The following is a 57,671-nucleotide window of genomic DNA, read 5'->3' on the forward strand; positions in this document are numbered from 1 at the left end:
GTGCACCCGCATCGTGGCCGGATCGACGACGGCCATCTCGTCGACGCCCATCTTGGCCGTGCACGAGGGGTGGAGTGCGGTCTCGGCATCGGCGCGCACCCAGTCGAGGATCTGCTCGTCGGTCTCGACGTCCTTGCCGGGCGAGAGCTCGCCGTCGTTGTACGGCGCGAACGCGGGCTGGTTGAGGATGTCGCGCGCGACCCGGATCGCCTCGACCCACTCGCGCTTGTCGTTCTCGGTCGAGAGGTAGTTGAAGAGCAGCGACGGGTGCACGTTCGGGTCGCGGCTCCTGATCCGGACGTGGCCGCGGGTGTCGGCGTACATCGGGCCGATGTGCACCTGGTAGCCGTGCCCCTCGGTCGGCGCGGAGCCGTCGTACCGGATCGCGACCGGCAGGAAGTGGAACATCAGGTTCGGGTAGTCGACGTCCTCGTTGCTGCGCGCGAAGCCGCCGCCCTCGAAGTGGTTGGTGGCGCCGAGCCCCCGGCGGTGCACCAGCCACTGGTAGCCGATGCCCGGGCGCTTGCGCCACTTCAGCCCGGGCGCGATGGAGACCGGCTGCTTCGACGCGTACTGGATGTAGACCTCGAGATGGTCCTGGAGGTTCTCGCCGACGCCGGGCAGGTGGTGCACCAGGGGCACACCCTGCTCCTTGAGCAGGCCCTCGTCACCGACGCCGGACAGCTGGAGCAGCTGCGGGGTGTTGATCGCGCCGCCACAGAGGATCACCTCGCCGGCATGCGCCGTACGACGGAGCCGGCCGCCGCGCAGGTAGTCGACGCCGACGGCACGCCTGCCTTCGAAGCGGACCTGCGTGGCCATCGCGAGCGTCTCGACGGTGAGGTTCTTCCGGTGCCGCACCGGGTGCAGGTAGGCCCGCGCGGCGGAGAGCCGGCGACCGCGGTGCAGGTTGCGGTCGAAGCGCGCGAAGCCCTCCTGGCGGTAGCCGTTGACGTCATCGGTGCGCGGGTAGCCGGCCTCGACGGTCGCGTCGAAGAACGCCGCGAAAAGCGGGTTGTCGGCCGGACCCCGCTCCAGCACGAGCGGGCCGTGGCCGCCGCGCCAGTCGTCGGCGCCGGCCAGGCAGTTCTCCATCTTCTTGAAGTAGGGCAGGCAGTGGAGGTAGTCCCACTCCTTCATGCCCGGCTCGGCTCCCCAGCGTTCGTAGTCGAGCGGGTTGCCGCGCTGGAAGATCATCCCGTTGATCGAGCTGGAGCCGCCGAGCACCTTGCCGCGGGCGTGGAAGACCCGGCGGTTGTTGAGGTTCGGCTCCGGGTCGGTCTCGTACTTCCAGTCGTAGAGCCGGTTGCCGATCGGGAAGGGCAGGGCAGCGGGCATGTGGATGAACGGGTCGATCCTGAAGTCCGAGCGACCGGCCTCGAGCACCAGCACCGATGTGCCCGGGTCGGCGGAGAGCCGGTTGGCGAGCGCGCAGCCGGCGGAGCCACCGCCGACGATGACGTAGTCGTACCGATCCTGGCTCATCCGCCGAACCACCGTTGCTCGGCCGGGCGGATGTTGTGCCAGACGTGCTTGGTCTCGCGGTACTCCGCCAGCCCGGCCTCGCCGAGCTCGCGGCCGAAGCCGGACTGCTTGTAGCCGCCCCACTCGGCCTGCGGCACGTACGGGTGGTAGTCGTTGATCCAGACCGTGCCCATCCGCAGCCGGCCCGCGACCCGCTGGCCCTTGCCCGCGTCCTGGGTCCAGACCGCGCCGGCGAGGCCGTAGATGCTGTCGTTGGCGATGCGTACGGCGTCGGCCTCGTCGGTGAACGTCTCGACCGTCAGAACCGGGCCGAACGACTCGTCCTGGGTGACCGACATCGAGCTGGTGCAGCCGTCGAGGATGGTCGGCAGGTAGTAGAAGCCGTCGGCCAGCGTCGGGTCGTCGGGGCGGGCGCCGCCCAGACGGAGCACGGCGCCCTCGGCGACCCCGCGCGCGACGTACGCCTCGACCTTGTCGCGGTGGGCCGAGCTGGTGAGCGGCCCGGTCTCGGCCTTGTCGTCGAAGGGGCCGCCGAGCCGGATCGTGGCGGCCCGCTCGACCAGCCGGTCCATGAACTCGTCGTGGATCGACTCCTCGACCACCAGCCGCGCGCCGGCGGAGCAGACCTGGCCCGAGTGCAGGAAGACCGCGGTCAGCGCGAAGTCGAGGGCGACCTCGAGGTCGGCGTCAGCGAACACCACGTTGGGGTTCTTGCCGCCGAGCTCGAGTGCCACCCGCTTCACCGTCCCGGCGGCGGCCGCCATCAGCCGCCGGCCGGTCTCCAGACCGCCGGTGAAGGAGACGAGGTCGACCCGGGGATCGGTCGACAGCGGGGCGCCGGCGGTCGCGCCCGCGCCGAGCACCAGGTTGCCGACACCGGCCGGGAGGCCGGCCTCGGCGAGCAGCCGCATGAGGTGGATCGCGGTGTGCGGCGTCAGCTCGCTGGGCTTGAGGACGAAGGTGTTGCCGGCTGCGATGCAGGGGGCGACCTTCCACGAGACCTGGAGGAGCGGGTAGTTCCAGGGCGTGATCAGCGCGCAGACCCCGACGGGCTCGTGCACGATGCGGCTGACGACGTCGGGGTTGCCCGTGTCGACGACCCGGCCGGCGTCCTCTGCGGCGACCCGTCCGTAGTGGCGGAACACCGACACCACGTCGGCGATGTCGTAGCGGCTCTCGACCAGGCGCTTGCCGGTGTCGAGCGACTCCATCCGGGCCAGGTCCTCGGCATCGCGCTCGAGCAGGTCCGCCAGCCGCAGCAGCAGGTCGCCGCGCTCGCGGCTCGACGTGTCCCGCCAGGACCCGTCGTGGAAGGCCGTGTGTGCCGCGGCGATCGCCGCCTCGGTGTCCTCGGGGCCGGCCTCGTCGACCTCGGCGACGAGGCTGCCGTCGGCGGGGCAGCGGATCTCGCGGCGTGCGCCACCCCGCGCGCTCACCCACGCACCCTCGACGTAGAGCTCTGCCACCGGCACCCACTCTCACACCACGGCGTTGCGTATGACGCAACTGGTTGCTGCCCGCGCAACCCATTGGTGTTCCCGAGGATGCTGTCAGGTCACCGTGCCGTCAAGGGCCGGACGCCGGATGTAACTCAACATTGACGTCAGCGCTGGCCCCAGCCGAGGCGGTGCGAGACCTCGCCGGCCGCCTCGACGAGCAGTGGCAGGACGTCCGCGACCCGCTCCTCGGAGAGTCGGAACGTCGGCCCGGAGACGCTCATCGAGGCGATCACGTCGCCGTGCGCGTTGCGGATCGGGGCGGCCGCGGCGGTGAGGCCCTCCTCGAGCTCGTCCATCGCGACGGCGTACCCCTGCTCGCGAACGAGGGCCAGCTCCTCGCGGAGCTTGCCCTTCTTGGTGATCGTGGTCGGGGTGTAGCGCGAGAGGGTGCCGAGCAGCTCCTGCACCCGGCCGTCGTCCAGACCACTGAGAAGGACCTTGCCGTTGCTGGTCGCGTGCAGCGGGATGTGCTGGCCGACCCAGTTGTGCGGCTGGAGCGCGGACGATCCCGCGACCTGGTCGAGGTAGAGGGCCGAGCTCTCCGAGAGCACGGCGATGTTGACGGTCTCGCCGGTGTCGGCCGCGAGCTGGCGGCAGACGGGCCGCGCCTCCTGCACCAGGTCGAGCCGGGCGGTGGTCGCGCCCGCGAGGCGCAGGACGCCGACGCCGAGGCGGTAGCGGCCTCGGTCGGACGTCTGCTCGACGAGCCGGTGCGCCTCCAGGGTGCTGACCAGGCGGAAGGCCGTGCTCTTGTGGACGCCGAGCTCGCCGGCGATCTCGGTGACCCCGGCCTCCCCGACGCGGGCCAGCACCTCGAGGATGGTGAGCGCGCGATCGACCGACTGGACGCCGGCGCTGCCCTCGCTCATAGGCGCAGACTAGCGGAGGGCTTGTTGCGTATTACAGACTGCGTTTCGGCCAGCGCAACGACTCATAAGGTGGTCCCGTGCCCAACCTCGCCACTCCGACCGTCGCCGCGGGGGACTACGTCCTCATCCTCTCCTGCCCGGACCGGCCCGGCATCGTGCACGCCGTCTCGGGCTTCCTGGTCGCGCACGGCGGCAACATCGTCGAGAGCCAGCAGTTCGGCGACCGCCTGACCGACCGCTTCTTCATGCGCATCGACTTCGAGGTGCCAGGCCCGAGCGAGGCGGGCGCCCTCCGGGAGGCGTTCGCGCCGGTGGCCGAGGAGTTCGAGATGCGCTTCGAGCTCTGGGACGCGAGGGCGCCGTACCGCACCCTGATCATGGTCTCCAAGCACCTCCACTGCCTCAACGACCTGCTCTTCCGGGCCAGCACCGGCTCGCTCCAGATCGACATCCCCGCCGTCGTCTCCAACCACCCGGACGCCGGCGCGCTCGCCGCGTCGTACGGCGTCCCCTTCCACCACGTGCCGGTCACGCCGGACACGAAGCCCGAGGCCGAGGCCGAGCTGATGCGGCTGGTCGACTCGTACGGCGTGCACCTGGTCGTCCTCGCCCGCTACATGCAGGTGCTGTCCGACGACCTGTGCCGGTCGCTGTCGGGCCGCGCGATCAACATCCACCACTCGTTCCTGCCGAGCTTCAAGGGCGCCAAGCCCTACCACCAGGCCTTCGACCGCGGCGTGAAGCTCGTCGGCGCGACCGCCCACTACGTCACCGGCGACCTCGACGAGGGCCCGATCATCGAGCAGGACGTGATGCGCGTCGACCACGGCTACGACCAGGACCAGCTGGTCTCCGCCGGCCGCGACGTCGAGGCCCAGGTCCTCTCCCGCGCCGTCCGCTGGCACTCCCAGTCGCGGGTGCTGCTCAACGGCGCCCGCACCGTCGTCTTCCGCTAGCCGTCAGTCGCCCAGCTCCGCCCGACGCCGTACGACGTAGGCCTCGAGCGCCTCGCGGATCGCCTCGTCGAGGGGCGGCTGCTCGTACTCGTCGAGCCTCTTCTTGTAGATGTCCGCGGCGCGGGCGGCGGTGTCCTTGGCGCCGCCCCGCATCCAGCGCTCGTAGTTGTCCGACGAGTTGAGGAACGGGCGGTAGAAGCAGGTACGGAAGCGCTCCATCGTGTGCATGGCTCCGAGGAAGTGGCCGCCGTGGCCGACCTCCTCGTGCGCACCGAAGGCCATCGAGTCCTCGTCGATCTCCAGCGGGGTGAACTCGTGCTGGAGCATCTCGACCAGCTGGGCGTCGATGACGAACTTCTCGAAGCCGGCGACCAGGCCGCCCTCGAGCCAGCCGGCGGAGTGCATGACGAAGTTCGCGCCGGCCAGGAAGGTCGGCATCATCGTCATCAGCGCCTCGTAGCCGGCCTGCGCGTCGGGCACCTGCGAGGACGTGAGCCCGCCGCCGGTGCGGAAGGGCAGCCCGAAGTGCCGCGCGATCTGGCCCGTGCAGAGCAGCCCGATGCCCGACTCCGGGGTGCCGAAGGTCGGCGAGCCGGACTGCATGTCGATGTTGGAGAGGAACGACCCGAACACCACCGGGCAGCCGGGCCGGATCAGCTGGGAGAGCGCGATCCCCGACAGCGCCTCGACGATCTGCTGGACCAGGGCGGCCGGGATCGTCACCGGGGACATCGCGCCCATCAGGATGAACGGCGTCAGGATCACGGGCTGGTTGGCCGAGGAGTACTCGAACTGCGCCTCGAGCATCCGGTCGTCCCAGCGCAGCGGCGAGTTGCAGTTGATCAGCGAGATCAGGGCGGGGGTCTGCTCGATCGACTCCCGGGAGCCGAAGAGGATCTCGGTCATCGCGATCGTGTCCGCGGCGTTGACGCCGGAGACCACGTTGCCCATGTAGATCTTGTCCGTCAGCGTCTGGAGCGCGTAGGTCATGTCGAGGTGCCGGCTGTCGAGCGGCGTGTCGTTGGGCTCCGTGATCACGCCTCCGGCGGAGTCGAGCACCGAGAAGCTCTGGGCGAGGCGGGTGAAGTTCTTGAAGTCGTCCATCGTCCCGTCGCGGCGGACCTCACCGTCGCGGACGAACGGCGGGCCGTAGACCCCGCTGAACACCATCGAGTCGCCGCCGACGTGCACCGAGTTCGCGGGGTTGCGGGCCTGGAGGTCGAACTCACGCGGCGCCTTGGCCACCTGCTCGAGCACCCAGTCAGGGTCGAGGAAGGCCGTCTTGTCCTCCACACGCTGACCGGCCGCGCGGAAGAGGTCGAGCGCCCGGTCGTCCATGAACTCGACGCCGATCTCGGTCATCAGCCGGCGCCAGCCGCGGTCGAGCGTGGCCATCGCGTCCTCGGACAGCACCTCGTAGCGCGGCATCTGGTTGCGGAACATCGGTCCTCCTGCCTAACCTCATCATGTGGGACCAGAGTTCCACATCATGGAACCTCACGGAAGCGCAGAGCGGAAGCCATGGCTGAGGCAAGCACCGGAACGCAGGCGGTCGACCGGGCCGCCCAGCTGGTGTCGACCGTCGTGCACGCCGACGCACCCCTCTCCTTCGCCGACCTCCAGGAGGCCAGCGGCCTCGCGAAGTCGACGACCTCGCGGATGCTCACCGCCCTCGAGCGCACCGGCCTGGTCGAGCGCGACGCCTCCGGGTCGTACGTCGCAGGCTCGCTCTTCTGGCTGTACGCCGCCCGCCACGACCCGTGGGAGGAGCTGGTCCGCCTGGCCCGCCCCGCGATGGAGCGCATCGGCGACGACACCCACGAGACCGTCCACCTGAGCGTCACCCGGGGCGAGAAGGTCGTGCAGGTCGCCCAGGTCGACTCCCGCTACCTGCTCGGCACCCGGGACTGGACGGAGATCGAGGTGCCCGCGCACACCTCGGCGCTCGGCAAGGTCTTCTACGCGTGGGGCGCCCTGCCCGTGCCGGTCGGTCCGCTGGAGGCGCTGACCGACGACACCCTGACCACGCCCGAGTCGCTGCGTCGCGACGGCATCGCCACGCGCAGGCGCGGCTGGGCGATCACCCACGACGAGCTCGAGGTCGGCCTCACCGGCATCGCCGTACCCGTCCAGGGTCCGCGCGGTGACGTGGTCGCAGCACTCGGCGTCTCGGGACCCACCACACGACTCGAGGCCAGCCTCGAGGAGATCGGCAAGCACCTGTCGTCCCACGCCGCGCAGCTCTCCCAGCTGCTGCGCGGCCGAGCACCCAAGGAGGGTGTGGCATGACTCCTGACGAGATCCTGCAGGGCCTGTACGACGAGACCCTGGTCGGCAACGCACCGCGTGTCCTCGAGCTCACCGAGGACGGCCTGACCCTGGGCATGGAGCCGCAGACGCTGCTCTTCGACGCCCTCATCCCCTCGCTCGAGGAGGTGGGCGCGCGGTTCGAGCGCGGCGACTTCTTCGTGCCGGAGATGCTCATCGCGGGTCGCGCGATGGCCGGCGCGATGGAGCGGTTGCGGCCGCTGCTCGCCGAGACCGGCGTGCAGACCATCGGCAAGTTCCTGATGGGCACGGTCAAGGGCGACGTCCACGACATCGGCAAGAACCTCGTGAACATCATGCTCGAGGGCGCCGGCTTCGAGGTGATCGACCTCGGCGTCCAGGTCGCGCCGGAGAAGTTCGTCTCCGCGATCGAGGAGCACCAGCCCGACATCGTCGGCTTCTCGGCGTTCCTCACGACCACGATGCCGATGTTCAAGGCCAACATGAACGCGCTCGAGAAGGCCGGCCTGCGCGACTCGGTCGTCGTCATGGTCGGCGGCGCCCCGGTCACCCAGGAGTACGCCGACGCGGTCGGTGCCGACGGGTACGCCGCCGACGCGTCCGCCACGGTCAAGAAGGCCAAGTCCCTGCTCGAGGAGCGTCGCGCGAAGGTCCCCGCATGACGCACGAGACGGTCCTGCGCGGCACCGGGTCCGAGGTCGTCATCGGTCACGGCCGGCGCTTCTGCCTGATCGGCGAGCGGATCAACCCGACCGGCCGCCGGATCTTCCAGGAGCAGCTGCGCGCCGGTGACCTCTCCGCGATCGAGCGCGACGTGCAGGCCCAGGTCGAGGGCGGCGCCGACGTCCTCGACGTCAACATGGGCGTGCCACTGACCGACGAGGCCGACCTGCTCGCGCGCGCGATCCAGCTGGTGCAGAGCCGCACCGACAAGCCGATCTGCATCGACTCCTCGGTCATCGAGGCGCTCGAGGCCGGCCTCGCGGTCTACCAGGGCCGCGCCCTCGTCAACTCGGTCACCGCCGAGGACGACCGGCTCGCCGCCATCCTCCCGCTGGTCAAGAAGTACGACGCAGCGATCATCGCGCTGCCCAACGACCACGACGAGATCCCGATGGAGGCCGACAAGCGCCTCGACCTGACGGCCAAGATCATCCGGGTCGCCACCGAGGAGTACGGCATCGCGGCCGCCGACATCGTGATCGACCCGCTCGCGATGCCGATCGGCGCCGACACCACCACCGCCCTGGTGACCTTCGAGACCATGCGCCGGATCCGCGACGAGTTCGGGGTCAACATGACCTGCGGTGCGTCCAACACCTCGTTCGGCATGCCCGACCGGCACACCCTCGGCGCCGCCTGGCTCCCGATGGCGATGACGGCCGGCCTGACCAGCGCGATCATGGACACCCGGACTCCGCAGATCGTCGAGGCGGTCAAGGCCGCCGACGTGTTCCTCGACCACGACGAGTGGGGCATGGCCTGGATCGCGGCGCACCGCGCGAAGGCCGCAGCCACGGCATGAGCACCCCACGAAGTTCTGGTCTTCCCCCGCTTCGCTCCTCCAGCCCACAACTTCGCGGGGACCCCGCATGAACGACGGCACCGGTCGCGTCGACCTGAGCTTCACCGTCGAGGAGGCCCAGCGCACCGTGCGCGTGCCGCCGGGCGTCACCGTGTTCGACGCGGCGTCGTGGAACGGCATCGCGATCGACTCCACCTGCGGCGGCCACGGCACCTGCCACAAGTGCAAGGTGCGCGTGGAGGGCAGCACGCCCATCACGCGCCACGACCTGAAGACGTTCACCCGCGACCAGCTCGACGAGGGCTGGCGGCTGGCCTGCCTCGTGAACGCGACCCGCGACCTGGCCGTCGACGTGCCCCCGCTCACCACGCGCCCCAAGGCCGCGACCGTCGGCGTCGGTCGCCAGGTGATCCTGCGACCCGCGATCCAGAAGCGGTACGTCGAGCTCGACGAGCCCACGCTCGCCGACCAGCGCACCGACCTCGACCGGCTGCTGGCCGCGATCGACGACCTCGAGCCGGTCGCCGACCTGCACGTCCTCCGCCGGCTGCCGACCGTGCTGCGTGCCGCCGACTTCAAGGTCACGGCGGTCATCGTCGACGAGGCGCTCGTCGACGTCGAGCCGGGTGACACCACGACCGCGCAGTACGCGATCGCCTTCGACCTCGGCACCACCACCGTCGTCGCGACGCTGCTCGACGTCGCCACGGGCACGCCGGTCGCCGTGGCGTCGATGCTCAACCGGCAGCAGCCGTTCGGCGGCGACGTGATCACCCGGATCAGCGCCACCATGATGGATCCCGACGCGCTCGGCCGCCTGCAGGTCGCGGCCTCGGAGTCCCTGTCCACGCTGGCGATCCAGGTCTGCACCGAGGGAGGGGTCGACCCCGCCCACGTCTACGAGGTCGCGATCGCAGGCAACGCGACGATGACGGCGCTGCTCCTCGGCATCGACCCGGAGCCGCTGGGCGTGGCGCCGTTCATCATGTCGTCGCCCCAGCCGCCCGACGTGCTCGCCTCGGAGATCGGCCTGAGCCTCCACCCGCGTGCCCGCGCCACGCTCTTCCCCGCGCTCGGGGCCTACGTCGGCGGCGACATCGTCGCCGGGATGCTGGCCTCCGGCATGGACCGCGACAAGCGCACCCGGCTCTTCATCGACGTCGGCACCAACTGCGAGATCGTGCTCAGCGACGGCGACCGGATCCTCTCGACGGCAGCGCCCGCGGGCCCGGCGTTCGAGGGTGGCGCGATCCGCTGCGGCATGCGCGCCGCCGACGGCGCGATCGAGGTCGTGAAGATGGGCGACAGCGACAACCCCGTCGAGCTCGGCGTCATCGGCGACGTCGAGCCGAAGGGTCTGTGCGGCTCCGGCCTCGTCGACGCGGTCGCCGAGCTGGTCAAGGTCGGGCTGCTCGACGCGTCGGGTCGCTACGTGCCCGAGGAGGTCGCCAAGGAGGTCGCGCCCGCGCTCGCCGACCGGCTCACGATGATCGGCCAGGAGCGGGTCTTCGTCCTGCACCGGCCGAGTCCCGGCGCCGAGCCGGAGGACTGCGTCGTGCTCTCGCAGCGCGACGTTCGCGAGCTCCAGTTCGCGAAGGCAGCCATCTCGACCGGCTGGTCGCTGCTCCTCGAGGAGCTCGGCCTGGAGCACCGTGACGTCCAGCAGGTGCTGCTCGCCGGCTCGTTCGGCAGCTACCTGTCGGCCGCCTCCGCCGTCCGCATCGGACTGGTGCCGAAGCTCCCCGTGCTGCGCATCGTCGCCGCCGGCAACGTGGCCGGCGAGGGCGCGAAGATGGCGCTGCTCTCGGTGCGCGAGCGGGCCGGCGCCCGGGCGCTGCTGGAGGAGGTGACGTATGTCGAGCTCTCCGACCGCCCCGAGTTCAACGACCGCTTCGTCGACCAGCTCGGGTTCTAGGACCGCGCTCATCGCCTGCGGCGCGATCGCCCAGCCCTGCAAGGAGATCGCCGACCGGCACCACTGGCCCGTCGACGTGCACCCGCTACCTCCGCTGCTGCACAACCAGCCCCACCTGATCGCCGCGGAGGTTCGCCGGCTCGCACGCGACCTCGCCCCGTCGTACGACACCGTGGCGGTCGGGTACGCCGACTGCGGCACCTACGGTGCCCTCGACGCGGTCTGCGAGGAGCTCGGCCTGGCGCGGCTGCCCGGGCTGCACTGCTACGACGTGTTCGCTGGTGCCTCGCGGATCGAGGAGTTCTTCGCCGACCAGCCCGGCACCTACCTGCTGACCGACTTCCTGGTGCGGTCCTTCGCGCGCACGGTGATCCAGGAGCTCGGCCTCGACCGGCACCCCGACCTGCGCGACACCTACTTCGGCCACTACACGCGGGTCGTCTGGCTCGCCCAGCAGCCGGACGACGAGCTGCGCGCGCTGGCCGAGGACGCCGCCGCGCGGATCGGGCTGCCGCTCACCGTCGTCGAGACCGGCGACGCGCGACTGGAGGCGGCGCTGGCGGCCCTGGTCGGGTCGTGATGCCGGGTGCGCCACGGCGCCCCGCCGGCACCACGACTCACATGTCGAAGTCGGTGCCTGCCAGGACGGCGATCCCGAAGACCCCGACCAAGAAGACCAGGCACAGCAGCGGCGTACCGATGATCAGCACCACCAGCGTCCAGAAGACGTTGAGGTTGAGGTTCACGGATGGAGCGTAGCCGCGTCGGCTGATGCGCGAGGGCGATCGCCCGGTGGCCGGGTCGAGGTGCCACTTGTAACGCCGGGTTATTCACTGTTCCCACCCGGTTGCAACCCCGTGGGAACAGTCCGTAACCCGGCGTTACAGCAACCGGCCGTCAGCCGAGCCGCGCCAGGAGCCCCTGCCGCCAGGCCTCGGTCTCGGCGACCTGGTTGAACGTGAAGACGTGCAGGCCCTCCACCAGCGCCGTCGGCTCGGCCAGGGTGGGCGCGCACTGCTCGAGGAAGCGCTCGCCGGTGAAGCCACCCGGCGCGGCCAGCCGGGCGAAGGTGCCCTTGTGCTTGGCCAGGAAGCGGGTCGACTCACCGACGCCGATCTTGGTCGCCATCGAGAGCAGCTTCGTGCGGTCGACCGGACCGGGGATGCCGAGCAGCAGCGGCATCGTGATCCCGCGCCCGCGCATCCGGTGCACCCAGTCGCGGATCACCGCCGGGTCGAAGGTCAGGTTGCTGACCACATGGGTCGCGTAGCGACGCTTGTCCCACATCGACTGCACGGTCAGGTCGTCGTGGATGGTGGGGTGCGACTCCGGGTAGCCGGTGATCCCGACCTGGGCGAACGGCCGGCCCAGCTCGGTCAGGTCCTCCAGCAGCGACAGGGCGTCCGGGTAGTCGCCGGCCGGCTCGGCGTCACCGCCCGGCACGAAGATGCGGGTGATCTGCTTGCCGGTCAGCCGATCGCAGATCTCGGCGAGCTCCGAGCGACCGGTCACCATCCGGGCGGCGATGTGCGGGACGACGACGTACCCGTGGCCCGCGAGTCGCTCGGCCAGGTCGAACGTCGCGTCGAGGCCCTTGCTCGGCGAGGCCGTGACGGTGACGGCGACGTCGCGCGGCACGTGCGCCAGCACCTTGTCTTCGGTGCTCGCGGTGGGCAGCACCTCGTAGCGCGCCTGGGAGAGCAGCCGGGTCAGGGCCTGAGCGTTGGCCACCTTGTTGCGCATGGAGCAACTCGTTTCGTGATGCGCACCGTACGCACCAGATCCTAGACCCCCGGGTTGCGGATCGTCACCCACGAGAGCAGCCCGCCCAGCGCGAGCAGCACGGCGCAGATCACGACGGCGGACCCGTACGCCGCGTCGAAGGCGACCGGGTCGGCGTACTGCTCCCCGGTGAGCCCCACGGCGACCGGCAACGCCGCGACCGCGAGCAGCGAGCCGGCCCGGGCGACGGCGTTGTTGACGCCGCTCGCGATGCCGGCGTGCTCGTCGGGCACGGCCGCCAGCACGGTGGCCGTCAACGGCGCCACCATCAGCGCCAGGCCGAGCCCGAAGATCGTCAGACCGGGCAGGACGTCGGTCCAGTAGTTCACGTCCGCGTCCACGCCCAGCAGCAGGAGCGCGCCGCCGGCCATCACGATCGGCCCGACGGTCATCGGGATCCGCGGCCCGATCCGGCTGCCGAGCTCGCCACCCTTCGAGGCGAGCAGCAGCATGCAGACCGTGATCGGCAGCGTGGCCATGCCGGCCTCCAGGGCGCCGTACCCGCTGACGGTCTGGAGCTGCAGGACCAGGAAGAAGAGCACCGCGCCGAGGGCGGCGTAGACGAGCAGGGTCATCGCGTTCGCGGCGCTGAACGTCCGGTCCGCGAAGATGCCGAGCGGCAGCATCGGGTGGTCGCTGCGACGCTCGTCGACGACGTAGCCGACCGCCGCGAGGAGCGCCACGCCGATCGCCCAGGGCGCGGCCGCGCCGCCCCACTCGATGAGGGCGTAGGTCAGCCCGCCGAGGAAGAGCGTGGCGAGCAGCGCGCCGGTGAAGTCGAGACGGCGAGGTGCGTTCGGGTCCAGGGTCTCGGGCACGAACCGGACCGCGACCACCACCGTCACCGCGGCCAGGGGCAGGTTGATCAGGAAGATCCAGCGCCAGTCGGCGTACTCCACCAGGAAGCCGCCGAGGAACGGCCCGATCGCCGAGGCGATGCCACCGAGCCCGACCCAGGCGCCGATGGCCTTGGCCCGGTCGTCGCGGACGAACGCGCCCTGGATCATCGCGAGGCTGCCTGGCGTCAGCAGCGCGGCGCCCGCGCCCTGGAGGATGCGGGCCGCGATCAGCACGGTCGGGTTGGGCGCCAGGCCGCAGAGCAGGGACGCGAGCGCGAACCAGACCGTGCCGATCACGAAGACCCGCCGGCGGCCGTAGCGGTCGCCCAGCGAGCCGCCGAGCAGGATCAGGCTGGCCAGCGAGAGCAGGTAGCCGTTGGTGATCCACTGCAGCTGGGCCAGGGAGGCGTCGAGGTCCTCGCCGATCGTGTGCAGCGCGACGTTGACGACGGTCCCGTCGAGCATCGTCATGCCGGAGCCCAGCACCGCGGCGGCGACCACCGCGCGTCCGGTCATGGTCCCGAGCCGTACGCCGTCGGGGGCGGTGGGCAATCCGGAGGCGTCGGTCACAACGAACAAGTATCCGGGACATCCCTGATGAAGGCTTCCCTTACCTCCCACTAGGATTCTGCAATGACGCTTGTCTCCCTGAACGAGTCACGGTTGGCGGACCACGTCGACCGCCTCGGTCTCGAGCACCCACCGATCGACCTGGCGAGCGTCGACTACGCCGTACGCCGGCCGGACGTCTTCAACGAGCGCTACGGCCACGTCCTCGACTACATGGCTCGGGTCGAGCTCGAGGTCGACCGCAACGTGCTCGAGCTGACGACGCTGCTCCCCGACCCGCCGGAGATCGACCGGCGCTTCTACGCCGAGGTGTGGCAGCCGCAGGAGATCCGGCACGGACTCATCCTCGACGAGCTCCAGGTGCACCTCGGCCGCCCGGCGGCCGAGCCCGACCTGACCTCGCTCGGCGTGAAGATGCGCATCCTCGGCGCGCTCGCGCACCTCGACCCCTTCCAGGACGTCTGCCGGATGCTCTACTACCTCACCGGCATGGCGACCGAGCGGTCCGCGGTGCTCGCCTACAACCTCCTCCACGACGGGGTCGTCGAGATGGGCGAGAGCGCGATCGCGCAGACGGTGATCGCCCCCATCAAGCGGCAGGAGCCGGGCCACTACGCCTTCTACCAGCTCTCCGCCCGCGGTCTGTGGACCCAGCTCGCGGCCTGGCAGAAGTGGATGGTGCGCCGGATGCGCTCCTTCTCCTTCGCACCGGTCGGTGCCAACGACGCCACGCAGAAGGCCGACTTCGGCGACATGCTGAAGACCCTCGGCATCGACCGCGAGGTCGACCACTTCGCCAGCCAGATCTCGCGGGTCGAGCGCGAGCTGCTGTGGGCGCACCGGCGCGGCCTCACGGTCCCGCCGTACGTCGCCGCCGCGTTCCGCGAGGCCGTGGAGCTGGCCGAGGTACGACGAGCCGCCTGATCAGGCCTCGCCGCGGATGAACGCCTGCAGCGCGATCGTCGCGGCGCCGTGCGCCCAGGCCTCGAAGGACAGCGGGCGGATGATCAGCTCGGAGTGGATGGCCTGGCCGTAGGCCTGCTCGACGAAGCCGGCGCGCATCGGCTCGCGGATCAGGTCCAGCGCGGCGAGCCCCTCGCCGGTCAGGACCACGCACTGCGGCCCGAAGAGGTTGACGACCGACGCGATGCCGACGCCGAGCGCGTGCCCGGCGACCCGGAAGACCTCGGCGACCCGCTCGTCACGGCGGCCGAGGTCGACGGCCTCCTCGAGGGTGGTCACCTCGTGGCCGACCGCGGCCGCGACGTCGCGCAGGATCGACGGGGTCGTCGCCACGGTGTCGAGGCAGCCGGTCGCGCCGCAGTGGCACCGCCGGTCGCCGGCGATCGGGAGGTGCCCGAGCTCGCCCGAGACGCCGTGCACCCCGGCCAGCACCTGGCCCTGGAAGGACAGCGCACACCCGATCCCGGCGCCCACGGTGACCACCGCGAATGACGGCCGGCCCGCGCCGGCCCCGAACCACCGCTCACCGGCGGTCAGCGCGCGGACGTCGTTCTCGACGATCACCGGCAGTCCGAGCCGGGCGTGCACCATCGGCGCGAGCCGGACGCCGTGCCAGCCCAGGAAGTGGGAGTAGGAGACGAGCCCGGACTCGTCGACGCCGCCCGAGATGCCGATCGCGACGTGGCGCAGCCGCTCCTGGTGCTCCGGCGTGGAGCAGAGCTCCTCGGTGACCTCGACGATCGTGTCGACGACGGGCTCGACCTCGCGGGCAGCGAGCTCGCGTCGTACGGTCGCGATCGTCTGGCCGGCCAGGTCGACCAGCACCCCGAGCACCTCGGAGCCGGTGACCTTCAGGCCCACGACGTACGCCGCGTCGCCGCAGATCTCGACCCGGCTCGCCGGCCGGCCGAGTCCGCCGTTGACGGACGGCCCGACCTCGCGGAGGTAGCCGGCCTGGGCCAGCGGGTTGACGACCTTGGTGACGGCCGCGGAGGTGAGCCCGGTCCGGCGGGCCAGGTCGGCACGCGACATCGGCCCCTCGGTGACCAGCGCGGACATCACGCTGACGGCGCCCGGGCTGGAGGACGGCAACCCCCCGGCGCGCCTGCTGCTCACGCGCACACCGTACCGGCCCCCTTCATCCCTTCGTGGAGCCCAGCGTCAGCCCGGCGACGAACTGCCGCTGGAGCACGAAGAAGACCAGCACCACCGGGAGGGCGATCAGCACCGACCCGGCCGACAGCAGGTTGTAGTCGGTGAAGAACTGGCCGCGCAGGTTGTTGAGCGCACTGGTGATCGGGAACTTGTCGCCCTGCCCGCCGAGCAGCACCGTCGCCCAGAAGAACTCGTTGTAGACCCACGTGGTCTGCAGGGTCGCCAGCGCCGCGAGCGCCGGCTTCACCAGCGGCATCGTGAGCTGCCAGTACTGGCGCCACACGCTGGCCCCGTCGATCTGGGCCTGCTCGTAGATCTCGAACGGCAGCGTCTTCATGTAGTTGCTGAGCACGAAGGTGCAGAACCCGATCTGGAACGCCACGTTGATGGCGATCAGGCCCCAGTAGCTGCCGAGCAGCTGCCCGGTGTCGCTCATCGCCATCGGCAGCGGGACCTCGCGGTAGATCCGGAAGACCGGCACCAGCAGCGCCTGGGGAGGCAGCAGGTTGGCCGCGAGGAAGATGCCGAGCATGGCCAGGTTGAAGCGGTAGCTGAAGCGGGCCAGCACGAACGCCGCGAGCGACGACAGGAACAGCGTCAGCAGCACGGCCGGGACCGTGATGATCAGCGAGTTCAGGAAGTACTTGCCGAGGTCGGCGTCGCGCCAGACCCGCTGGTAGTTGTCGAACGTCCAGCCACCGAAGGAGAGGTAGCCGTGCGCCTGCGTGTAGGCGTAGTCGCGGAAGGAGCTCAGCACCGCCCACAGCAGCGGGAAGAGCCAGAGCAGGGCCAGCACGGCCATGCAGACGGTCGCGATCGCGCCCCGGCGCCGGTTCATCGTTCCCGCTCCTGTCGGAAGACCACGCGCAGGTAGAGCGTGATGAAGACCGACGAGATCACCATCATGATCACCGCCAGTGCCGAGCCGAAGCCGTAGCGGCTGGCCTCGCCCACGACGTTCTGCGCCACCAGGGCGCCGATCAGCTCGAGGCCGTTGGTGCCCCGGTTGATGACCCACACCAGGTCGAAGGCGCGGATCGACTCGATCACCACGATGACGACCACGATCATGTTGATCGGGCGCATCACCGGGAAGACCACCTGGAAGAACGTCTTGGTCTCGCTCGCCCCGTCGACCGCGGCGGCCTCCCGCAGCGACGCGTCGACGCCCTTCAGACCGGCGAGGTAGATCAGCATGATGTAGCCGGTGTGCCGCCAGGCGGTGGCGACCAGCGCGGCCCAGAGGTTGACCGACGGGTCGCCGTACCAGTCGATGTCGGTACCGAGCACCTGGTTGATGAGGCCCTGGTCGCGGGAGTACATCAGCTGCCAGATGAAGCCGGTCAGGGCCAGCGACAGCACGACGGGCAGGTAGAACGCGGTCTGGTAGAAGCGGCTGAAGCGCATGTTGCGGTCGAGCACGACCGCCAGGAACATGCCCAGCAGCGTCGGGCCCAGGAAGAGGAAGCCGAGCCAGATCAGGTTGTGCTTCACGGCCGGCCAGAACGGCGGGTAGATGGTCGCGATGTCCTGGTAGTTCTGGGTGCCGATCCACTGGATGGTGTCGACGTCGCCGATGCCGTTCCAGGAGCCGAACGACAGGATCACCGACAGGACGGCGGGGAACCACACCAGGGACAGCACGAAGAACGACGGCACCGCCACCATCGCGATGACGACGGCGCGGTCCCGCCAGGGCAGCCGCCGTGACGGTCGGCGGCCGGCCCTGGCGGGCGGGACGAGGTCCGGGTCAGTCGAGGTCATCAGCCACCGAAGATCGAGACCTTCTGCTGCTGGATGCTCTTCGTGACGCCGTCGATGTCGTCGGGGTCCTGGAGGAACTTCTGCAGCGACGGGATCATCACGGTCGACGCGAAGTCCGAGCGGGTGTCACGGTCGAGGAACTGCGCGATGTCGGTCGCCTGGCCGACGACCTCGGCCGACTTCTGCTGCAGCGCCGAGTAGACGCTCGTGTCGGCACCGGAGTTCGCGGCGATCAGCGGGGTGTTGCCCTTGTTGGCCGCGTCGGCCGCCTCGGCGGTGCCGAGCCACTTCATCATGTCGATCGCACCGGCCTGGTTCTTGCCGCCGGCGGCCACGCAGAAGCCGTCGATCGGGGCGTCGAGCGCGGTCGCGCCGATCGACGAGTCGAGCTCCGGGAAGGTGAAGAAGTCGAGGTCGTCCTCCTGGTCCGGGATCCCGTCGACGACGAAGGTGCCGAGCAGGTACATGCCGCACTCCCCCTTGCCCATCGACGTCGCGGCCTCCTGCCAGGTCCGGCCCAGCGGGTCCTTCTGGTGGTACGGCAGCAGACCCTTCCACGTGTCGAAGACCTGCTTGACCTCGGAGGAGTCCCAGTCCTTCTCGCCGGCCATCAGGTCCATGTGGAAGTCGAACCCGTTGATCCGCATGTTCAGGATGTCGAAGGTGCCCATCGCCGGCCAGCCGTCCTTGTCGGCGAAGGCGAACGGCGTGATCCCGTCCTTCTGCATCTTCTGCATCAGCGACATGAACTCGTCGTTGGTCGTGGGCGGCTCGTAGCCCTTCTTCTCGAAGGTCGACTTCAGGTAGAAGACCGCCCACGGGTAGTAGCCGACCGGCACGAAGTACTGCTTGCCGTCGCTGGCCGTCGCCGCCTGCTTGAAGCTGTCGCCCTGCCCGTCGATCGGCCAGACCTCGCTGACGTCGGAGATCAGGCCGGACTCGGCGAGCTGGTTCATCCGGTAGCCGGCGAACCACGTGAAGACGTCGTCCGGGCTGCCCTGGAGGTAGTTGTTGAGGTTCTCCTGGAACGTGTTGTGGTCCACGGCGTTCAGGTCGACGGTCGCGCCGGACTTCTTCGCGTAGGCATCAGCCAGCGACTTGAGCCGGTCGTACGCCGGACCCGAGCCCTTGGCCTCGTTGATCCCGAACTTCACGGTGCTGCCCGCACCGGTGCCGCCCCCGCTGTCCGAGCCGCCGCAGGCGGTCAGCAGGGTGGGCGAGGCGAGCAGCCCTGCGCCGAGCAGGGAGCCCTGGAGGAAACGCCGCCGCGAGGCGGCCATGGTGGCGACCGCGGACGGCGGGATCGGCTGCCCGAGCGGTGAGCGGCGTGGCGACATGATGGCGACCTCTCATTTGACAACACTTTCTTATAATGGGACGAATAGTCGGCGTGACTACCGTCACATGTCAACCCCCGAGCGGAGAGGCGGTCCCCGATGTCGATCTCGTTCGGCGGCGACTACAACCCCGAGCAGTGGCCGGAGGAGCTCCAGGCGGAGGACGTCCGGCTCATGAATGAGGCCGGGGTCGACCTGGCGACCGTCGGCGTCTTCTCCTGGGCACTGCTCGAGCCCGAGCCCGGCGCGTACGACTTCGCCTGGCTCGACCGGGTCCTCGACCGGCTCGGCGCGGCGGGCGTCGGGGTCGACCTCGCCACCGCCACCGCGTCGCCGCCGCCGTGGCTGGCCCACCGCCACCCCGAGGTGCTGCCCGTGACGGCCGACGGCACCACGCTCTGGCCAGGAGGCCGGCAGGCGTTCTGCCCGAGCTCGCCGGTCTACCGCGAGCACGCGCTCCGCCTCTGCCGCGCCATGGCCGAGAGGTACGCCGGGCACCCGGCCCTGCGGCTGTGGCACGTCGGCAACGAGCTCGGCTGCCACAACGCGCTCTGCTACTGCGACATGAGCGCCGCCGCGTTCCGCACCTGGCTCGCCGCGAGGTACGGCGACGTCACCGAGCTCAACCGCGCCTGGGGCACCGCGTTCTGGTCGCAGCGCTACGGATCCTTCGACGAGGTGCAGCCCCCGCGCACCGTCACCGCGACCGCCAACCCCACGCAACAGCTGGACTTCCGCCGCTTCTCCTCCGACGAGCACCTGGCCAACTTCGTCGCCGAGCGCGACGTGCTCCACGAGGTGTCGCCCGGCGTGCCGGTCACCACGAACTTCATGGTCACCAGCCACATCAAGGAGCTCGACTACCACCGGTGGGCGGCCGAGATGGACCTGATCTCCAACGACTTCTACGTGACGGCGGCCGACCCCGAGGGCTACCGGGAGCTCGCGTTCTGCGCCGACCAGACCCGCGGCCTCGCCGGCGGCGGACCGTGGCTGCTCATGGAGCAGTCGACCAGCGCGGTGAACTGGCAGCCGCGCAACGTCGCCAAGCAGCCGGGCGAGCTGCTGCGCAACAGCGTGCAGCACGTCGCTCGCGGCGCCGACGGCATCCTCTTCTTCCAGTGGCGGGCCTCGCAGGCGGGCTCGGAGAAGTTCCACTCCGCGCTGGTGCCGCACGCCGGCACCGACACCCGCGTGTGGCGGGAGGTCGTCGAGCTGAGCCGGACCCTGGACCGCCTCGACGAGGTCGTCGGCTCCCGCACGGTGAACGACGTCGCCCTCCTGGTGGACTACCAGGCCTGGTGGGCCTGCGAGCTCGACTCGCACCCGAGCGTCGACGTCACCTACCTCGACCGTCCGCACGCCGTGCACGCCGCACTGACGGACCTCGGGATCGGTGTCGACGTCGTGCATCCCGACACCGACCTGAGCGGCTACCGGCTGGTGGTGGTCCCGACGCTCTACACGGTCACCGACGCCGCCGCCGCGGCGATCGACGCCGCCGTCCGCGCCGGTGCGACCGCGCTGGTCACGTACTTCAGCGGCATCACCGACGAGCACGACCACGTCCGTCTCGGCGGCTACCCCGGTGCCTTCCGCGACCTCCTCGGCATCCGCGTCGAGGAGTTCTACCCGCTGCGGTCGGGGGAGCGGATCAGCCTCAGTGACGGGTCCGGCGCCGACGTCTGGACCGAGCTGCTCCACCTCGACGGCGCGACCGCGGAGGCGACGTACGCCGACGGGCCGCTGCCCGGCGTCCCCGCGATCACCCGGCACGAGCACGGCGAGGGCGTCGCCTGGTACGCCGCCACCCGGCTCGACCAGCACTCCCTGGACGCCCTGGTGCGACGGGTCGCGACCGAGGCCGGGGTCCGCCCGATCGCGCCCGGCCGGGCCGGTGTCGAGATCACCGAGCGCACCGACGGCCAGCGCCGATGGACCTTCGTCGTCAACCACACCGACACCGACGCGGAGGTCGACGTCGCCGGTCACGACCTGGTGCGGGACGCGGCGCACGACGGCCGGGTGCCGCCCGGCGGCGTCGCGGTGATCCGTCGATGAGCGAGCTGGTCCACCTGCGCCGCGGCGGCACCAGCCTGGTGCTGCGCCTCGACGACGACCGGCTCCCGGCCGTGCTGCACTGGGGTCCCGACCTCGGCGAGGGCGACCTCCGCGACCTGGGCGACGCCGTCGCGACGCCGTACGTCGACTCCGTCGTGATGATGCCCCCGTCGGTCGCGGTGCTCCCCCAGCACGCGGCCGGCTGGCTCGGCCGACCGGGCCTGCTCGGCAGTCGCGACGGCCGCGCCTGGTCGACGGCCTTCACGACCGTCGAGCACACCGTCACCGACGGAGCCGTCACCAGCGTCGGCCACGACCCGGAGAGCGCGCTCGACGTCAGCGTCGACCTGGAGCTCACCGTCGACGGGCTGGTGCGCGTCCGGGCGGGCGTGCGCAACCTCGCCGGCCCGGCGTACGTCGTCGACCGGCTCGAGCCCGCGCTGCCGGTCCCCGACGAGGCCGGCGAGCTGCTCGACCTCACCGGGCGCCACAACCACGAGCGGGTCCCGCAGCGACGGCCGTTCGACGTCGGCCACTGGGTGCGCGAGGCGTGGGGCGGACGTCCCGGCCACGACTCGGCCACGGTGATGTGTGCGGGCCGGCCCGGCTTCGGGTTCCGGTCCGGACGCGTCTGGGGCGTGCACCTCGCGCACAGCGGCAACCAGTCGCTCAGCGCGGAGCGCTCGTTCACCGGCTGGCGGCTGCTGCGCGGCGGCGAGCTGCTGCTGCCCGGCGAGGTCCGGCTGGAGGCGGGCGAGGAGTACTGGTCACCGTGGCTGCTCGGCTCCTGGGGCGAAGGTCTCGACGACCTGTCGCGGCGCGTGCACCGCTACCTGCGCCGACGTCCGCAGCACCCGCGCTCACCGCGCAAGGCGCTGCTCAACACCTGGGAGGCCGTGCACTTCGACCACGACCACGACAAGCTGCTCGCGCTCGCCGAGCAGGCGGCCGCCGTCGGCATCGAGCGGTTCGTGCTCGACGACGGCTGGTTCCACGCGCGCACCGCCGACCGCGCCGGGCTCGGCGACTGGTACGTCGACCGGGCCCGCTGGCCCGACGGGCTGCACCCGCTGGTGGACCGCGTGCACGAGCTCGGCATGGACTTCGGCCTCTGGGTCGAGCCCGAGATGGTCAACCTCGACTCCGAGCTCGCTCGCGCCCACCCGGACTGGCTGCTGCAGACCGAGCACGGCCCCGGGCCCGACTCGCGGCAGCAGCAGGTGCTCGACCTCGGCCACCCCGAGGTCCACGACCGCCTCCTCTGGCAGCTCTCCGCCCTCGTCACCGAGTACCGGATCGCCTTCCTCAAGTGGGACCACAACCGGCCCCTGGTCGACGCCGGGCACACGGTGACCGGACGCGCCGGCGTCCATGCGCAGACCGCGGCGGTCTACCGGCTGATGGACGAGCTGAGGCTTCGACACCCGGGCCTGGAGATCGAGTCCTGCAGCGCCGGTGGCGCGCGGCTCGACCTCGGCGTCCTCGACCGCGCCGACCGGGTCTGGGTGTCGGACTGCATCGACGCGCACGAGCGGCACCGGATGGTCCGCTGGACGGGGGTCCTGCTGCCGCCGGAGGTGATGGGCACGCACGTCGGCGCCGCCGTCGACCTCACGACGGCGAGGGGGCACACGCTCGACTTCCGTGCCGCCACGGCGATCTGGGGACACTTCGGCGTCGAGTGGGACCTGACGACGGTCTCACCCGAGGAGCTGGCGCGCCTCGGCGTGTGGGTCGCGTTCTACCGCGAGGTCCGCGACCTGCTGCACCACGGCGACGTGGTCCGCGCCGACCTCGCCAACCCGGCCCTCCAGCTCGACGGCGTCGTGGCCGAGGACCGTCGCGACGCGCTCTTCCGGCTCTCCGCCCTCGACCACAGCGCGACCCGGCCTCCGGGTCGGGTCCCGTTGCCCGGGCTCGACCCGGACACGACGTACACCGTCCGCGCGCAGGCGCCCGGCGACGTCGCGGTCAACGGCCGGACCACCGGCCAGGTGGGCTGGGCCGGCGACGGGGTGCGGCTGACCGGTCGCGTCCTCGGCACCGTGGGGATCCAGGCGCCGCTGCTGCACGTCGACGAGTCGGTGCTGATCAGGACGACGGCGACCTGAGCGCCCGGCCGGCCAGCCAGGCGATGCCGTCGGCGGTCTCGGCGGGCCGGCCGGTGGGCTGCATGACGTGGCTGAGCACCACCCGCACGACCACGTCGATGGCGACGTCGAGGTGGGCGCCGTCCAGCCCGATGTCGTAGGGCGTCACCCGCTCGGTCACCACCTGCTTGGCCACCTCGAGCAGCGAGTGGGAGTGCGTCGTCAGCAACGGCAGCAGCTCGGTGTCCGCGCCGTGCGTGGCCGACACCACCGCGTGCAGCAGCTTGTTGTCCTGGGCCAGCTCGAGGACGCCGTACGTCGCGGCGCGGATCGCGTCCACCAGGTCGTCGGGGTGGGAGTCGAAGGCCGCGGACACGACGTCGAGGAAGCGAGCGAGCTCGCGCAGGATGACGGCCTCGGCGAGACCCTCCTTCGAGCCGACCTCGTTGTAGACGGTCTGCCGGCTCACGCCGACCCGCTCGGCGAGGGAGCCCATCGTGACGCCCGACCAGCCGGACTCGGTGGTCATCGCGACCGCGGCCTCGACGATGCGTTCGCGGGTGCTCACGAGACTGATCATGTCAGTGGGGCGACGGCCTCGGTCAGCGGCACGAAGTCGACCTTCTCGCGCACCCCGCAGTCGGGGCAGCACCACGAGTCGGGCACGTCCGCCCACGCCGTACCGGCCGCGAAGCCCTCGTGCTCGTCGCCCTGCTCGACCCGGTAGGTGTACCCGCACCCGGGACACCGAGCGGCCAGCACCTCGTCCGCCGCGCCGGTGGTCGAGCCTGTCGAGACCCCCGCAGCCGACGTGGCCTCCTCCGCGACCGGCGGCGGGTACTTCGCCAGGATCCGGTCCCGCTTGCGCGGCGACAGGTTCGCCTTCGAGAGGTCGCCGTCGAAGTGCGCGAGGACCCGCGGGTCCATCACCCGGCGCCAGACGACGGGCACGATCGCGAGCACGATCATCCCGGCGTACCCGGTCGGCAGCACCGGCGACTCCTCGAAGTCGCGCAGCGACTGGTAGCGCCGGGTCGGGTTGGCGTGGTGGTCGCTGTGCCGCTGCAGGTGGTAGAGCAGCACGTTGGTGGCGATGTTGTTGGAGTTCCACGAGTGCGTGGGGTCGACCCGCTCGTAGCGCTGCCGCTCGCCGACGCCGACCTTCTGGCGCAGCATCCCGTAGTGCTCCATGTAGTTGACGACCTCGAGCAGTGAGAAGCCGACGACCGCCTGGATGAGGAGGTACGGCAGGATCCCGACGCCGAGCCAGGCGATCAGCGCGCCCCAGAGGACCAGGGACATCAGCCAGGCGTTGAGCACGTCGTTGCCGATCCGGAACGGGTGCTGCTTCTTGCGGGCGTAGCGGCGCTGCTCGATGCGCCAGGCCGACCGCAGCGAGCCGAGGACGGTGCGCGGCCAGAACTGGTAGAAATTCTCGCCGAACCGCGAGCTCGCCGGGTCCTCGGGGGTCGCGACCCGGACGTGGTGGCCGCGGTTGTGCTCGATGTAGAAGTGGCCGTAGAAGCTCTGCGCCAGCGCGATCTTGGAGAGCCAGCGCTCGTTCTCCTCGCGCTTGTGGCCGAGCTCGTGCGCGGTGTTGATGCCGATGCCGCCGATGCACCCGATGGATACCGCGAGCCCGATCTTCGAGAACGTCGACAGCTCCTCGCCGCCGAAGCCTCCCCGAGCGATCAGGTACATCGCGCCGACGAAGCCGACGTACTGGATCGGCAGGAAGAGGTAGGTGATCCACCGGTAGTAGCGGTCCTGCTCGAGCGCCTCGATCACGTCGTCGGGCGGGTTGGAGCGGTCCAGCCCGGCGACCAGGTCGATGGCCGGCACGACGACCAGGATCACGACCGGGCCGATCCAGAACCAGATCCCCCAGCCGGTCAGCGCCCACAGGCCGTAGCCGATGAAGGCGAGCGACGGCACGACGAGACCGATCAGCCAGAGGTAGCGCTTCTTGTCCTTCCAACCGGCGGTCGAGCCGGCCGAGACGGTGCTGTTCGCGATGGCGGACATCCGAGGTGCCTCCTGTCGGTGGTTGACAACACCGTACGGAATGTCAACCTGCTTGACAAGAGGGGCTCCGATGTAAACCGCAGCGTCGGTCAGGCGTTCTCCTTGCGGAAGGTCGCGGTGCCCCACCAGGTGCCGAGGGCGGCGAGGACGACGGCCCACACCGTGCCCCACAGCACGGACGACGTGCCGAAGCTGCCGGCGAACGAGTCGCGCACGGCGTCGACGATCCACTTGAACGGCATGAAGTCACTGAGGCTCTGCAGCCACTCGGGCCCGAGCGTCATCGGCAGCAGGATCCCGCTGAGCAGCAGGATCGGCATCATCACGATGTTGATGATCGGGGCCATCACGTCCTCGCTCTTGGTGGTCAGCGCGAGCGCGTTGGACGCCGCGGCACAGGCGCCGCCGACGACGAGGGTGATGACGATGCCGAGCGCGATCCCGGCCGCGTCGCCGCGCATCCCCATCGCGTAGCCGAGCGCGACCAGGATCAGCGCCTGCACGAGGAGCTGGATGACGTCGCGCATCAGGCGACCCACGAGCAGCGCCGACCGGCTCGCCGGGGTGACCCGCTCGGCCTCGATGACGCCCTCGCGCCACTCGCCGATCAGCCCGAAGCCGGCGAAGAAGGCCCCGAACATGCCGAGCTGCACCAGCAGGCCGGGCACCAGGAACGTGTAGGCGTTGTCGCTGCCCGTGTCGAACGACGACACCAGGGGCTTGAGCAGCGGCCCGAAGAGCACCAGGTAGAGCACCGGCTGCATGATCCCGATCAGCACCCAGGCGGGGTTGCGCAGGTTCATCCGGATCTGGCGCCGGAAGACGACGTTGCTCTCGCGCACGAACGTCATGCCGAGACCTCCTCGGTGGTGGGGGTGGACTCGGCGTCGCGCAGCGAGCGCCCGGTCAGGGTCAGGAACACGTCGTCGAGCGTCGGTCGGAGCACCTCGATCGAGTCGAGCTCGACCCCGGCGGACTCCAGGTCGCGCAGCAGGCCGGGGACGGCGCGACCGGCGCGCTGCACCCGTCCGCTCACGCGGCGCCCGTCGGTCTCGACACCGTCGGCGATGGACCCGAGGCGCTCGGCCGCGCGGGTGACCTGGTCGGCGGACACCTCGAGGACGACGAGGTCGCCGGAGACCTGGGCCTTGAGGTTGTCGGCGGTGTCGGACGCGACGATGGTGCCCTGGTCGATGATCAGGATCCGGTCCGCGAGGGCGTCGGCCTCGTCGAGGTAGTGCGTCGTCAGGAAGACGGTCGCACCGAGCCGCGATCGCAGGCCCTCGATGTGGTCCCAGAGGTTGGCCCGCGCCTGTGGGTCCAACCCGGTGGTCGGCTCGTCGAGGAAGACCAGCGACGGGTCGTGGATCAGCCCCATCACCACGTCGAGACGCCGCTTCTGGCCGCCCGACATGTTCTTCGGCATCCGCTTCCACAGCCCGTCGAGCTGCAGCTGCTCGAAGAGCTCCTGCCCGCGGCGTACGGCCTCAACGCGCGCCATCCCGTAGAGCATCCCGTGGTCGACGACCTCGTCCCCGGCGTACGCGCCGGAGAAGGTCGAGCCCACCTGCGAGACGTAGCCGATGCTCCGGCGCACCTGCACCGACTCCGCGACGACGTCGTAGCCGGCCACCGTCGCGGTCCCGGCGGTCGGTCGCAGGAGCGTGGTCAGCATCCGCAGCGTCGTGGTCTTGCCGGCGCCGTTGGGGCCGAGGAAGCCGACGACCTCGCCCTCCGCGACGTCGAGGTCGACGCCGTCGACGGCGCGGACCTCTCGGGCGTTCTTGCCTCGTCCGGTGTGGAACGTCTGCACGAGTCCCCGCGCGGTGATCATCTGCTCTCCCCAAGTCTCGTGGCAGGTGTTCAAGTTTGAACAGAAGTGTTCAACATTGACTAGGCGGCGTCAAGCCGACCAGAGGGGAGGACCGGGACGCCGGCCCGGACTCATCGGTCGGGCGGATCGGTCCCAGAAGGCCAGGTAGAGCGCGACCGCGCCGCCGACGAGCTCCCAGTCGGCGGCCGGCAGGTCGGGTCGCGGCCCGACCCCGCGCCGCACGACCGCCGGCTGCGGGCCGATGCGCACCAGCCACCAGTCGGGCGCGTCGTCGGGGGCCACGATCAGCACCGCGTCCTCCTCGGCGCGCAGCCGTGCCATCGCGCGGGTCGGGAGGCCCGTCAGCAGGTCGTCGATGCCGTCGGCCGCGAGGTCGGCGGAGATCCAGGTCTCGGCCGGGTCGGGGGGCCGGCCGAAGACGGCGGCCAGCGCGTCGACAGCGTTCATGGTGGTCTGGTGGCAGGCCCGGCGCGCCCAGGCGTCCTGGGGCGAGCGGGTCAGCGCCTCCACGAGCTCGATCGCGCCGTCGCGCAGCCAGTCGAGCGGGTCGCCCGTCACCGGTTCCACCGGCCCGACCTCCGCGCCGCGCAACCGCGCGGCGGTCTCCCGGTGCGCCTCGCCCTGGTGCACGACCAGGTCACGCACCGTCCACCCGGCGCGGGTCGGCACCGGCGCGTCGAGGCCCGCGCGATCGGCGTACCGCACGAACGCGACCATCGCGGCGCGCAGGCCCTCCAGGTGGCGGGCCAGGGGAAGCTGGGTGGGCACCCGTCGAGCGTGACATCCCACCCGGAGAACGGCATCCGGATTTAGGCTGCACACCGTGCCCGACTCACCGACCGTCCGACTCGCCGTCCTCGTCGACGCCGACAACATCTCGCCGTCGCACTCCGCGGCCATCCTCGCGGAGCTCGCGCGGTACGGCGTACCCACCGTGAAGCGGGCGTACGGCGACTGGACGACCCAGCAGCTGACCGGCTGGAAGTCGGAGCTCGGCCGCCACGCCATCCAGCCCATCCAGCAGTTCGCCAACACCGTCGGCAAGAACTCCACCGACTCGGCGCTGATCATCGACGCGATGGACCTGCTCTACTCCGGCAACCTCGACGCCTTCGCGATCGTCTCCAGCGACAGCGACTTCACCCGGCTCGCCACCCGGCTGCGCGAGTCCGGCAAGACCGTCTACGGCCTGGGCCGACGTCGCACGCCGGCCGCGCTGCAGTCCGCCGTCGACAAGTTCATCTTCCTCGAGGTGCTGCAGGAGGAGGGCGCCGAGCCCACCGAGGACGAGCCGACCGACGACTCCGTCGACGCGCTGCCCGAGCTCCGACCGATCCTCGAGGGCGCGATCCGCAGCACCGCCCAGGACGACGGCTGGTCGCTGCTCGGCATGATCGGCTCCTACCTGGGCAAGGCGCACGCGTCGTTCGACCCGCGCCACTACGGCTACAGCCGGCTCATCCAGCTCGCCAAGGACCAGGACTACCTCGAGGTCGACCACCAGGAGGGCAGCCAGCCCCGGGTCCGGCTGCGTCCGCAGCGAACCTCCAAGAAGTCGGCGGCGAAGAAGACCGCCGCCAAGAAGGGCTGACTCAGCGGTCCAGCAGCGCGCGGTACTTCTCGCGGTCGGCGTTCATCTGCCAGCCCGGGTCGTCCGCCGGCGGCGCCCAGGCGTCGTCCAGCTTGCCCTGCTTGAGCTCCTCGATGGTCTCGCGCAGCCAGGCGAGCTCGGCGACGGCGAGGTCCAGCCACAGCAGGACGCTGCGGCGCGCGTGCGGCGGCATGTCGCTGAGCACACCACCGGGCTTGCCCGCGGACAGCTCGGCGACGGTCCGCTCGAGCTCCACCCGGCGCGTGGTCAGGCACCGCACGACCCGGCGGTCGTCGAGCAGCGGCAGCATCGAGAACGCGACGTGGAAGGCGCTCGTCTCGTAGAGGTTCACGGTCTCCAGTGCCTCGACGAGCATCCGGTCCAGCTCCGCACGGCCACTGTCGGTCAGCTCGTAGACGGCGACCTCACGACCGGCGTCCACGAGGTCGTGCCGACGCAGGTGTCCCTGCGCGGTCAGGCTGCTCAGCCCGTGGTAGATCGACCCCGGGTTGGTGTGCGCCCACCGGTCGACCTGCCACGACAGCAGCTCGCGGCGGATCTGGTAGCCGTTGACCGGTTCGAACAGCGCGACCGCACCCAGCAGCAGCATGCGGGTCTCCTGGCCGGCCATGCCGTGAGTGTAGAGACAGCGCCCGGGCCGTAGGTTGGTCCCATGGCCAGCGCACAGCCCTTCGGGATCGACTTCGGCGGCACCGGCATCAAGGGCGCACCCGTCGACCTCGAGACCGGCGACTTCGCCGCGGAGCGCGAGCGGGTCCGCACCCCCGAGAAGTCCTCGCCCGAGGCGATCGCGGAGATCTTCGTCGAGCTGCTCGACAAGTTCCCGGACTGCACCGGCGCCGTCGGCGTGACCGTGCCCGGCGTCGTACGCCACGGCGTTGTGCACTCCGCCGCCAACATCGACAAGTCGTGGGTCGGGACCGACGCCGACAAGCTCTTCACCGACGCCACCGGCCGCGACGTGCACGTCGTCAACGACGCGGACGCCGCCGGCCTCGCCGAGGTGCGGTACGGCGCGGCGCGCGGCCGCTCCGGCCTCGTCATCGTGACCACGCTCGGCACCGGGATCGGCTCGGCCCTCGTCAACGACGGCATCCTGGTCCCCAACTCCGAGCTCGGCCACCTCGAGATCGACGGCCACGACGCCGAGTCGCGCGCGGCCAACAGCGCCCGCACCCGCGAGGACCTGTCCTGGGAGCACTGGGCCAAGCGGCTCACGAAGTACTACCGGACCCTCGAGATGCTCTTCTCCCCCGACCTCTTCGTGGTCGGCGGCGGCGTGAGCAAGGAATCGGACGAGTTCCTGCCGCTCCTCGACATCAGCACCGAGATCATCCCCGCGCAGCTGCGCAACAAGGCCGGCGTCGTCGGTGCCGCGCTCTACGCCTCCGAGGGCGGCGGCTGAGTCTCGAGCTGCTGGAGCGCGGCGATCGCGCCGCGCAGGTAGCGCTCGACGACGGCTCGCTCCTCGTCGCTGAACGAGGCGTCCAGGCGGTCGAGCGCGACGAACATCGGCAGCAGGTGCGCCAGCATCTCCTCGCGACCCGAGTCCGTGACCTGGACCTGGGTACGCCGCCGGTCCTGCTCGTGCGCCTCGCGCTCCACGTGCCCGCGCTGGACCAGGCGGTCGACCAGTCCGGTCGAGGCCGCCGTGCTGACGTCGAGGATCCGGGCGAGCTCGGCGGGCCCGAGCGGGGCGCGCATGAGGTGCTCCATCGCCACCAGGTGGCTCTCGGACAGCCCGGCGCGCCGGGCGATCACGTGGCGCAGTCGGCGTCCGGTCTCGATCAGCTCGCGCAGGGCGAGCAGGCTGCCGGTCTGCTGCCACCCCTCCGTGAACGAGCTCGCAGGACCCGCCATTTTGCCTCACTTGATTAGTTGCTAAGTTAGTTAGCGATTGTACGGCGACCCGCCACGCCTGACCAGGAGGCTCTCATGCACGCCACGACGATCATCGCCGGTCGCCGTACCGCCTGGGCCTTCGCCCTGGTCCCCATCCTGCTCGCCCTCGCCGTCATCGGGGGCGTCGGCGAGGCCCAGCACGATGCCGACTCGCGCGACCTGCTGCCGGACCACGCCGACAGCACCACCGCAGCGTGGCTGACCGACGAGCTGCCGCAGGAGACCACCGAGGCCGCGATCGTGCTCTGGACGGCGGACTCCGGGCAGCTGAGCGACAGCGCACTCGCCGCGATCAAGCCGCAGGCGGAGGGCCCGTTCGTGCCGGCGGAGGACGGCACCGCCGCGTTCACGGTCGTCCCCGTGCCGGCGGGCAACGCCGACACCGTCGGCGAGCGGGTCGAGGAGCTCCGCGACCGGCTGCGCGCCGATGCCCCCGACGGCGTGACCGTGCAGGTGACCGGACCCGCGGGTGTCCACGCCGACCTGGGCAAGGTCTTCGACGGTGCCGACCTGCGCCTGCTGCTCGCCACCATGCTGATCGTGGCGGTGCTGCTCGTGGTGACCTACCGCAGCCCGGTCCTCTGGCTGGTCCCGCTCGTGGTCGTCGGGCTCGCCGACCGGGTCGCGGTCGTGGCGGCCACCCACACGCTGGACGCCGCCGGCCTGCCCTGGGACGGCACCACGACGGGCGTGCTCTCCGTGCTGGTCTTCGGCGCGGGCACCGACTACGCCCTGCTGCTGATCTCCCGCTACCGCGACGAGCTGCGCGTCACCGCGTCCCGGCACGAGGCGATGGCGCACGCGCTGCGCCGTACGTCGGAGGCGGTGCTGGGCAGCGCGACGACCGTGTTCCTCGCGGTCCTCACGCTGCTGCTCTCGCTCACCCCGGCCACTCGCGGCCTCGGGCTCGCCTGTGCCGTCGGTGTCGTCGTCGCCGCGGCGTTCGCGCTGGTGGTGCTGCCGGCGACGCTGGTCCTGTGCGGTCGCTGGGTCTTCTGGCCGATGGTGCCGCGGCACGGCGACACCTCCCAGGCCGACCGGGACGGCGTCTTCCACCGGGTCGGTCGGCTGGTCGCACGCCGGCCCGGGGCGGTCGTGACCGGCACGCTGGTGCTGCTCGCGGTGCTGGCGAGCGGCCTGGTCGGGATGCGCTTCGGGCTCGACGAGGCCGACCAGCTGCTCGACCGGCCCGAGGCCGTCACCGCGGCCGACCGGCTCGCGGAGTCGTTCCCGGCGGGCACCGTCGAGCCGACGCAGGTGCTGACGCGGGCCGACGGCGACCAGGTGCTCGCCGCGGTCGAGGGGACCGAGGGCGTCGAGTCCGCACGGGTGAGCGCCGAGGGTGGGGGTCTCACCCAGATCGAGGCGGTCCTCGCGGCGGACCCGGGATCGGCGGCCGCCCGGGCGACGGTCGGCGACCTCCGCGACGCGCTCGACGGCGTACCCGACACCTACGTCGGCGGCAACGAGGCGGAGGCGGTCGACGGTCGGGCCGCCGCGGCGCGCGACCTGCGACTGATCGTCCCGCTCATCCTCGTGATGGTGCTGCTCGGCCTCGCCGCGCTGCTGCGCTCGCTGCTGGGGCCGGTGCTGCTCGTGCTCTCGGTGGTCGCGACGTACGTCGCCGCGCTCGGCGCCTCGTGGTGGATCTTCTCCACGGTCTTCGACTTCGCGGCCGTCGACCTGAAGATCCCGCTCTTCGCGTTCCTCTTCCTGGTCGCGCTGGGCGTCGACTACAACATCTTCCTGGTCACCCGAGCCCGGGAGGAGGCCGCCGAGCACGGCTCCCGCGAGGGCATGCTGCGCGCCCTCGCCGTCACCGGCGGCGTCATCACCAGCGCCGGCATCCTGCTGGCGGCGGTGTTCGCCGTGCTCGGCGTGCTGCCCCTGGTCGCCCTCGCCCAGCTCGGCACGATCATCTGCGTCGGCGTCCTGCTCGACACGCTCGTCGTGCGCACCATGCTGGTGCCGGCGATCGCCGTGCTCCTGGGCGACCGGTTCTGGTGGCCGCGCCGGGTGTGACGTGCGTGGTTGGCCTTCGCAGTTGTCGCTGGTCGCTGGTCCGGCGTGTCGTGCGGGTTTCACCGGCTGGCCGCCAAAACCCGCAGACCTGTCGACCGAAACCTGCACGACCCGCCGGTCCCGGTCCGCGCGCCGCGCGGGGTTCGGCTGACAGGCCAGGTCACGCCGCCCAGAGCTGCCCGGCCAACGTCGCGCGGATCCGGGCAGCCGTACGCTCGGGCTCGAACAGGTCCGCCCAGGTGATTCGGATGCAGCGCCAGCCCGTGATCCCGCAGATCCGCTCCTCTCGGCGCTTCTCACGCAGCACCGCGTCGACAACCGACTCTCCCGGCCGTCGGTGGCGCAGATACTTCTCCTTGCCGTCGAACTCGAGGAACACCCGAGCTCGGGCCAGGCGAAGTCGACGCGGCCGGCGAGTCGGCCGCTGGCGTCGAACACCTCGACCTGGAGCTGCGGCTTCGGCAGGTGCTGGCGCCAGAACAGGTGCAGGCTCCGCGACTCACCGGCCGACTCGCAGCGACCGTCGGCCAGTCCGAGCACGATCGGTGTCGTCGCGGTGTAGGGGTCGTGCTCCAGCCCAGCAGCCCGCCGTTCGAGCAGCTCGAGCGTCGTCTCCTCGGCGTGCAGGAGGCCGTTGATGGTGACGAGTGCGTGGGGTACGTCGGCGATCGCGATCATGTCGAGGGCGGTGCGCGTTCCGGACGTGACGGGGATGCCGTCCCGGACGGTCAGGTCCTCGGCGAGCAGGTGGCCACGGTGCTGGACCTTGCCACCGGCACGGCGGCTCGCCTTGTGGTCCAACCTCGCCAGGTGCACCTCCGGCCCCATGTCCCAGACGGGCGCGCCGAGCACGTCGGCCGCACTCGGTCCCGCCAGCGCGACCCGGGAGCGTGCGCAACGCAGGGTGGCGAGCGCGACGAGCTTCCGTCGGTCGACGTCGTCGAGCCCACGCCAGTGCCCGCCCTCGGTGTAGGCACCGTGCCGTAGGCGGTGGAGCGCTCCGGCCCGCGTCATCCGGGCGATGGCGCGGTCGTCGTACCCACCCGCGAGCAGCTCGCGCGTCAGCAGGACGTGGTCGTTGGTCAGGTCGATGGACGTCAGCGAGATCAAGGTCATGCAGATCCGTGGCCCCGCACGCGAAGGATCACCCAATGACATCCGAGCGCTGTGGACAGGGGCGTCGACTCACAGGCGTACGCCGGAAACCGGCCTGCGGCGGTCAGCACCCGTCAGCCGAAACCCGCACGACGCGCCGGCGCTTGTCGGCGAGTCGCGCGGGTTCTGGCGGTCAGCCGGTGAAACCCGCAGACACGCCCCTACGCGTCGACGCCACGCACCGCCGCCGCGACCGCCTTGGGTACGTCGGGGTGGAAGACGCTCGGGATGATGAAGTTCGGGTTGAGCTCGTCGTCCTTGACGACGTGGGCGATCGCGTCGGCGGCGCGCAGCAGCATGTCGATGGTGACCTGGGAGGCGCGGGCGTCGAGCAGGCCCCGGAAGACGCCGGGGAAGGCCAGCACGTTGTTGATCTGGTTGGAGTAGTCCGAGCGCCCGCTCGCCACGACGGCGGCGTACTTGTCGGCCTCGGCCGGGTCGACCTCGGGGTCCGGGTTGGCGAGCGCGAAGACCACCGCGTCCGGCGCCATCTCCTGGATCCACTCGGGCTTCAGCACCCCGGGGGCGCTGACGCCGATGAAGACGTCGGCGCCGGCGAGCACGGTGTGCAGGTCGCCGGTGACCCGGCGCGGGTTGGTGACCGCGGCGAGCTGGGTGTGCATCGGCGACAACGAGTCGTCGTCGGACGAGAGGGCGCCCGACCGGTCGACGACCACGACGTCGGTCACCCCCGCCGCGAGCAGCAGGGTGACGATGGCGGTGCCGGCGGCGCCGCCGCCCGAGACCACGACCCGGACCGAGTCGAGCGACTTCTTCACCACGCGCAGCGCGTTGGTGAGGGCCGCGAGCACGACGATCGCCGTCCCGTGCTGGTCGTCGTGGAAGACCGGGATGTCGAGGCTCTCGCGCAGCCGAGCCTCGATCTCGAAGCACCGCGGCGCGGCGATGTCCTCGAGGTTGATGCCGCCGAAGCCGGGCGCGATCAGCTCGACCGCGCGCACGATCTCGTCGGTGTCCTGGGTGTCCAGGCAGATCGGCCAGGCGTCGATGTTGGCGAACCGCTTGAACAGCGCGGCCTTGCCCTCCATCACCGGCATCGCCGCGCCCGGACCGATGTTGCCGAGGCCGAGCACGGCGGAGCCGTCGGTGACCACGGCGACGGTGTTGCCCTTCGTCGTCAGCCGCCACACGTCCTCGGGGTGCTCGGCGATCGCCATGCTGACCCGCCCGACGCCGGGCGTGTAGGCCATCGACAGGTCGTCGCGGTTGCGCAGCGGGACCTTCGAGGTGACCTCGATCTTGCCGCCGAGGTGGAGAAGGAAGGTCCGGTCGCTGGTCTTGTAGACCTTCACGTCGTCCAGGGCGTCGACGGCCGCCTCCACCAGCGTCGCGTGGTCGGCGTCGCTCGCCGAGCAGGTCACGTCGACGACGAGCCGCTCGTGGCTGGACTCCGCCACGTCGATGGCGGTGACGATGCCACCGGCCTGGGCGATGGCCGTCGCGACCGCCCCGACGATCCCGTGGTCCGGCGCCGTGTGCAGGCGCATGGTGATCGAGTACGACGAGGTGGTGGCGGCCATGCCCCGACCCTCCCCCCGGCCCGCGGTTACCGGCAAGTCGCGACCGCCATACCTGCCATCACGCCGGGTCGCGGTGTGACGACCGCCACAAGTTTGCACTTCTGGATTTAAAGTGCAAGAATGCACTTCATGACCGAGAGTGCAACGAGCCTGCGTGAGCAGAAGAGGTGGGAGACCAGCCAGCGGATCACCCTCTGCGCCCAGGTGCTCACCGACGAGCACGGGCTCGACGGCTTCACCCTGGAGGAGCTGGCCGAGGCCGCCGAGGTCTCGCGCCGCACCCTCTTCAACTACTTCCCGAGCAAGCTCGACGCCGTTCTCGGCGAGCACCCCGAGATCAAGCCCGAGACCCTGGCGACGTTCATCGCCGGCGGACCGCACGGCGACCTGATCGAGGACCTCGCCGAGCTCGCCCGCGAGGCGCTCGCCGCGAAGGAGGCCGACCGCGGGTCGTTCGCCCGGGTCCGCCGCATCATGTCCGCCAACCCCCGCCTGCTCGCCGCCGCGCACGAGCGCTTCGAGCTGATCACCGAGGAGTTCACCCAGCTCCTGCTCGAGCGCGAGGGACCCGAGTTCGGGGCGACCCGCTCCCGCCTGCTGCTCCGCCTGCTGCTGGCCCTCTTCGACTCCGCTCTCTTCGAGCTGCTCGACGAGGACCAGCCCCGCACGCTCGCCGAGATCTTCGACAGCCTGCTCGCCTCCGCGCGCGAGCTCTTCGCCTGACCTTCCACCCACCCACCCACAGGAAGCCCACACCCATGGCCACCCTGCTCCACCGACTCGGCAAGACCGCCTACCGGCGCTGGCCGTTCTTCATCGCCGGCTGGCTGGTGCTGCTCATCGCAGTCATCACCGTCGCCGCCGGCTTCTCCAAGCCCATGAGCGACGCGTTCACCATCCCGGGCATCCCGTCCGAGAAGGCCGCCGACCTCCAGTCCGAGCTCTTCCCGGGCTCCGCCGACGCCCTCGACGAGGCCTCGGTCACCGTCGTCGTCGCCGCACCGAAGGGTCACACGCTCGACGAGCCGACGTACACGAAGGCCGTCGACACCCTGGTCACCGATCTCAGCGACCTGCCGCAGATGGCGGCCGACGCCCCCATCGCGAACCCGGTCGAGGCCGCCTCGACCCAGACGCAGCAGATCCTCGACGCCGCGGAGCAGAGCGGTACGCCGCCGTCCGAGGCGCGCGCCAACGCACAGGCCCTCTCCCCGCTGTCGAAGGACGGCCGGGTCGGCACCATCAGCTTCACCTTCGACGTCGACAGCGTCGCCGACGTCGAGCCCGCGACCATCGACGCCCTCACCGACGTCATGGACCAGGCCCGCGACGCCGGCCTGACGGTCGAGGCCAACGGCTCCGGCTCGCAGACCCAGGAGATGGGCGGCGGCGCCTCCGAGCTCATCGGCATCGCGATCGCGCTCGTCGTCCTGCTGCTCACCTTCGGCTCGTTCGTGGCCGCCGGGCTCCCGATCCTCAGCGCCGTCTTCGGCCTCGGGGTGGGTCTCACCGGCATCACGGCCCTGACCGCCTTCATGGACGTCAGCTCCAGCACCACGATCCTCGCGACGATGATCGGCCTCGCGGTCGGCATCGACTACACGCTCTTCATCCTGGCCCGCTACCGCACCGAACTGCACCACACCGACGACCGCGAGGAAGCGGTCGGCATCGCCGTGGGTACGGCGGGCTCGGCGGTCGTGTTCGCCGGCCTGACCGTGCTGATCGCGCTGTCGGCGCTCTCCGTCGTCGGCATCCCGTTCCTCACCGCCATGGGCCTCGCGGCTGCGGCGACGGTGCTCATCGCCGTCCTGGTCGCCCTGACCCTGCTCCCGGCCATCCTCGGCATGCTCAAGTCGAAGGCCTTCGGCGGCAGCGTCCGTCGCTACCAGCCGAAGCGCGACGAGGACGGCCGGATCCTCAACAACGGCGTGCGGTGGGCCCGCTTCGTCGGCAAGCGGCCGGTCGCGCTCGCGCTGCTGGTCGTCGTCGGCCTCGGCGCGCTCGCCATCCCGCTCAAGGACCTGCACCTCGCGTTCCCGACCGACAGCACCGCGTCGACCGACACCACGCAGCGCAAGGCCTCCGACCTGATGTCCGACGCGTTCGGCTCCGGAAGCCTCGGCCCGCTGCTCGCGGTCGTCGACGGCCGGGACATCGCGGACGACGACGCCCGCGGCGAGGCCTTCCAGGACGTCGCCGACTGGGCGAGCAGCCAGGACGACGTCGCCAACGCCCAGGTGGTCGCCACCAACGCCGTCCGCGACGCGGACGGCAAGGTGACCACGCCGGCCACCGGTGCGCTCGTGCAGATCACGCCGTCCTCTGGTCCGGACGACACCGCGACGGAGGGCCTGCTGAAGGACCTCCGGGACGGCCAGTCCACGATCCAGCAGCAGACCGGCACCGACATCGGGATCACGGGTCAGACCGCGATCCAGACCGACGTGTCCGAGCGGCTCAGCGACGCGCTGCCGATCTACCTGGCCATCGTGATCGGGCTGGCGTTCATCCTGCTGATGATCGTGTTCCGCTCGATCCTGGTGCCGCTGACGGCGACCGTCGGGTTCCTGTTCAGCGTGCTCGCCACGCTGGGCGCGACGGTGCTGATCTTCCAGGAGGGCACCTTCGGCCTGATGGAGGGCCAGCCGATCGTGAGCTTCATGCCGATCTTCCTGATCGGCGTGGTCTTCGGGCTGGCCATGGACTACCAGGTCTTCCTGGTCTCGCGGATGCGCGAGGCGCACGTGCACGGCATGTCGACCCGTGAGGCGGTCGTCGACGGGTTCCGCAACAGCGCCCGCGTCGTCACCGCGGCGGCGACGATCATGACCGCCGTGTTCGCGGCGTTCATGCTCCAGGACGACGCGATCGCCAAGTCGATGGGCTTCGCCCTGGCGGCGGCCGTGGTCTTCGACGCCTTCATCGTCCGGATGGTGCTGATCCCGGCGCTGCTCTACCTCCTCGGCGAGAAGGCCTGGTGGCTGCCGACCTGGCTCGACCGGATCCTGCCGAACGTCGACGTCGAGGGCGAGAAGCTCCAGCGTGCGCACCTGATCGGTCGCCCGCTCGAGGAGGACATGGCAGAGCTCGACGACGAGGAGTCGGTGCGGGTCTGACCCCACCTGCGCGGGGGCGAACCGGTCCGGTCGACATGACCAGACCAGTTCGCCCCCGAAGTCGTTGAAAACTGCACACGAACCCGCCGGAACCAGCACACTGGGCAGGCTGGGCCGAGTTCGGGCATAGGGGGGCTCCAGCGAGTTTCACCGTTCGGGCGGTGCTGAGCAGGGGGGGCCTGCCCACATGCACGGTGTTCTGGCGCGCGCGCGTCGACGTCCGTCTCTCATCCACGTCGTCGTCCTGAGCCTGGTCGGCAGCACGCTCGCGCTCGGCGCGACCCTGGCCGTCTCGGCCCCGGCCTCGGCCGCGCCGCCGGTCTCGACGCCGGCCGTGCAGCTCACCGGCGGTCCCGCGGCCTCCGTGCTCTACGGGCGCGACGTCCCGGTCTCCCTCACGGCGTCGCTGCCGGCCGGGGAGCCGAAGGGCTACAACCTCGCCTACCGCTTCGCCCTCCCCGCGGGCACGTCGTACGTCGGCGGCTCGGCCGGCACCGAGGCCGGTGAGCCGACGGTCATCGCGAACGCCCCGACCACCGGCCGGACCACCCTGATCTGGCCGAACACCTACGACCTGGTGGCCAACGCGAGCCACACGCTGGCCTTCGAGATCCACTACAACGACACCGGCTCGGCCGGTACCCCGCGCTACGACGTCGGCGACCCCCTGCCGATCGACATGGGCGTCTACCTCTCGACCGACCCCCGCGACGAGGCCGACTTCTCCGCCCTCGGGATCCCGCAGCCCGGCACCGACAGCTACTCCGGCTTTGCCGAGAAGTCGACGAGCACGCAGCTGACCGCGATCGACATCGAGAAGTCCGAGCCGCACCCCGAGGGCGAGATCCCGCGCGGCGTCCACGACCACCAGACCGTCTACACCCTCACGCTCACCAACAACGACGTGAACCCGACCACCGGCGTCACCGTCGACGACTACCTGCCCGCCGGCCTGGAGTTCCTGGGCTGCGCAGGCACCAACGACCACAGCGCCGCCGAGGAGTACGCCGGCTCAGGCCCGATCGTCGTCACGCAGCCGACCACGGACTGCGTCGACCCGGTGCTCGTCGAGACCGTCCAGACCGACCCCGACGGCTCGGGCCCGCTCACGACCGGCGTCTACACGCACGTGCGTTGGACCCACCCGGGCACCTTCGCGGCCGGCGAGGTCAAGAGGATCCGGTACGCCGCGGCGATCCCGATCCGTGAGAACACCCTGACCTGGCCCGGCGCCACGCCCGCCACGACCGGTGCCCAGACCGCGAACCTGGACAACAACTCCGGACCGGAGACGTACGACGAGCAGCCCCTGCTCAACGGCGCCATCGCCGCCGGCAGCTACCAGTCCCCCGCGACCGGCCCGAAGGCCGTCACCGACGAGGGCACGCTGCTGCGCACGGCCGAGGACATCGCGATCCAGAAGTCCAACGACAACGGCGGCCTCCAGCAGGGCGACCTGACCAGGTGGACCGTGGACCTGCAGGTCTCGGAGTACCGCTACGTGGACCACGTCGTCATCCGCGACACCGTGCCCAACGGCCTGTGCCCGCTCGGGACGACGAACCTGACGACGGGCAACAGCGCGAGCGACGCGGAGTGCGCCCCGACGGCGGGCAAGCTGCCGAGCCAGCCGTACACGTCGGTCGACGAGCAGTCGAACGGCACCTTCGCGATCGTCTGGGACGAGTCGACCTTCCCCGCCCTGGCGCACCTCGCGCCGAGCGCCACCCGGCAGCTGACCTTCTGGACGCGCACCCGCGCCAGCTACCAGTCCGCCTTCGCCGACAGCACCCCGGTGCTCTCCAAGGACGCCGTCGCCAACAACATCGCGACCGAGGGCGTCGACTGGGTCCGCTGCGCCCCGGCCGACCCGAGCTGTGCCGGCACCGGGGCCAAGATCGACCACGACGAGACCGACGGCGAGCTCGACTTCGACGTCTCCCAGTCGGGCAAGGCCGCTGAGGGCCCGTCGATCCTCAAGCAGGTCGCGGCGACGTACCCCGCCAGCGGGAGCTGCAACGACCTCGCGGCCGCCGACTACGGCAAGACCGTCCCGGTCTACGGCCCCGGCGACCTCGTCTGCTGGAAGCTCCGGCTGGTCTTCCCGACCCACCTCGACACCTACAGCCAGGACGTCTTCGACGTGCTGCCCCACTCGCTCAGCTACGTGCCGGGCACGTGGGCCGCGACGGCCAACAACGACGTCCCGCTCGGCGCGTTCGACGACACGGCCGACGACACGGACGGCCGGCTGAGCTGGAAGATCGGCGCCGGTGACACCGACGTCGACACCGGCGGTCAGGTCTTCGAGGTCACCTTCAAGTCCATCGTGGGCTCCCCGCTCGGCCACCACTCCGGCGACGTCGAGGGCAACCTGCAGAAGTTCTCGTACCAGAACACCGCCGGCAAGGCCTTCACGCTCCGCGACAAGGTCGACTTCGCCCTCAAGCTCCCCGAGCTCGGCGTCACCAAGGCCGCCGACGACGACGAGGTCGAGGCCGGGCAGGCCGTCCACTACACGCTCGGGGTCGCGAACTCCGGCACGGCGCCCGCCGACGACGCCCGGGTCTGGGACGTGCTGCCCTCCGGCATCACCTGCGCGGACGTCGGCAGCATCAGCGACGGCGGCACCTGCGCCACCGGTCGGATCACGTGGTCCGGGATCGACGTCGCGGCCGCCGCGACGAAGAACCTGACCTACACCCTGACCGTCCCGTCCGACGTCAGCCCGGGCGTGACCTACACGAACAACGTCGGCGTCGTCGAGTGGCGCTACGTCGGCAACGGCGGGACGTCGTACCAGCTGGTCCCGGCGAACACGACCGTCAAGGACCCCTCGCTCCCGGCCCCCAACATGCCGGCGGCCGAGGCGACGGAGTCGATCCACACCCGCGACGCGGCCATGCTGAAGTCTCGGACCACCTCGGTGACCGAGTCCGGCAACACCGCGGCGCAGGCGACCATCGGGGAGGTCGTGACCTACACCGTCACGACGACGATCCCGAAGAACACGACGGTGTACGGCGCCACGGTGTCTGACCCGCTGGGTAGCAAGCAGACCCTGGTGCCGGGCAGCCTGTGCGTCAACGGCTGCACGCTCGACGGCGCACCGTTCGTGCCGACGGAGTCGCCGGCGAACACCGTGCGCGCCACCCTGCCGTCGACGTACGCCGCGCCGGTCGCCACTGACGGCGTCCTCGTGCTGACCTTCCAGGCCACGGTGCTCGACGTCGCGGCCAACTACCGCGGCCAGTCGCTGGGCAACACCGCGACGCTGACGTACACCGACCAGGACGGTAGCGCGCACACCCGGTCCGGCTCGGTCGGCACGACGATCACCGAGCCGTCCATCACGGCCAGCAAGACCAACGGCGGCTCGACCGTCGTCTCCCCCGGTGAGACCAAGGCGTTCACGGTCTCGGTGAGCAACTCGAGCGCGGCCAACGTCTCCACCGCGCACGACCTGGTCGTCGTCGACACCGTCCCTGCGGGCACCGAGCCGGTGACCCTCAACGACGGCGGCGTCTGGAACGCCTCCGCGCGCACGATCACCTGGACCCTCGCCACTCTGGCCCCCGGGGCGACGAAGTCCTTCACCTACACGGTGCAGGTCGAGAGCCCGGCGGTCGGAGGAACGCCGTACACGAACACCGTGCTCGCGACGTCGACGAGCCTCCCGACCGCCCCGGGCGTGCGGTCCCCGTCGTCCACGGCCCCCACCGCCGGCGACTACGACGCGACCGCGCAGCGGACGCTGACGGTGGTCCTGCCCGGCGTCACCAAGAGCGTCGACAAGGCCACGGCGACCGTCGGCAGCGCCCTCACCTGGACCGTCGGGGTGACCGTCCCGCCGAACGTCCGCTACTGGGACACGACCGTCGTCGACACCATCCCGGACGGCCTCGTCTTCGACGGGTACGGCGCCATCACGTGCACCGCCGGCTGCCCCGGCACCGACCCGGCCGTCAGCACCTTCCCGGTGACGACGAGCGGCACCAGCCAGCAGGCCGCCTGGTTCCTGGGCGACCTCGCCCCGGCGCCGCAGCAGCGGACCTACACGCTGGTGCTGAAGGGCCACGTGCTCGCGACCAAGCGCGGCGGCGGCGCCGTCACCGCGCCGGTCTCCTACACCAACCAGGCACGGGTGCGCACCAACCGCACCGACACCCTCCCGGCCGCCCCGGCGACCGTTGCGACGTCGTACTCCGACACCGCCGGCCCGGCGAGCGCGACCACTGCGGTGCGGGAGCCGGCCCTGACCATCGCGAAGTCGGCCGACAAGGGCCCGTACGTCGAGGGCGGCGACGCCGTCACCTACACGGTGAAGGTGACCAACACCGGCGCCTGGCCGGCGTACGACGTGACCGTCACCGACCAGCCCGACAGCGAGCTGACCGACGTGGTCCTGGCGACCGGCGCAGCCCAGAGCACCGACGGCTGGACCGCCGGCGACCCGGACCTGGCCTGGTTCGTCCCGGGCCCGATCGCGGCCGGCGCGAGCGTCACCTTCACGTACACGGCGAAGGTGAAGCCGGCGACCGCGCTCACCGGCGGCGACCAGGTCAAGAACACCGCCGCGGTCCCGACCTACTGGGGGGCGTCGAGCACGGAGCGCACGGCGGACGCCGGCAACCCGTGGCGGCAGTACACCGGTCCGCAGTCGACCGTCACCCTGACGTTCGCGAAGCCGGACCTGTCGATCGTCAAGACGCCCGACAACGGCGCCGCGACGGCCGGCGAGGACGCGACGTTCACGATCAAGGTCACCAACACGGACGCGCACGCGACCGCGCACGGCGTCGTGCTGCACGACGTCCTGCCCGCCGGGCTCACCTACGTCAGCAGCTCGCCCGGCGGGACGGCGTCGGGCTCGACGATCGACTGGACGCTCGGCAACCTGGCGCCCGGCGGCTCGACGACCATCACCGTCGTCGTGCACGTCGGCTCCGGCGTCGCGACCGGCACGACGCTGACCAACACGGCGTCCACGCACGCCGACGAGGTGCCGACCGACAAGACCGACACCGGCTCGCTGGTGGTCGGGACCAAGACGGACCTGACGGTCACCAAGACGGCGTCGAAGAGCACGGTCGTGGCCGGCGAGGAGCTCACCTACACGCTGACCACCACCAACGTGGGGCCCTCCGACGCGCTCGCCTCGACCCTGACGGACACGCTGCCGTCGTACCTGCACCTGGTCTCGCTCGACGACCCGACGCGGTGCACCACGGCCGGCCAGACGATCACCTGCTCCTACGGGACGCTCAACCCCGGCGACACCCGCACGGTGCACGTGACCGTCCAGGTCGACCCGGCCCGGACGAGCCCGGCGACCAACGCCGCCGACGTCACCACGACGACCCCGGACACGCAGCCGAGCAACAACCATGCGCAGGTGACCGTCCCGGTCACCTCGGTCGCGGACCTGTCGATCGTCAAGACGGTGAACGGGACGGACTTCGAGGGCGGCGACACCGTCACCTACACCCTCGTCGTGCGCAACGACGGACCCTCGACGGCCCAGAGCGCCACCGTCACCGACCCGCTCCCGAGCGGGGTCACGTTCGTGTCGGTGAGCCCGGCGGCCTGCGCGCAGGCGTCCGGGACCGTCACGTGCGCGTTCGGCTCGCTGGCTCCCGGCGCCGTGCGCACGGTGACGATCACGACCAAGGCCAAGGGCACCCCGGCGGTCCCGGCCACCGACACCCACGACCACCAGCTCGACGTGTCCAAGGTCGAGCAGTACGTCTCGCTGCGGCCCGGCGAGACCCGGACCCAGGACCTCAGCTGCGCCGGAGGTGCCACCATGACCGACGGCGCCGTCGAGGTCATGAGCGTCGACCAGGGCACCGGCACCAAGGCGGACGTCGTCGTCGGCCAGGCCCGGTCCACGGCGCTCCCGACGTACCACTTCGTCGTCAGCAACACGACCACCGGACAGGCGCAGGTGAAGCTCTTCGGCACCTGCGTCGCGGCGCAGACGACCGTGGTCGACGGGCACGCGCACCCGATCACCGTGGGCTCGCTCCAGACGGTCGCGACCGGCACCCTCGCGGTCGGCCGCCACGACGTCACGATCCCCGTCGCGGCCGGCGCTCGCGGCGTCGCGCCCGGCGTCGAGGTCACCAGCGGCGCGGCCCGCCTGGTCGCGTCGGAGCCGGTGTCGGGCGGCTGGAGGTTCACGCTCGACGTGACGAGCCCGGCCGAGGCGACCCTCTCCCTCCGCGGCCTGCAGACCCGGACCGCGGCCGGCGGCTCGCCCGCGCACCAGCACGACCTGACGTTCCAGCACGTCGTCCGCGTGGTGTCGGTGCCCGACGGCGAGAGCGTGCAGCGGGTGTCGTGCGCGGACGGCTACAAGGGCATCGTCGCGACGTACGACGTGCCGGTCGGCGTCCTGGTGCTCGGGCACGAGCCCCAGCCGATCAACCGGGACTTCCGGCTGCTCAACACCACCGGGCACTCCGTCGACGTGACGCTCGACCTCGAGTGCCTCGCGATCCGGACCGGCCCCGCGCTCTCCGACTCGCTGACGCTCACCAACACGGCGACCGTCGCGTCGAGCACCTTCGACCCCGACCTGGCGGACAACTCCGACACCGTCACCGCGGGCCTCACGGTGGCCACCGGGACGGCCGGGGTCGCGGCGCACGCCTCGCCGATGGCCTCGACGCTGTCGGTCGGCAGCAAGGGCAGGGCGGCGACGGTGACCCTCCGGTGCTCGGCCACGGCCGACGTCTGCACCGGCACGCTGCGGCTGACGGCCAAGGTCGCCAAGCCCGGCCACCGCGCACACCGGGTCGTGATCGGCACCCGGACCTACCGGCTCCACTCCGGTGCCCGGGTGACGGTCGACATCTTGGTCAAGCACCGCTACCACCGCGCCATCCGGCACGGCTGGGTGCGGGGCTACCGCCTCAGGTAGCCCTCGGACGCACGCTCGCGACCGCCGTCAGGTGGCGAGCGTGCGCTCCAGGTCGCCCGCGATCTTCTCGGGCTTGGTGGTCGGCGCGTAGCGCGCGATGACGCGGCCGTCGCGACCGACCAGGAACTTGGTGAAGTTCCACTTCACCTTGTCGCTCCCCAGCAGGCCCCGCTTCTCCGACCGCAGCCACCGGAAGAGTGGGTGCGCGTCGTCGCCGTTCACGTCGATCTTGGAGAACAGCGGGAAGGTGACCCCGAAGTTGCGCTCGCAGAAGCCCTGGATCTCGGCCTCGTCCCCCGGCTCCTGGTGACCGAACTGGTCGCACGGGAAGCCGAGCACCGAGAAGCCTCGGCCCGCGAAGTCGTCCTGGAGCTTCTGGAGGCCCTGGTACTGCGGTGTGAACCCGCACTGCGAGGCGGTGTTGACGATCAGCACCACCTCGCCGTCGTACGCCGAGAGGTCGACCTCGGCACCGTCGATGCCGGTGGCCGTGAAGTCCGCGAGTGTCGTCATGCCGGCAGCCTCCCCCCGTGGGTCTCCGCGAATCCCTGGACTGCGTGGCCTGGACCACGTTTCGGCGTCGGTCCGGGCGGACACCTTCTGGGCATGACGGTCGAGTCCGAGGTGATGGTCGCGTTGATGACGTTCGTCCTGCTCGCGCCCACGTTGATGGTCGCGGTGCTCGTGTCCGGGCTCTCCCGTCGCGGCGGCGTCGCCTCAGACGAGTCGGGCGCGCACCTGGGCGACCTGCTGGTAGCCGACGGGATTGACGTGGCCGTCCAGGAAGACCAGCACCGAACGGCCGCCTAGCTCCAGGACGACCTGCCCCGGCTCGAGGGCGCTCACCTCGCCGCGGATGAGATAGGTCTGGCCCTCGATCCGGTCCAGCGCGACACCGTCCCCGCCCCGCTCGACGTCCTCGACCGCGATCGCCCGCAGCTGCGGGCGACGGCGCCCGCCGACCTTCCAGAGCAGCAGGGCCGTCACGAGCAGCAGCGCGTCGGCGATCAGGGTCATCACCAGGATCGCGTGGTTCTCCACCTGCCCGTCCGCGACGTACGCCGACGGGTCGTCCTTCAGGACCCGCACCTGCAGCTCACCCGTCGACACGGCGCGGTCGTACGCCGCCGGCTCGAGGTCGGCCTGCCCGGTGCGCTGGTCGGGATCGACCGACTTCGGGAACGTGAAGGACACCAGGTGCTGACCGCCGACCGTGCGGTGCTCGACGACGGTCGCCTGCACGTCGACGCCGGAGCGCTGGACCCGCTGGTCGATGATGGTGCTGTGCACCAACGGCAGGTTGACCAGCACCGCCGCCACCACGAGCACCAGGATGTACCGGGTCTTCCGCTTCACGCGGCCGAGTATCCCTCCTACTGGAGGGTCGCGGTGAGGCGCATCAGGTTGTCGACGTACCGCTGGCCGCGAGTGCGCGCCCGCCACACGTCCAGGGTGAGCTCGGTCGACAGGGACCGGTAGGTGTCCTGCACCCGCTCCAGCCCGGCGACGACCTCGGCACCCGTCATCATCATCACGACCTCGTAGTTGAGGGCGAACGAGCGCATGTCCATGTTGCTCGACCCGACGACCGCGACCCGGTCATCGACCGTGAAGTGCTTGGCGTGCAGCACGTACGGCTCCGGGTAGAGCCAGATCCGTACGCCGGCGGTCAGCAGCGCCTCGTAGTAGGAGCGCTGCGCGTGGGCCACCATGAACTGGTCGGCGGTCGCGCCGACGAACAGCTCGACCTCGACGCCGCGCTGGGCCGCGGTCGTGATCGCGTAGAGCAGCGAGTCGTCCGGCACGAAGTAGGGGCTGGTCAGCGACAGCCGGCGCTCGGCCGAGTAGAGCATGCTCGTGAACAGCCGCAGGTTGTTCTCCGTCGTGAAGCCGGGACCGCTGGGGACCACCTGCACGCCGACGCCCGTGATCGCTCCCGGGCGGACCGGCTCGTCCACGGGTGGGGGCACCGCGCCCACGACCTCCCGCAGGTCCTCCCCGGTCTCGGTGAACCAGTCGGTCGCGAAGACGACGTTGAGCTCCTGCACCACCGGACCCTCGAGGCGGGCCATCAGCTCGACCCAGGCCCGGCCGAGCTTCTGGTTCTTCGGCTTGTCGTAGCAGGCCTCGATCAGGTTCTGCGAGCCGCTGAACGCGACGCGGCCGTCCACCACGAGGATCTTGCGGTGGTTGCGCAGGTCCGGTCGCCGGACCTCGCCCTTCAGCGGCCGGATCGGCAGCATCGGCGCCCACTGGATCCCGGTGCCCTCGAGCTTCCTCAGCATGTCCTTGTAGACGGGGATGCCCTTGGAGCCGATGTGGTCGAAGAGGAACCGCACCGCGACCCCGCGCTCGACGGCCCGCACCAGCTCCTCGAAGAACGGGGCGGTCACCTCGTCCCAGGCCGAGATGTAGAACTGCACGTGCACGTAGTCCTCGGCGGTCGCGACGTCGCGGGCCATCGCCTCGACGCACGCGACGTAGTCGTCGATCAGCTCGACGCTGTTGTCGAACGTCATCGGCAGCACGCCGAGCTCCCGGTTGAGACGCGCGAAGCCCTGCACCAGTGGCGCGAGCGCGGCCTGGCGCTCGGCGTCCGCGATGTCGTTGAGCGGGACCCGCGCCATGATCGCGGCGTTGACCTCCTCCTGCTGGGCGCGTCGCTTGCGGCCCACGCTGGTGCGCCCGAAGAGCAGGAACACCAGGAACCCGAAGAGCGGCACGGCGAGGATCAGCAGCAGCCACGCCATCGCGGTCTGCGGACGTCGACCGCCGGGCAGCACCAGAAGTGCGCCGAGGATGATCGCGATGTTGACGGCGACCAGGATGGCGCTGATGGCGGCGCCCGGAGAGGAGAGCGCCACGGTCATCGCTGCATCGCCCCCTCCTCGTGCCCGGCCGCAGACGCCGCCGTGTGCCTGCACCCTAGGGAGCCGCCCGGGCAGCAGCGTCACCCGAGACGGGTGAGCCGCCCCGGGTGCCGGGTGAGCACGATGGCCCGAGGGGAGCGCTCCCCGCACCAGGAGGGGTACGACGTGTCGATGTCCAGCATCTCGTCGCGACCGGCGCTGCCGCGCGGCGTGCTCGTGCTCGTCGGGTTCGCTGCCGCCGTCGTCACGATCGCCGGCCTGAAGGCCTCGGCCGACATCCTGGCGCCCGCATTCCTGGCCCTCGTGCTGACCGTGGTCGCCCACCCCCTGCGTCGCTGGCTGGACCGGTGGATGCCGTCCTGGGCCGCCTCGCTCGTCTGCATCGTCGTCGTCTACCTGCTGATCGTCGCCTTCGCCCTGGCCGTCGTCGTCTCGGTCGCCCGCTTCGCGACGCTGCTGCCGGCGTACACCGACGAGTTCCAGCAGCGGATCGACGACCTCACCGGCTGGCTGTCCGACTTCGGGGTCAAGACGGCGCAGATCGAGGACGTCTCGTCGTCCTTCGACCTCGGCCAGCTCAGCGGCTTCATCGGGTCACTGCTGTCGGAGCTGATGGGCCTGGTGTCGAACCTGTTCTTCATCCTCGCGCTCGTGCTCTTCATGACGATGGACGGCGGCTCCTTCCCGCGACAGCTCGAGCGGGCCCGGCAGGCGCGCCCGCTGGTGGTCGAGGCGATCTCGGAGTTCGCCCACGGCACCCGGCGCTACCTCCTGGTGGCGACCGTCTTCGGCCTGATCGTCGCGGTGCTCGACACCATCGCGCTCGAAATCATCGGCGTACCCGCCCCGGTGCTGTGGGGCCTGCTGGCCTTCATCACCAACTACATCCCCAACATCGGCTTCGTGATCGGCCTGATCCCGCCGGCCATCCTCGGTCTGCTCGAGGGCGGGCCGTCGATGATGATCACGGTGATCGTCGTCTACTGCGTGCTCAACGTGGTGATCCAGACGGTGATCCAGCCGAAGGTCGTCGGCGATGCTGTCGGCCTGTCCACCACGCTGTCCTTCGTCTCCCTGGTGTTCTGGACCTGGGTGATCGGCCCGCTCGGCGCCCTGCTGGCCATCCCGCTGACGCTGCTCGCCAAGGCCCTGCTGGTCGACATCGACCCGAACCTGCGCTGGCTGCGCCCCTTGATCTCGAACAAGGACGACGACGAGCTCGAGACCGGACCGCCGGCGGCCGCCGAGTCGTGACCGGGGAGCTCGACCCGGACGGGGACGCGCTGGCCCGCATCTCGCGTGGTCCGGCGGAGCGCAGCCGGGCCCTGATGTCCCGGTGGGTCGGTGAGCTGAAGCCGCATCGAGGGCAGTTGCGCAGCGACGTGGTCGCGGGCCTGCCAGGTGCCATCAGCAGCGTCCCCGACGGCATGGCGTCCAGCCTGCTCGCCGGCGTGGGGCCGGCGCACGGCCTCTATGCCTCCTTCGCTGGCCCGATCGCCGGCGGGCTGAGCTCCAGCACCCGCCTGATGGTCATCACGACCACCAGCGCGGCGGCGCTCGCTGCCGGCTCCACGCTGGCCGACGTACCGGCGACCGACCGGTCGGACGCGATGCTCTGGCTCACCCTGATGGCGGGTGGCCTGATGGTGCTGGCCGCCGTGGCCGGGCTCGCCCGCTACATCCGGTTCGTCTCGTACTCCGTGATGCTGGGCTTCCTCACCGGCGTCGCGGTGAACATGGTGCTCGGGCAGCTCTCCGACCTGCTCGGCGCCGACAACGACGGTGGCGTCGCGGTCCAGAAGGCGTGGTACGTCGTCACGCACCCGTCCGGGGTCGACCCGGCGACGACAGCGGCGGGTCTCTCCGCCCTGCTGATCCTGGTGCTACTCGCGCGCACCCGGCTGGCCGTGTTCAGCTCACTGGTCGCGCTGCTGGTGCCCACCGTCGCCGTGTGGGTGGCGGGTGTCGACGATGTCACCCTCGTGAAGGACAACGGCGAGCTGCCGCACGGTGTCCCGCTGCCCGGGATGCCGTCCCTCGACGCGTTCAGCTTCCCGCTGGTGGTCGGGGCACTCGCTGTAGCGGCGATCGTCCTGGTGCAGGGTGCCGGCGTCGCCGAGGCGATGCCCAACCCGGACGGCAGCCGCTCGTCGACCCGTCGCGACTTCACCGCACAGGGACTCGGCAACCTCGCCTCCGGCTTCTTCGGCGGCCAGGTGGTCGGCGGCTCCGTCGGCCAGTCCGCGCTCAACGTCACGGCTGGCGCCCGCTCCCGATGGGCGGCGATCCTCTCCGGCATCTGGATGCTGGCGATCCTGCTGGTGTTCTCGGGCCTGGTCGGCGAGGTCGTGATGGCCACCCTCGCCGCCGTGCTGGTGTACGCCGGCTGGGGCACGATCCACCCGCGGGAGATCTGGTCGGTGGCCCGCGCCGGCACCATCCCTGCCGTCGCGATGACCGGGACCTTCCTCGCGGTGCTCGTGCTGCCGGTCGCCGAGGCGGTCGGCGTCGGGGTGGTCGCCTCCCTCGTCATGCAGCTCAACCAGGAGTCGCTCGACCTCCGGCTGGTGCGCCTCCGCCTCGACGCCCAGGGCCGACTGGTCGAGCAGCCGCTGCCGGAGGAGCTCGGACCGTTCGACGTCGTGGTCGTCGACGTCTACGGCTCGCTGTTCTTCGCCGGCACGCGCACCCTCCAGCGCCGGCTCCCGGCACCGAGCGCCACCACGCGGGCAGCCACCGGCAGCGGGCGCAGCGGCCCCGTCGTGATCCTCCGGCTGCGCGGACGGACCACCCTGGGCGCGACGTTCCTCAAGGTCGTCGGCGACTACGCCCATCAGCTCGCCGCCGTCGGGGGTGAGCTCTACCTCTCCGGCGTCGACCGCCGGCTGGTGCGCAGGTGGGACGACGACGGCCTCAGCGAGTCACTCGGGAACGTGCGGGTCTTCGAGGCCACGCCGGTGGTCGGCGAGTCGACTCGCATCGCGGTCGAGCTGGGCCGGACGCACCGGGTATCGGCCTCAGTCCGGGATGGTGACGACCTCGACGACCCCGATGCCCAGTGAGCTCAGGAGGTTCAGCACGCCCTGGAGCTCCTCCTGATCGGTCATCTCACCGGTCAGGGTGGTCGTCGCCGGCTGGGTGCGCGCGACCAGGTGGGGGAACGCCCCGCTGAGCTCGTCGCTCAGCTCGGCATCGACGCGGATCAGCATCCTGGTCATCGTCGCCCGTCACACTCCTCGTCCTGAGTGCCTGCGCACGAGGTCCCGAATCCCTCGGCCGGGCCCGTCACCCGGCGGCCCGCCCGGCCCTACCCTCCGACGGTAGGTCGTGGCTCGACCCCCCGCCTCACCGGAAAAGGGCGAGGCGTCCCGCGGCCGGGACGGGTTCCCTGGACGGGTGACCGTCGCCGCCCCGTCCGACCCCTCCGGTTGGCGGGACCTGGTCGGGCCCTCCTTCCGCGGCTTCCGACCGTCGTGGCTGCGCGGCGACCTGGTGGCCGGCCTGACCGTGTGGGCGGTGCTGATCCCCGAGTCGCTGGCGTACGCCGGGATCGCCGGCGTGCCGGCCGTCGTCGGTCTCTACGCCACGGTTCCGGCGCTGCTCCTCTACGCCCTGGTCGGTAGCTCGCGGCACCTCGTCGTCGCGCCGATGTCGGCGACCGCGGCCCTGTCCGCGGGGGTCGTCGGCGACTTCCACGCGGACCCGGGGCAGTACCTCGCCCTGACGACGGCGCTGGCGATCGCCGTCGGGCTGGCGGCCGTCGTGGCGGGACTGTGCCGACTGGGCTTCCTGGCCTCGTTCATCTCGGAGCCGGTGCTGAAGGGCTTCATCATCGGGCTGGCGCTGACGATCATCGTCGGCCAGCTGCCGGCGCTGATCGGCGTCGAGAAGGGCGGCGGCAGCTTCTTCGAGAAGGCCTGGACGGTGCTCGGCAACGTGCCCGACCTCGACCCGCTCACCACGGCGGTCGGCGTCGGCAGCCTGGTCCTCCTGCTCGTGCTCCGGCGCTGGCTGTCGGCCGTGCCCGGCTCACTCGTGGTCGCCCTCGGCGGCATCGCGCTGGTCTGGGTCCTCGGCCTCGACGATCACGGACTCGCGATCGTCGGCACCATCGACTCGGGACTGCCCGACTTCGGACTGCCCGACGTGTCGGGCGACGACTTCCTCGACCTGCTCGCCGTGTCGGTCGGCGTGATGCTGGTCGGGTTCGCCGAGGGGCTGGGCGCGGCCAAGACCTACGCCGCCCGGGCCGGGTACGAGGTGGACGCCAACCGGGAGCTGCTCGGCCTCGGCGCCGCCAACCTCGGGTCCGGGCTGTCGGGCGGCATGGTCGTCAACGGCAGCCTGTCGAAGACCGCCGTCAACGGAGGAGCCGGGGCGCGGTCGCAGGTCTCGGGCCTGACCGCCGCCGCGCTCACGGTGGTGACGCTGCTCTTCCTCACCGGGCTGTTCGAGAAGCTGCCCGAGGCCTCCCTGGCGGCGATCGTCATCGGCGCCGTGATCGAGCTGGTCGACATCGACGCGCTGCGTCGGCTGTGGCGTGCGGCGGCCGGACCGCTGGTGGCGATGGCGCCGTACACCCGGCGCGCCGACTTCCTCGCCGCCGTCACCGCGCTCGCAGGCGTGCTGGTCTTCGACACGCTGCCGGGCCTGGTCATCGGGATCGGGGTCTCGCTGATGCTCCTGATCGCCCGGACCGCGAGACCCAACGTCGCCGTCCTCGTCCGGGCCGCGGACCCCGCCGACCCGGACCGCTCGATCTGGATCGACCAGCGCCGCAACCCCGGCACGAGCCCACCCGCCGGGGTGCTCGTCGCGCGGGTCGAGGGCCCGCTGACCTTCACCGACGCCGACTTCGTGCGGGACCGGATCCGGGTGCTCGCCGCGGAGTCCGCGGCCACCACGGTCGTCCTGGACGCCGAGACCGTGCCCGGCGTCGACGTGACCGCCGCGGCGATGCTCGACCAGCTGTTCCACGACCTCCGCCAGGACGGGGTCGCCTTCGGCATCGCCCAGGGCGTCGGCCAGGTCCGCGACGTGCTCGGCGCGGCTGGCGAGCCCAGCGGCCCACCGGTCTTCCCGCGGATCGACGACGCCATCGCCCACCTCACGTCCGGGGACGACGGTTTCACGCAGAACGGGTGAGGATGACCCCGGCGACACCGGCGACCGTGGGGACATGGCGACCTTGACGGTGTGGCAGTTCGACACCTTCGACGGCGCCGGCCGGGCGGCCCTCGCCCTCGACCGAACGTCTCGCGCCGACACGATCGCGATCCAGGACGCGGCCCTGATCCACTGGGCGAACGCGGACCGGAAGCCACGCACCCGTCACCTGGCGTGCGGGCTCACGTCCGCGCCGCTCGACGACGGGTTCTGGGGACTCCTCTTCGGCCTGGTCTTCTACGTGCCCCTCCTCGGGGCCGCGATGGGTGCGGCGACCGGCGCGCGGAGCAGCGGCCTGGCCGACGTCGGCATCGACGACCACTTCATGAACCGGGTGCGCGACCGGGTCACGCCGGGCACCTCGGCGCTCTTCCTGCTGACCCCGGCGCCGGTCGCCGACGCGGTCCGGGACGTCCTCGGCGACGACTCCTGTCCCGAGCCGATCAGCACCGATCTCGACGCCGCCCAGGAGACCGCGCTGCGCACCGTGTTCATGGACTGACGGGCACTCCCGGCGCGAACCGGGTTGAATGTCTCTCGACACGACGTACAGCTCGGTGGGAGGGCCGGCGTCGAGGAGGGCGGGAGATGGCTTCCGGGCAGCACGGACACCGCGGGAACGGAGCGCGCCCGTACGCGTCGCCCACCCCCCGACCGCCGGAGCTCTTCGTCCCCCGCCCCCGCGTCGACGAGTTCCTGGACGGCGTCCCGGTGACGCCGGTCAACCTGGTGGTGGCGCCCGCCGGCTCGGGGAAGACCGCCGCCGCGGCCGCGTGGTCCGACCGCGTCGGTCGGGGCCGCCGACCGCTCCGCGTCGCCTGGGTCCGCGGCGACCAGACCACCGCCATCGGCGCCCAGGTCGAGGCGATGCGCTGCCCGGAGCAGCCGGAGGGACCCGTTGTCGTCGTCATCGACGACGTCCACCTGCTGGCACCCGAGTCGCGCGAGCTGCTCACTGCGATCCTGACCGCGGACCCCGACTCGGTGCGCCTCCTGCTCATCGGTCGCCACGAGCCCGACCTGGTGCCGATCTCGGCCGCCCTCACCGGAGCCGTGCGAGCACTTCCGGTGGACGTGCTCCGCTTCGCCGAGACCGAGGCCGTCGAGCTGGTCCGGGCGCACCACCCGCGGGCCGACGCCGACGACGTGGCAGCCGTCCTCGAGCAGGCCGACGGCTGGGCCGCCGCCCTGGTGCTCGGCTCGCGCGCGCTCGCCGGGTCGTCCGACACCGCCGACGCCCGGGCGGCCCTCGCGGCGACCCGCCAGCCGGTGCTCGACTACCTGCTCCACGAGCTCTACGAGACCCTGCCGCCGGATCTCACCCGGGTGCTGCTGACCACCTGCCAGCAGGCGCACGTCTCCGCGGACGAGGCGGTGCTGCTCTCCGGGCTGCCGGAGGCCGCGACGCTGCTGGACTCGGCGGCCGCCGCCGGCCTGCTCGTCACCGGCTACCGCGACGCGGCCGACCCCGGGACCACCGGATGGCGCTACCACCCGCTGCTCCGCGACCTGCTGCGACGCCGGACCGCGCCCACCGGACCCGACTGGGTGACGGTCGTCGAGGCGCACCGACGCGCGACCGAGGCGTACGTCGACCGTCGGGACGCCGAGCGGGCGATCCGGCACGCGGCGCTGACCGGCGACCTCGACCTCCAGCTGCGGGTGCTGCGCAGCTTCGCCTCCGAGCTGATCACCCAGCGGCGTACCGAGGAGCTCGACGCGGTGCTGGCGGGGATCCCCCTCGAGATCCGCTCCCGGCACCCCGACCTGCTCGTCGTGCAGGCGATGCTCCTGCGTGCCCAGGGTCGCATCGACGCGGCGAAGGCGACCACCGACCGGGTGCTCGCCCTCGACGCGCGCGACCTGCGCGAGCCGGTGCCACGCGACACCGAGGCCCAGCTCGCGCTGCTCGAGGTCTGGCAGGCGCGCTACGGCTGGCGTGAGGCAGGCCCCGCCCTGGCCCGGGCCGGCCGGGTGCTGGGCTGCCGCCACGATGCCGAGGTCAGCGCGCACGACCTGGTGGGGCTCTCGCCGATGTCCGCCGCGTGGCTCACGTTGGAGATGGCGTACTTCGAGACGTGGCTCGGCGAGTTCGAGCTCGCGGCCATCCACATCCAGGACGTCACGATGTACGCCCAGCAGGTCGAGCTCCCGCTGCTGACCCGGTCGACCCTGGCGGGACGCGCCATGCTCGAGACGGTCCACGGCGCCTACCAGAGCGCCCGGCTCACCGCCGAGGCTGCGCTGCTGATCGATCCCGAGGCGGTCCCCGACGCCGCCAGCGCCCGGATCCACCTGGCGCGGGGATGGGCGTTCCTCCAGGAGCTGCGGCTGCCCGAGGCGGAGGACGCGGTGCGCGCCTTCCACTCGACGCCCAGCGGCGTGATGGACCCGCTCATGCTGTCCTTCGGCCGGCTGCTGCGCGCGTGCGTCCTGGCAGCCTCGGGTGGTGCCGCGGAGGCGCGCCGTCTCCTGGACACCCGCGGCGACGTGCCCCAGCGGCTGCCGCACTACATCGGCAGGCTCGACCGGCAGGCCCGGATGCTGATCTCGGTCGGCATGGGCGACCTCGCCACCGTCGAGGAGCTCGGGGCCCAGATGCGGGGTGCCGGGGACGAGTCCGACGCCCGGCTGACGGAGGCCCTGCGCATCGGGCTGGGGGGCGAGGAGCCGCGTGCGGTTCGCCTGCTCTCCTCGATGCTCCCGGACACGCTGGGCGAGCCGGTCGCCGTGAGCCTCGGCGCCGCGGTCGCCCGCGCCGCGATGCTGCAGCGGGTCGGTACGACGGGGTCGGTCCAGGCTGCCCGCGAGCTGGTGCCGGACCTGCTCAGCCGCGCCGCTCCGCAGCGCCTGCTGTGGATCCTCGCCTTCGGCAACCTGATCAGCCCGGGCTTCGGCGAGATGCTCGCCGCGAACGCCGCCGGCCCGAGGCCGCACCCGTACGCCGCCGAGGCGACCGCGGGGATCGGCGCGCTGCGCCGCTCGTACCCGGAGATCGGGCGGCACCGCGACCTGCCGTTCGGCCCCGACGACGCGTCGGCGCCGCTCACCCCGCGCGAGCTCGAGGTGCTCGAGCAGCTCGCGCTCGGCGGCGGCAACGCCGACCTGGCCCGGGCTCTCTTCGTCAGCGAGAACACCGTGAAGACCCACCTGGCATCCATCTACCGCAAGCTCGAGGTCGACCGCCGGGTCGACGCGCTGCGGGTGGCGCGCGCGCACGGCCTGCTCTGAGGGTGACTGCCCCGCGCGGTGTATGTCATCCCACCCTCACCCTGGCTGGGTGAGGCGAGGCACCGGGGCGCGCAATACTGTCCTGAGTCCGGCGACGGGCGGCCGGCAGATGCCGGCCGCGCCGAGACGAGGCAGGCGCCTGATGTCCACACCGATGTCGAAGAGGGAGCAGCGGGGGTCGACCGCGCGCATCGGGCAGCTGCCGGCCCTTCCCCGGGCCTACGTCCCGCGCCACCGACTCTGGTCCCGGCTGGACGACGCCACCGAGACGGCGGTCACCCTGCTGGTCGGTCCGGGCGGCTCCGGCAAGACCCTCGGCATCGCCGGCTGGCTGCGCCGCACCGGACGGGCGGCCGACACCACCTGGATCTCTGCCGACGCCACCTGGGACACCGAGCGTCTGCTGACCCAGCTGGCGCGGCGTACGGACGACCGGCCGGTGCTGGTGGTCGTCGACGACGCCCACCGCCTGCCGCTCGCGACGGTCCAGGCCGTCGATGCACTCCTCGACACCGCGCCCGACGCGTTCCGGGTGGTGCTCGCCTCCCGCTGGGACCTGCCGCTGACGCGCCTGGGACCCGAGCTGCGCGGCGACCTGACGATGCTGCGCGGCGACCTCCTGCGGCTCGACGCGAGCGAGTCCGGCGCCCTGGTCGCGGCCCACGCGCGGACCGATGACGTCGAGGTCGCGCGGGCGATCGCGCAGCGGACCCAGGGGTGGTGCGCCGCGGTCGTCCTCACGGCCCGGGCGGTCGGCGCGGCGCCGGACCCGCTCGAGGTCGCCCGGCGGTACGCCGAGGTCAGCACCTCCGTCGCCGATCGCGTAGCGAGCGAGGTATTCGCGGCGCTGCGCCCGCGCGAGCGGCACCTGCTCCTCTGCGTCGCGAGCGAGCCGGTGGTCACCCCCGGCCTCGCCTGTCACCTGTCGCACGACGTCGGCGCCGGCGCCGTCCTGGCCGACCTCGAGACCACCGGGCTGCTCGTCACCCGCGTGTCGGCGCACGACCACGACTGCGGCTCCGAGGACGGTGAGCGCTACACGATCCACCCGCTGCTCGCGGAGGTCGTCCGCCGACGGATCTCCTCCGGCGGGGTCGACGTGATGCGCGCCGCCGCCACCGTGCAGCGTGCGGTGCTCCTCGATGTCGGTCGAGGCGCGACCGAGGACGC

Annotated in this window: 46 protein-coding genes (2 of these 46 cut by a window edge); 22 read left to right on the plus strand and 24 right to left on the minus strand. The window is 71.4% G+C overall.

Features of this window, described 5'->3' with window-relative positions; translation table 11 throughout:
* The 3 genes from betA to ASC77_RS15895 form a co-directional block, all read right to left on the minus strand.
* Positions 1-1,485, minus strand: the 5' portion of a protein-coding gene (betA, locus tag ASC77_RS15885; RefSeq protein WP_056155009.1) for a choline dehydrogenase. 213 nt of this gene lie to the left of the window's left edge; the window shows 1,485 of its 1,698 coding nt (coding positions 1-1,485); its start codon is at positions 1,483-1,485; the stop codon falls past the left edge of the window.
* Positions 1,482-2,951, minus strand: a complete 1,470-nt coding sequence (locus ASC77_RS15890; RefSeq protein ID WP_056156515.1) for an aldehyde dehydrogenase family protein — start codon at positions 2,949-2,951, stop codon at positions 1,482-1,484. The genes betA and ASC77_RS15890 overlap by 4 nt, the downstream gene beginning before the upstream one ends.
* A 137-nt stretch (positions 2,952-3,088) precedes the next feature.
* Positions 3,089-3,853 (minus strand): IclR family transcriptional regulator, encoded by a 765-nt coding sequence (locus tag ASC77_RS15895; protein WP_056155012.1) that lies wholly within the window; start codon positions 3,851-3,853, stop codon positions 3,089-3,091.
* Between the two features lie 77 nt (positions 3,854-3,930).
* Between ASC77_RS15895 and purU the strand changes: the two genes are divergently transcribed.
* Positions 3,931-4,809 (plus strand): formyltetrahydrofolate deformylase, encoded by an 879-nt coding sequence (purU, locus tag ASC77_RS15900; protein ID WP_056155016.1) that lies wholly within the window; start codon positions 3,931-3,933, stop codon positions 4,807-4,809.
* Positions 4,810-4,812: 3 nt separating this feature from the next.
* Here the strand turns inward: purU and ASC77_RS15905 are convergent, their stop codons facing one another.
* Positions 4,813-6,252, minus strand: a complete 1,440-nt coding sequence (locus ASC77_RS15905; protein WP_056155018.1) for a trimethylamine methyltransferase family protein — start codon at positions 6,250-6,252, stop codon at positions 4,813-4,815.
* A gap of 78 nt (positions 6,253-6,330) precedes the next feature.
* On the opposite strand from ASC77_RS15905, the gene ASC77_RS15910 reads away from it, so the two are divergent.
* The 5 genes from ASC77_RS15910 to ASC77_RS15930 all read left to right on the plus strand — a co-directional run bounded on the left by ASC77_RS15910 (position 6,331) and on the right by ASC77_RS15930 (position 11,118).
* Positions 6,331-7,098, plus strand: coding sequence for an IclR family transcriptional regulator (locus ASC77_RS15910; protein ID WP_056155021.1), 768 nt, complete (start codon positions 6,331-6,333; stop codon positions 7,096-7,098).
* Complete coding sequence (locus tag ASC77_RS15915) at positions 7,095-7,760, plus strand: corrinoid protein (RefSeq protein WP_056155024.1); 666 nt, start codon at positions 7,095-7,097, stop codon at positions 7,758-7,760. Before ASC77_RS15910 ends, ASC77_RS15915 begins: the two co-directional genes overlap by 4 nt.
* Complete coding sequence (locus ASC77_RS15920; RefSeq protein ID WP_056155027.1) at positions 7,757-8,623, plus strand: dihydropteroate synthase; 867 nt, start codon at positions 7,757-7,759, stop codon at positions 8,621-8,623. Before ASC77_RS15915 ends, ASC77_RS15920 begins: the two co-directional genes overlap by 4 nt.
* A gap of 67 nt (positions 8,624-8,690) precedes the next feature.
* Positions 8,691-10,538: an ASKHA domain-containing protein gene (locus tag ASC77_RS15925; protein ID WP_056155028.1), complete on the plus strand. Its 1,848-nt coding sequence runs from the start codon at positions 8,691-8,693 to the stop codon at positions 10,536-10,538.
* Positions 10,477-11,118 carry a DUF1638 domain-containing protein gene (locus ASC77_RS15930; RefSeq protein WP_082574814.1) on the plus strand — a complete coding sequence of 214 codons (642 nt, stop codon included), beginning with the start codon at positions 10,477-10,479 and terminating at the stop codon, positions 11,116-11,118. Before ASC77_RS15925 ends, ASC77_RS15930 begins: the two co-directional genes overlap by 62 nt.
* 37 nt (positions 11,119-11,155) lie before the next feature.
* On the opposite strand, the gene ASC77_RS27725 is transcribed toward ASC77_RS15930, so the two are convergent.
* From ASC77_RS27725 to ASC77_RS15940, 3 genes are all read right to left on the minus strand, one after another.
* On the minus strand, positions 11,156-11,284 hold the full coding sequence (locus tag ASC77_RS27725; RefSeq protein ID WP_268788424.1) for a hypothetical protein: 129 nt from the start codon (positions 11,282-11,284) through the stop codon (positions 11,156-11,158).
* A gap of 151 nt (positions 11,285-11,435) precedes the next feature.
* Positions 11,436-12,281, minus strand: coding sequence for a methylenetetrahydrofolate reductase (locus ASC77_RS15935; RefSeq protein ID WP_056155031.1), 846 nt, complete (start codon positions 12,279-12,281; stop codon positions 11,436-11,438).
* A 41-nt stretch (positions 12,282-12,322) separates the two neighbouring features.
* On the minus strand, positions 12,323-13,675 hold the full coding sequence (locus ASC77_RS15940) for an MFS transporter (RefSeq protein WP_056156519.1): 1,353 nt from the start codon (positions 13,673-13,675) through the stop codon (positions 12,323-12,325).
* Between the two features lie 117 nt (positions 13,676-13,792).
* Here ASC77_RS15940 and ASC77_RS15945 point away from each other — a divergent pair, with 117 nt between their 5' ends.
* On the plus strand, positions 13,793-14,653 hold the full coding sequence (locus ASC77_RS15945) for a hypothetical protein (protein WP_056155034.1): 861 nt from the start codon (positions 13,793-13,795) through the stop codon (positions 14,651-14,653).
* Here the strand turns inward: ASC77_RS15945 and ASC77_RS15950 are convergent, their stop codons facing one another.
* The 4 genes from ASC77_RS15950 to ASC77_RS15965 are packed head-to-tail and all read right to left on the minus strand — an operon-like array spanning position 14,654 to position 18,948.
* Positions 14,654-15,808: an ROK family transcriptional regulator gene (locus ASC77_RS15950; protein ID WP_156391127.1), complete on the minus strand. Its 1,155-nt coding sequence runs from the start codon at positions 15,806-15,808 to the stop codon at positions 14,654-14,656.
* A gap of 22 nt (positions 15,809-15,830) precedes the next feature.
* Positions 15,831-16,685 (minus strand): carbohydrate ABC transporter permease, encoded by an 855-nt coding sequence (locus ASC77_RS15955; RefSeq protein ID WP_056155041.1) that lies wholly within the window; start codon positions 16,683-16,685, stop codon positions 15,831-15,833.
* Positions 16,682-17,611, minus strand: a complete 930-nt coding sequence (locus tag ASC77_RS15960) for a carbohydrate ABC transporter permease (protein ID WP_056155044.1) — start codon at positions 17,609-17,611, stop codon at positions 16,682-16,684. Before ASC77_RS15960 ends, ASC77_RS15955 begins: the two co-directional genes overlap by 4 nt.
* The gene (locus ASC77_RS15965; RefSeq protein ID WP_056155047.1) at positions 17,611-18,948 is read right to left on the minus strand and encodes an ABC transporter substrate-binding protein; all 1,338 of its coding nucleotides are present in this window, start codon (positions 18,946-18,948) and stop codon (positions 17,611-17,613) included. The genes ASC77_RS15960 and ASC77_RS15965 overlap by 1 nt, the downstream gene beginning before the upstream one ends.
* Before the next feature lie 99 nt (positions 18,949-19,047).
* Here ASC77_RS15965 and ASC77_RS15970 point away from each other — a divergent pair, with 99 nt between their 5' ends.
* Both ASC77_RS15970 and ASC77_RS15975 read left to right on the plus strand, forming a co-directional pair.
* Positions 19,048-21,009, plus strand: coding sequence for a beta-galactosidase (locus ASC77_RS15970; RefSeq protein ID WP_056155050.1), 1,962 nt, complete (start codon positions 19,048-19,050; stop codon positions 21,007-21,009).
* Entirely contained in the window at positions 21,006-23,120 is a 2,115-nt protein-coding gene (locus ASC77_RS15975; RefSeq protein WP_056155053.1) for an alpha-galactosidase, read from the plus strand. The genes ASC77_RS15970 and ASC77_RS15975 overlap by 4 nt, the downstream gene beginning before the upstream one ends.
* Here ASC77_RS15975 and ASC77_RS15980 read toward each other — a convergent pair.
* The 5 genes from ASC77_RS15980 to ASC77_RS16000 all read right to left on the minus strand — a co-directional run bounded on the left by ASC77_RS15980 (position 23,101) and on the right by ASC77_RS16000 (position 27,726).
* Entirely contained in the window at positions 23,101-23,667 is a 567-nt protein-coding gene (locus ASC77_RS15980; RefSeq protein WP_235547710.1) for a TetR/AcrR family transcriptional regulator, read from the minus strand. The genes ASC77_RS15975 and ASC77_RS15980 overlap by 20 nt on opposite strands.
* Before the next feature lie 8 nt (positions 23,668-23,675).
* Complete coding sequence (locus tag ASC77_RS27490; RefSeq protein WP_056155061.1) at positions 23,676-25,124, minus strand: fatty acid desaturase; 1,449 nt, start codon at positions 25,122-25,124, stop codon at positions 23,676-23,678.
* Between the two features lie 89 nt (positions 25,125-25,213).
* The gene (locus tag ASC77_RS15990; protein WP_056155066.1) at positions 25,214-25,975 is read right to left on the minus strand and encodes an ABC transporter permease; all 762 of its coding nucleotides are present in this window, start codon (positions 25,973-25,975) and stop codon (positions 25,214-25,216) included.
* Complete coding sequence (locus ASC77_RS15995; RefSeq protein ID WP_056155067.1) at positions 25,972-26,958, minus strand: ATP-binding cassette domain-containing protein; 987 nt, start codon at positions 26,956-26,958, stop codon at positions 25,972-25,974. The genes ASC77_RS15990 and ASC77_RS15995 overlap by 4 nt, the downstream gene beginning before the upstream one ends.
* Before the next feature lie 69 nt (positions 26,959-27,027).
* The gene (locus tag ASC77_RS16000) at positions 27,028-27,726 is read right to left on the minus strand and encodes a maleylpyruvate isomerase N-terminal domain-containing protein (RefSeq protein WP_235547711.1); all 699 of its coding nucleotides are present in this window, start codon (positions 27,724-27,726) and stop codon (positions 27,028-27,030) included.
* A 55-nt stretch (positions 27,727-27,781) separates the two neighbouring features.
* On the opposite strand from ASC77_RS16000, the gene ASC77_RS16005 reads away from it, so the two are divergent.
* Positions 27,782-28,549: an NYN domain-containing protein gene (locus ASC77_RS16005; protein WP_056155070.1), complete on the plus strand. Its 768-nt coding sequence runs from the start codon at positions 27,782-27,784 to the stop codon at positions 28,547-28,549.
* A gap of 1 nt (position 28,550) precedes the next feature.
* On the opposite strand, the gene ASC77_RS16010 is transcribed toward ASC77_RS16005, so the two are convergent.
* Positions 28,551-29,180 carry a PadR family transcriptional regulator gene (locus ASC77_RS16010; protein WP_056155073.1) on the minus strand — a complete coding sequence of 210 codons (630 nt, stop codon included), beginning with the start codon at positions 29,178-29,180 and terminating at the stop codon, positions 28,551-28,553.
* 42 nt (positions 29,181-29,222) lie between these two features.
* Here ASC77_RS16010 and ppgK point away from each other — a divergent pair, with 42 nt between their 5' ends.
* A complete protein-coding gene (gene ppgK, locus ASC77_RS16015) occupies positions 29,223-29,975 on the plus strand; it encodes a polyphosphate--glucose phosphotransferase (RefSeq protein WP_056155077.1) in 753 nt (250 codons plus the stop codon).
* On the opposite strand, the gene ASC77_RS16020 is transcribed toward ppgK, so the two are convergent.
* Positions 29,951-30,430, minus strand: coding sequence for a MarR family winged helix-turn-helix transcriptional regulator (locus ASC77_RS16020; protein ID WP_056155080.1), 480 nt, complete (start codon positions 30,428-30,430; stop codon positions 29,951-29,953). The genes ppgK and ASC77_RS16020 overlap by 25 nt on opposite strands.
* A gap of 75 nt (positions 30,431-30,505) precedes the next feature.
* Here ASC77_RS16020 and ASC77_RS16025 point away from each other — a divergent pair, with 75 nt between their 5' ends.
* Positions 30,506-32,494: an MMPL family transporter gene (locus ASC77_RS16025; protein WP_056155083.1), complete on the plus strand. Its 1,989-nt coding sequence runs from the start codon at positions 30,506-30,508 to the stop codon at positions 32,492-32,494.
* A gap of 160 nt (positions 32,495-32,654) precedes the next feature.
* Here ASC77_RS16025 and ASC77_RS16030 read toward each other — a convergent pair whose 3' ends face one another.
* Positions 32,655-32,873 (minus strand): hypothetical protein, encoded by a 219-nt coding sequence (locus tag ASC77_RS16030; RefSeq protein WP_056155086.1) that lies wholly within the window; start codon positions 32,871-32,873, stop codon positions 32,655-32,657.
* 188 nt (positions 32,874-33,061) lie between these two features.
* On the opposite strand from ASC77_RS16030, the gene ASC77_RS16035 reads away from it, so the two are divergent.
* Positions 33,062-33,481: a hypothetical protein gene (locus ASC77_RS16035; RefSeq protein WP_056155088.1), complete on the plus strand. Its 420-nt coding sequence runs from the start codon at positions 33,062-33,064 to the stop codon at positions 33,479-33,481.
* A gap of 329 nt (positions 33,482-33,810) precedes the next feature.
* Here ASC77_RS16035 and ASC77_RS16040 read toward each other — a convergent pair whose 3' ends face one another.
* Positions 33,811-35,190 (minus strand): NAD-dependent malic enzyme, encoded by a 1,380-nt coding sequence (locus ASC77_RS16040; protein WP_056155091.1) that lies wholly within the window; start codon positions 35,188-35,190, stop codon positions 33,811-33,813.
* A 129-nt stretch (positions 35,191-35,319) separates the two neighbouring features.
* Here ASC77_RS16040 and ASC77_RS27260 point away from each other — a divergent pair, with 129 nt between their 5' ends.
* The 3 genes from ASC77_RS27260 (at position 35,320) to ASC77_RS16055 (ending at position 45,234) form a co-directional block, all read left to right on the plus strand.
* The gene (locus ASC77_RS27260; RefSeq protein WP_200945009.1) at positions 35,320-35,913 is read left to right on the plus strand and encodes a TetR/AcrR family transcriptional regulator; all 594 of its coding nucleotides are present in this window, start codon (positions 35,320-35,322) and stop codon (positions 35,911-35,913) included.
* 35 nt (positions 35,914-35,948) lie between these two features.
* The gene (locus ASC77_RS16050; RefSeq protein WP_056155096.1) at positions 35,949-38,309 is read left to right on the plus strand and encodes an MMPL family transporter; all 2,361 of its coding nucleotides are present in this window, start codon (positions 35,949-35,951) and stop codon (positions 38,307-38,309) included.
* A gap of 187 nt (positions 38,310-38,496) precedes the next feature.
* Positions 38,497-45,234 (plus strand): isopeptide-forming domain-containing fimbrial protein, encoded by a 6,738-nt coding sequence (locus ASC77_RS16055; protein ID WP_056155097.1) that lies wholly within the window; start codon positions 38,497-38,499, stop codon positions 45,232-45,234.
* A gap of 27 nt (positions 45,235-45,261) precedes the next feature.
* Here the strand turns inward: ASC77_RS16055 and ASC77_RS16060 are convergent, their stop codons facing one another.
* The 3 genes from ASC77_RS16060 to cls form a co-directional block, all read right to left on the minus strand.
* Positions 45,262-45,747 (minus strand): glutathione peroxidase, encoded by a 486-nt coding sequence (locus ASC77_RS16060; protein WP_056155100.1) that lies wholly within the window; start codon positions 45,745-45,747, stop codon positions 45,262-45,264.
* Positions 45,748-45,951: 204 nt separating this feature from the next.
* The gene (locus tag ASC77_RS16065) at positions 45,952-46,590 is read right to left on the minus strand and encodes a hypothetical protein (protein WP_056155102.1); all 639 of its coding nucleotides are present in this window, start codon (positions 46,588-46,590) and stop codon (positions 45,952-45,954) included.
* 17 nt (positions 46,591-46,607) lie between these two features.
* On the minus strand, positions 46,608-48,104 hold the full coding sequence (gene cls / locus ASC77_RS16070) for a cardiolipin synthase (RefSeq protein WP_056155104.1): 1,497 nt from the start codon (positions 48,102-48,104) through the stop codon (positions 46,608-46,610).
* Positions 48,105-48,227: 123 nt separating this feature from the next.
* Here cls and ASC77_RS16075 point away from each other — a divergent pair, with 123 nt between their 5' ends.
* On the plus strand, positions 48,228-49,358 hold the full coding sequence (locus ASC77_RS16075; protein ID WP_235547739.1) for an AI-2E family transporter: 1,131 nt from the start codon (positions 48,228-48,230) through the stop codon (positions 49,356-49,358).
* Entirely contained in the window at positions 49,355-51,166 is a 1,812-nt protein-coding gene (locus tag ASC77_RS16080; protein ID WP_235547712.1) for a SulP family inorganic anion transporter, read from the plus strand. Before ASC77_RS16075 ends, ASC77_RS16080 begins: the two co-directional genes overlap by 4 nt.
* On the opposite strand, the gene ASC77_RS16085 is transcribed toward ASC77_RS16080, so the two are convergent.
* Positions 51,122-51,322: a hypothetical protein gene (locus tag ASC77_RS16085; RefSeq protein ID WP_156391128.1), complete on the minus strand. Its 201-nt coding sequence runs from the start codon at positions 51,320-51,322 to the stop codon at positions 51,122-51,124. The genes ASC77_RS16080 and ASC77_RS16085 overlap by 45 nt on opposite strands.
* A 178-nt stretch (positions 51,323-51,500) precedes the next feature.
* Here ASC77_RS16085 and ASC77_RS16090 point away from each other — a divergent pair, with 178 nt between their 5' ends.
* The 4 genes from ASC77_RS16090 to ASC77_RS27500 form a co-directional block, all read left to right on the plus strand.
* Positions 51,501-53,249 carry a SulP family inorganic anion transporter gene (locus ASC77_RS16090; RefSeq protein ID WP_235547713.1) on the plus strand — a complete coding sequence of 583 codons (1,749 nt, stop codon included), beginning with the start codon at positions 51,501-51,503 and terminating at the stop codon, positions 53,247-53,249.
* A gap of 34 nt (positions 53,250-53,283) precedes the next feature.
* Complete coding sequence (locus ASC77_RS16095; RefSeq protein ID WP_056155110.1) at positions 53,284-53,772, plus strand: DUF1269 domain-containing protein; 489 nt, start codon at positions 53,284-53,286, stop codon at positions 53,770-53,772.
* Between the two features lie 86 nt (positions 53,773-53,858).
* A complete protein-coding gene (locus tag ASC77_RS27495) occupies positions 53,859-56,501 on the plus strand; it encodes a LuxR C-terminal-related transcriptional regulator (protein ID WP_056155113.1) in 2,643 nt (880 codons plus the stop codon).
* A 142-nt stretch (positions 56,502-56,643) separates the two neighbouring features.
* Positions 56,644-57,671, plus strand: partial view of a LuxR C-terminal-related transcriptional regulator gene (locus ASC77_RS27500; RefSeq protein ID WP_235547714.1) — the start only. It continues 1,576 nt past the right edge of the window; only the first 1,028 of its 2,604 coding nucleotides appear in the window; the start codon lies at positions 56,644-56,646; its stop codon lies beyond the right edge, outside the window.

It is taken from the genome of Nocardioides sp. Root1257 (genome assembly GCF_001425175.1).
Taxonomy (GTDB): domain Bacteria; phylum Actinomycetota; class Actinomycetes; order Propionibacteriales; family Nocardioidaceae; genus Nocardioides.

What these genes read in the sequence shown, in the direction of transcription:
- ASC77_RS15925 (WP_056155028.1), top strand. Translation starts at nt 8,691, where the DNA reads ATGAACGACGGCACCGGTCGCGTCGACCTGAGCTTCACCGTCGAGGAG.
- ASC77_RS16040 (WP_056155091.1), bottom strand. Translation starts at nt 35,190, where the DNA reads ATGGCCGCCACCACCTCGTCGTACTCGATCACCATGCGCCTGCACACG.
- ASC77_RS15960 (WP_056155044.1), bottom strand. Translation starts at nt 17,611, where the DNA reads ATGACCTCGACTGACCCGGACCTCGTCCCGCCCGCCAGGGCCGGCCGC.
- ASC77_RS15920 (WP_056155027.1), top strand. Translation starts at nt 7,757, where the DNA reads ATGACGCACGAGACGGTCCTGCGCGGCACCGGGTCCGAGGTCGTCATC.
- ASC77_RS15930 (WP_082574814.1), top strand. Translation starts at nt 10,477, where the DNA reads ATGTCGAGCTCTCCGACCGCCCCGAGTTCAACGACCGCTTCGTCGACC.
- ASC77_RS15895 (WP_056155012.1), bottom strand. Translation starts at nt 3,853, where the DNA reads ATGAGCGAGGGCAGCGCCGGCGTCCAGTCGGTCGATCGCGCGCTCACC.
- ASC77_RS15910 (WP_056155021.1), top strand. Translation starts at nt 6,331, where the DNA reads ATGGCTGAGGCAAGCACCGGAACGCAGGCGGTCGACCGGGCCGCCCAG.
- ASC77_RS16050 (WP_056155096.1), top strand. Translation starts at nt 35,949, where the DNA reads ATGGCCACCCTGCTCCACCGACTCGGCAAGACCGCCTACCGGCGCTGG.
- ASC77_RS16085 (WP_156391128.1), bottom strand. Translation starts at nt 51,322, where the DNA reads ATGACCAGGATGCTGATCCGCGTCGATGCCGAGCTGAGCGACGAGCTC.
- ASC77_RS16010 (WP_056155073.1), bottom strand. Translation starts at nt 29,180, where the DNA reads ATGGCCGGCCAGGAGACCCGCATGCTGCTGCTGGGTGCGGTCGCGCTG.
- ASC77_RS15995 (WP_056155067.1), bottom strand. Translation starts at nt 26,958, where the DNA reads ATGATCACCGCGCGGGGACTCGTGCAGACGTTCCACACCGGACGAGGC.
- ASC77_RS16075 (WP_235547739.1), top strand. Translation starts at nt 48,228, where the DNA reads ATGGCCCGAGGGGAGCGCTCCCCGCACCAGGAGGGGTACGACGTGTCG.
- ASC77_RS15915 (WP_056155024.1), top strand. Translation starts at nt 7,095, where the DNA reads ATGACTCCTGACGAGATCCTGCAGGGCCTGTACGACGAGACCCTGGTC.
- cls (WP_056155104.1), bottom strand. Translation starts at nt 48,104, where the DNA reads ATGACCGTGGCGCTCTCCTCTCCGGGCGCCGCCATCAGCGCCATCCTG.
- ASC77_RS27260 (WP_200945009.1), top strand. Translation starts at nt 35,320, where the DNA reads ATGACCGAGAGTGCAACGAGCCTGCGTGAGCAGAAGAGGTGGGAGACC.
- ASC77_RS15905 (WP_056155018.1), bottom strand. Translation starts at nt 6,252, where the DNA reads ATGTTCCGCAACCAGATGCCGCGCTACGAGGTGCTGTCCGAGGACGCG.
- ASC77_RS15945 (WP_056155034.1), top strand. Translation starts at nt 13,793, where the DNA reads ATGACGCTTGTCTCCCTGAACGAGTCACGGTTGGCGGACCACGTCGAC.
- ASC77_RS16025 (WP_056155083.1), top strand. Translation starts at nt 30,506, where the DNA reads ATGCACGCCACGACGATCATCGCCGGTCGCCGTACCGCCTGGGCCTTC.
- ASC77_RS15935 (WP_056155031.1), bottom strand. Translation starts at nt 12,281, where the DNA reads ATGCGCAACAAGGTGGCCAACGCTCAGGCCCTGACCCGGCTGCTCTCC.
- ASC77_RS15940 (WP_056156519.1), bottom strand. Translation starts at nt 13,675, where the DNA reads ATGACCGGACGCGCGGTGGTCGCCGCCGCGGTGCTGGGCTCCGGCATG.
- ASC77_RS16020 (WP_056155080.1), bottom strand. Translation starts at nt 30,430, where the DNA reads ATGGCGGGTCCTGCGAGCTCGTTCACGGAGGGGTGGCAGCAGACCGGC.
- ASC77_RS15965 (WP_056155047.1), bottom strand. Translation starts at nt 18,948, where the DNA reads ATGTCGCCACGCCGCTCACCGCTCGGGCAGCCGATCCCGCCGTCCGCG.
- ppgK (WP_056155077.1), top strand. Translation starts at nt 29,223, where the DNA reads ATGGCCAGCGCACAGCCCTTCGGGATCGACTTCGGCGGCACCGGCATC.
- ASC77_RS16055 (WP_056155097.1), top strand. Translation starts at nt 38,497, where the DNA reads ATGCACGGTGTTCTGGCGCGCGCGCGTCGACGTCCGTCTCTCATCCAC.
- ASC77_RS15990 (WP_056155066.1), bottom strand. Translation starts at nt 25,975, where the DNA reads ATGACGTTCGTGCGCGAGAGCAACGTCGTCTTCCGGCGCCAGATCCGG.
- ASC77_RS27495 (WP_056155113.1), top strand. Translation starts at nt 53,859, where the DNA reads ATGGCTTCCGGGCAGCACGGACACCGCGGGAACGGAGCGCGCCCGTAC.
- ASC77_RS15970 (WP_056155050.1), top strand. Translation starts at nt 19,048, where the DNA reads ATGTCGATCTCGTTCGGCGGCGACTACAACCCCGAGCAGTGGCCGGAG.
- ASC77_RS16095 (WP_056155110.1), top strand. Translation starts at nt 53,284, where the DNA reads ATGGCGACCTTGACGGTGTGGCAGTTCGACACCTTCGACGGCGCCGGC.
- ASC77_RS27490 (WP_056155061.1), bottom strand. Translation starts at nt 25,124, where the DNA reads ATGTCCGCCATCGCGAACAGCACCGTCTCGGCCGGCTCGACCGCCGGT.
- ASC77_RS15955 (WP_056155041.1), bottom strand. Translation starts at nt 16,685, where the DNA reads ATGAACCGGCGCCGGGGCGCGATCGCGACCGTCTGCATGGCCGTGCTG.
- ASC77_RS16060 (WP_056155100.1), bottom strand. Translation starts at nt 45,747, where the DNA reads ATGACGACACTCGCGGACTTCACGGCCACCGGCATCGACGGTGCCGAG.
- ASC77_RS15975 (WP_056155053.1), top strand. Translation starts at nt 21,006, where the DNA reads ATGAGCGAGCTGGTCCACCTGCGCCGCGGCGGCACCAGCCTGGTGCTG.